Origin of the sequence: Thermomonas sp. (assembly GCF_035369645.1) — a bacterium.
Classification (GTDB): domain Bacteria; phylum Pseudomonadota; class Gammaproteobacteria; order Xanthomonadales; family Xanthomonadaceae; genus Thermomonas.
This window is the reverse complement of sequence record NZ_DAOOUM010000010.1, coordinates 5,378-56,167: the sequence shown is the minus strand read 5'-3', so window position 1 is coordinate 56,167 and position 50,790 is coordinate 5,378. Positions and strand designations below refer to the sequence as shown.

General features: G+C 59.2%; 41 protein-coding genes and 2 tRNA genes. 21 read left to right on the top strand and 22 right to left on the bottom strand.

Annotation, left to right across the window (positions count from 1 at the left end; genetic code table 11):
• Positions 1-81: 81 nt before the first annotated feature.
• Together PK789_RS03435 and PK789_RS03430 are read right to left on the bottom strand one after the other, a co-directional pair.
• The gene (locus PK789_RS03435) at positions 82-1,365 is read right to left on the bottom strand and encodes a hypothetical protein (RefSeq protein ID WP_223629495.1); all 1,284 of its coding nucleotides are present in this window, start codon (positions 1,363-1,365) and stop codon (positions 82-84) included.
• A gap of 42 nt (positions 1,366-1,407) precedes the next feature.
• A complete protein-coding gene (locus PK789_RS03430) occupies positions 1,408-2,811 on the bottom strand; it encodes a GntP family permease (RefSeq protein ID WP_324307033.1) in 1,404 nt (467 codons plus the stop codon).
• A 164-nt stretch (positions 2,812-2,975) separates the two neighbouring features.
• Here PK789_RS03430 and PK789_RS03425 point away from each other — a divergent pair, with 164 nt between their 5' ends.
• The 4 genes from PK789_RS03425 (at position 2,976) to PK789_RS03410 (ending at position 11,207) form a co-directional block, all read left to right on the top strand.
• Positions 2,976-5,231, top strand: a complete 2,256-nt coding sequence (locus PK789_RS03425; protein WP_324307031.1) for a TonB-dependent receptor — start codon at positions 2,976-2,978, stop codon at positions 5,229-5,231.
• Positions 5,232-5,879: 648 nt separating this feature from the next.
• Positions 5,880-7,064 carry an N-acetylmuramoyl-L-alanine amidase gene (locus PK789_RS03420; RefSeq protein WP_324307030.1) on the top strand — a complete coding sequence of 395 codons (1,185 nt, stop codon included), beginning with the start codon at positions 5,880-5,882 and terminating at the stop codon, positions 7,062-7,064.
• A gap of 159 nt (positions 7,065-7,223) precedes the next feature.
• Positions 7,224-7,724, top strand: coding sequence for an LGFP repeat-containing protein (locus PK789_RS03415; protein WP_324307029.1), 501 nt, complete (start codon positions 7,224-7,226; stop codon positions 7,722-7,724).
• A gap of 153 nt (positions 7,725-7,877) precedes the next feature.
• Complete coding sequence (locus PK789_RS03410) at positions 7,878-11,207, top strand: hybrid sensor histidine kinase/response regulator (protein WP_324307028.1); 3,330 nt, start codon at positions 7,878-7,880, stop codon at positions 11,205-11,207.
• 325 nt (positions 11,208-11,532) lie between these two features.
• Here PK789_RS03410 and PK789_RS03405 read toward each other — a convergent pair whose 3' ends face one another.
• The gene (locus PK789_RS03405; protein WP_324307027.1) at positions 11,533-12,198 is read right to left on the bottom strand and encodes a response regulator transcription factor; all 666 of its coding nucleotides are present in this window, start codon (positions 12,196-12,198) and stop codon (positions 11,533-11,535) included.
• A 3-nt stretch (positions 12,199-12,201) separates the two neighbouring features.
• A complete protein-coding gene (locus PK789_RS03400) occupies positions 12,202-13,011 on the bottom strand; it encodes a 3-hydroxybutyrate dehydrogenase (protein WP_324307026.1) in 810 nt (269 codons plus the stop codon).
• A gap of 109 nt (positions 13,012-13,120) precedes the next feature.
• Here PK789_RS03400 and PK789_RS03395 point away from each other — a divergent pair, with 109 nt between their 5' ends.
• The 5 genes from PK789_RS03395 to PK789_RS03375 all read left to right on the top strand — a co-directional run bounded on the left by PK789_RS03395 (position 13,121) and on the right by PK789_RS03375 (position 18,279).
• Positions 13,121-14,929 (top strand): 3-hydroxybutyrate oligomer hydrolase family protein, encoded by a 1,809-nt coding sequence (locus PK789_RS03395; RefSeq protein ID WP_324307025.1) that lies wholly within the window; start codon positions 13,121-13,123, stop codon positions 14,927-14,929.
• Between the two features lie 61 nt (positions 14,930-14,990).
• Positions 14,991-15,611, top strand: a complete 621-nt coding sequence (locus tag PK789_RS03390) for a CDP-alcohol phosphatidyltransferase family protein (RefSeq protein WP_324307023.1) — start codon at positions 14,991-14,993, stop codon at positions 15,609-15,611.
• A gap of 63 nt (positions 15,612-15,674) precedes the next feature.
• Positions 15,675-16,742 carry a poly(R)-hydroxyalkanoic acid synthase subunit PhaE gene (locus tag PK789_RS03385; RefSeq protein ID WP_324307021.1) on the top strand — a complete coding sequence of 356 codons (1,068 nt, stop codon included), beginning with the start codon at positions 15,675-15,677 and terminating at the stop codon, positions 16,740-16,742.
• Position 16,743: 1 nt separating this feature from the next.
• Entirely contained in the window at positions 16,744-17,823 is a 1,080-nt protein-coding gene (locus tag PK789_RS03380; RefSeq protein WP_324307019.1) for a class III poly(R)-hydroxyalkanoic acid synthase subunit PhaC, read from the top strand.
• A 3-nt stretch (positions 17,824-17,826) separates the two neighbouring features.
• A complete protein-coding gene (locus PK789_RS03375) occupies positions 17,827-18,279 on the top strand; it encodes a hypothetical protein (protein WP_324307017.1) in 453 nt (150 codons plus the stop codon).
• Here the strand turns inward: PK789_RS03375 and PK789_RS03370 are convergent.
• Positions 18,276-18,749, bottom strand: coding sequence for a DUF2721 domain-containing protein (locus PK789_RS03370; protein ID WP_324307016.1), 474 nt, complete (start codon positions 18,747-18,749; stop codon positions 18,276-18,278). The genes PK789_RS03375 and PK789_RS03370 overlap by 4 nt on opposite strands.
• Before the next feature lie 55 nt (positions 18,750-18,804).
• On the opposite strand from PK789_RS03370, the gene orn reads away from it, so the two are divergent.
• Both orn and PK789_RS03360 read left to right on the top strand, forming a co-directional pair.
• Positions 18,805-19,374: an oligoribonuclease gene (gene orn, locus PK789_RS03365; RefSeq protein ID WP_324307037.1), complete on the top strand. Its 570-nt coding sequence runs from the start codon at positions 18,805-18,807 to the stop codon at positions 19,372-19,374.
• A 55-nt stretch (positions 19,375-19,429) separates the two neighbouring features.
• Positions 19,430-22,381, top strand: coding sequence for a two-component regulator propeller domain-containing protein (locus tag PK789_RS03360; RefSeq protein WP_324307015.1), 2,952 nt, complete (start codon positions 19,430-19,432; stop codon positions 22,379-22,381).
• 57 nt (positions 22,382-22,438) lie between these two features.
• Here the strand turns inward: PK789_RS03360 and ppsA are convergent, their stop codons facing one another.
• Positions 22,439-24,808: a phosphoenolpyruvate synthase gene (gene ppsA / locus PK789_RS03355; protein WP_324307013.1), complete on the bottom strand. Its 2,370-nt coding sequence runs from the start codon at positions 24,806-24,808 to the stop codon at positions 22,439-22,441.
• Positions 24,809-24,888: 80 nt separating this feature from the next.
• Here ppsA and ppsR point away from each other — a divergent pair, with 80 nt between their 5' ends.
• The 4 genes from ppsR (at position 24,889) to PK789_RS03335 (ending at position 26,441) form a co-directional block, all read left to right on the top strand.
• Positions 24,889-25,710 carry a posphoenolpyruvate synthetase regulatory kinase/phosphorylase PpsR gene (gene ppsR, locus PK789_RS03350; RefSeq protein WP_324307012.1) on the top strand — a complete coding sequence of 274 codons (822 nt, stop codon included), beginning with the start codon at positions 24,889-24,891 and terminating at the stop codon, positions 25,708-25,710.
• 24 nt (positions 25,711-25,734) lie between these two features.
• Positions 25,735-26,220, top strand: a complete 486-nt coding sequence (locus PK789_RS03345; RefSeq protein ID WP_324307011.1) for a DUF1249 domain-containing protein — start codon at positions 25,735-25,737, stop codon at positions 26,218-26,220.
• A gap of 45 nt (positions 26,221-26,265) precedes the next feature.
• A tRNA-Ala gene (locus tag PK789_RS03340) sits at positions 26,266-26,341 on the top strand.
• Between the two features lie 24 nt (positions 26,342-26,365).
• Positions 26,366-26,441: transfer RNA gene (locus PK789_RS03335), tRNA-Glu, on the top strand.
• A 197-nt stretch (positions 26,442-26,638) separates the two neighbouring features.
• On the opposite strand, the gene smpB is transcribed toward PK789_RS03335, so the two are convergent.
• Positions 26,639-27,133, bottom strand: coding sequence for an SsrA-binding protein SmpB (gene smpB, locus PK789_RS03330; protein ID WP_324307010.1), 495 nt, complete (start codon positions 27,131-27,133; stop codon positions 26,639-26,641).
• A 59-nt stretch (positions 27,134-27,192) separates the two neighbouring features.
• Here smpB and PK789_RS03325 point away from each other — a divergent pair, with 59 nt between their 5' ends.
• Positions 27,193-27,624 carry a type II toxin-antitoxin system RatA family toxin gene (locus PK789_RS03325; protein ID WP_324307009.1) on the top strand — a complete coding sequence of 144 codons (432 nt, stop codon included), beginning with the start codon at positions 27,193-27,195 and terminating at the stop codon, positions 27,622-27,624.
• Positions 27,624-27,887, top strand: coding sequence for an RnfH family protein (locus PK789_RS03320; RefSeq protein ID WP_324307007.1), 264 nt, complete (start codon positions 27,624-27,626; stop codon positions 27,885-27,887). The genes PK789_RS03325 and PK789_RS03320 overlap by 1 nt, the downstream gene beginning before the upstream one ends.
• Here PK789_RS03320 and PK789_RS03315 read toward each other — a convergent pair.
• Entirely contained in the window at positions 27,884-28,279 is a 396-nt protein-coding gene (locus PK789_RS03315; protein ID WP_324307006.1) for an outer membrane protein assembly factor BamE, read from the bottom strand. The genes PK789_RS03320 and PK789_RS03315 overlap by 4 nt on opposite strands.
• Positions 28,280-28,424: 145 nt before the next feature.
• Between PK789_RS03315 and fur the strand changes: the two genes are divergently transcribed.
• Positions 28,425-28,823 carry a ferric iron uptake transcriptional regulator gene (fur, locus tag PK789_RS03310; protein WP_324307004.1) on the top strand — a complete coding sequence of 133 codons (399 nt, stop codon included), beginning with the start codon at positions 28,425-28,427 and terminating at the stop codon, positions 28,821-28,823.
• A gap of 12 nt (positions 28,824-28,835) precedes the next feature.
• Here fur and PK789_RS03305 read toward each other — a convergent pair whose 3' ends face one another.
• The 11 genes from PK789_RS03305 to PK789_RS03255 form a co-directional block, all read right to left on the bottom strand.
• A complete protein-coding gene (locus tag PK789_RS03305) occupies positions 28,836-30,560 on the bottom strand; it encodes an amino acid adenylation domain-containing protein (RefSeq protein WP_324307003.1) in 1,725 nt (574 codons plus the stop codon).
• Positions 30,561-30,571: 11 nt separating this feature from the next.
• Positions 30,572-32,713, bottom strand: a complete 2,142-nt coding sequence (locus PK789_RS03300) for a hypothetical protein (protein WP_324307002.1) — start codon at positions 32,711-32,713, stop codon at positions 30,572-30,574.
• A complete protein-coding gene (locus tag PK789_RS03295; protein ID WP_324307000.1) occupies positions 32,713-33,858 on the bottom strand; it encodes a BatA domain-containing protein in 1,146 nt (381 codons plus the stop codon). Before PK789_RS03295 ends, PK789_RS03300 begins: the two co-directional genes overlap by 1 nt.
• Positions 33,855-34,739, bottom strand: a complete 885-nt coding sequence (locus PK789_RS03290; RefSeq protein ID WP_324306999.1) for a DUF58 domain-containing protein — start codon at positions 34,737-34,739, stop codon at positions 33,855-33,857. The genes PK789_RS03295 and PK789_RS03290 overlap by 4 nt, the downstream gene beginning before the upstream one ends.
• A 6-nt stretch (positions 34,740-34,745) precedes the next feature.
• Positions 34,746-35,750 carry an AAA family ATPase gene (locus PK789_RS03285; RefSeq protein ID WP_324306997.1) on the bottom strand — a complete coding sequence of 335 codons (1,005 nt, stop codon included), beginning with the start codon at positions 35,748-35,750 and terminating at the stop codon, positions 34,746-34,748.
• 13 nt (positions 35,751-35,763) lie between these two features.
• Positions 35,764-36,459 (bottom strand): DUF4159 domain-containing protein, encoded by a 696-nt coding sequence (locus PK789_RS03280; RefSeq protein ID WP_324306996.1) that lies wholly within the window; start codon positions 36,457-36,459, stop codon positions 35,764-35,766.
• Positions 36,460-36,471: 12 nt separating this feature from the next.
• Positions 36,472-37,806 (bottom strand): TldD/PmbA family protein, encoded by a 1,335-nt coding sequence (locus PK789_RS03275; RefSeq protein ID WP_324306995.1) that lies wholly within the window; start codon positions 37,804-37,806, stop codon positions 36,472-36,474.
• 23 nt (positions 37,807-37,829) lie between these two features.
• Positions 37,830-39,464, bottom strand: coding sequence for a TldD/PmbA family protein (locus tag PK789_RS03270; protein WP_324306994.1), 1,635 nt, complete (start codon positions 39,462-39,464; stop codon positions 37,830-37,832).
• A gap of 139 nt (positions 39,465-39,603) precedes the next feature.
• On the bottom strand, positions 39,604-40,461 hold the full coding sequence (locus tag PK789_RS03265; RefSeq protein WP_324306992.1) for a copper resistance protein B: 858 nt from the start codon (positions 40,459-40,461) through the stop codon (positions 39,604-39,606).
• 2 nt (positions 40,462-40,463) lie between these two features.
• On the bottom strand, positions 40,464-42,203 hold the full coding sequence (locus PK789_RS03260) for a copper resistance system multicopper oxidase (protein WP_324306991.1): 1,740 nt from the start codon (positions 42,201-42,203) through the stop codon (positions 40,464-40,466).
• On the bottom strand, positions 42,200-42,406 hold the full coding sequence (locus PK789_RS03255; RefSeq protein ID WP_324306989.1) for a heavy-metal-associated domain-containing protein: 207 nt from the start codon (positions 42,404-42,406) through the stop codon (positions 42,200-42,202). Before PK789_RS03255 ends, PK789_RS03260 begins: the two co-directional genes overlap by 4 nt.
• Before the next feature lie 138 nt (positions 42,407-42,544).
• Here PK789_RS03255 and PK789_RS03250 point away from each other — a divergent pair, with 138 nt between their 5' ends.
• From PK789_RS03250 to PK789_RS03240, 3 genes are all read left to right on the top strand, one after another.
• Positions 42,545-44,746: a heavy metal translocating P-type ATPase gene (locus PK789_RS03250; protein WP_324306988.1), complete on the top strand. Its 2,202-nt coding sequence runs from the start codon at positions 42,545-42,547 to the stop codon at positions 44,744-44,746.
• Between the two features lie 16 nt (positions 44,747-44,762).
• On the top strand, positions 44,763-45,251 hold the full coding sequence (cueR, locus tag PK789_RS03245) for a Cu(I)-responsive transcriptional regulator (RefSeq protein ID WP_324306986.1): 489 nt from the start codon (positions 44,763-44,765) through the stop codon (positions 45,249-45,251).
• A gap of 101 nt (positions 45,252-45,352) precedes the next feature.
• Positions 45,353-45,796: a DUF4124 domain-containing protein gene (locus PK789_RS03240; protein ID WP_324306984.1), complete on the top strand. Its 444-nt coding sequence runs from the start codon at positions 45,353-45,355 to the stop codon at positions 45,794-45,796.
• Positions 45,797-45,945: 149 nt separating this feature from the next.
• Here the strand turns inward: PK789_RS03240 and tpx are convergent, their stop codons facing one another.
• The 3 genes from tpx to PK789_RS03225 form a co-directional block, all read right to left on the bottom strand.
• On the bottom strand, positions 45,946-46,446 hold the full coding sequence (gene tpx / locus PK789_RS03235; protein ID WP_324306982.1) for a thiol peroxidase: 501 nt from the start codon (positions 46,444-46,446) through the stop codon (positions 45,946-45,948).
• Between the two features lie 167 nt (positions 46,447-46,613).
• Positions 46,614-49,397, bottom strand: a complete 2,784-nt coding sequence (locus PK789_RS03230) for a TonB-dependent receptor (protein WP_324306980.1) — start codon at positions 49,395-49,397, stop codon at positions 46,614-46,616.
• 238 nt (positions 49,398-49,635) lie between these two features.
• Positions 49,636-50,790 (bottom strand): glycoside hydrolase family 97 catalytic domain-containing protein (locus PK789_RS03225; RefSeq protein WP_324306979.1); only part of this gene is annotated, 1,155 nt, incomplete at its 5' end.

Genomic DNA, 50,790 nt, shown 5'->3' with positions numbered 1-50,790 from the left:
TAAAACGCGTCCATGTCGACGTGGATGATCTTGCGCTGCGGGGTGTTCACCGCGTTAGTTTAGAAGTTGCTGGCGGTCAGGTCAGCGCCAGAATGCAATCACATCGAAACCGGGATCTTGTGAGATGTCCTTCGCGGAGCTTCCGCTGCGCGGAGGGCGCGTTACATGTAATTCATGCCGCCCGTTAGCGAGTGTGCGCACATCGATCATCGCCAGCAGGGCGGGGCGGTCGGTGCGTGGATCGCTGGAAATTTCATAGCGCAGTTCAGGCAGTGGCTTGCCGTCCAGCGTAACCGTGTGCAGTGCGGACAAGCAGGTCAGCCGTGTTTGTGCAGACTGTGCCCGGGTCTGCGGGCAACGCCGCTGCATCGCGGAAGTATCGCGATTGGGTTGGAACGGCACCACCAACTGTGCGTAGGCATCCTTGATGATCGCGGACTGCACATAGGGCACGGCATCATCCCGCGCAGGGTTGCGCTGGTCATCGTAGTGGGCACTATCGAGGGCCCGCACATCGCGTCCGGCAGGAAACAGTGCGTAATTGCCAAGCAAGGATGGCTCACGCTGCAGTGTCCCACTGAATATTGTCACCCCAAGTGCAAGGAACATCAGCAGCATAGTGGCAGTGAGTACTTTGCGGTCGCTGCTGTGGCTGCTCAGCAACGCCATCACCGGGTTGTTGCTGCGGCGAAAACCAAGCCTCGCATAGACTCCGAACATGCGCTGCAATAGCCGGTACCAACGGCTATTTGGCGTTAATGCACTACCGTACTTATGGTCAATCATTGCCGCTACTGCCGACGGCACCACCCAGAGCCCCATGAGCACGACCAGAATACTGCTTGGATCTAGTCGGCCGCCGCTCAGTGCGGCAATTATCATGGACAACCCAAGTATGCTGATCGCGGCGATTGAGATCACCACCACAAACATCGCTTGAGTGACTCCGACTGCAAACAAGATGGTGGCGCGGTTATCGGCGTTTTCGATGATGTCAGGGAATGATATTTCACGCGCTTGCTCCATCGCGCGTGCAATCGGGCCAATGCGTAGTTTGTCCCAGCGAATGCCATCGGGATACACCGAATGCATGCCCACCAAGGCAATCCAGCGCGCACGCAGCAGCAGATGCAGGACGAAGGTCAAGGCCAGGATCAGCGCCGCACTTCTGGCGTAGATGTACACCAGCTGCAGCACCGTTCGCCAGTCGGAATCAAACCGCGGGCGCAGCGCGAAAAACCGGTCATCCAGCCAGCCTGGCAATTGCAGCATGGCAAACACCGCAATACCGGAAATCAGTAATTCAACTTCCCACGTCGGCGTGGTGCGGCGTGACAGTGTGTGCGGGTTTTCGATGTCATTCATGCCACGCATGGTGCGTGGCAATCCACCTGTCTGACAAGCCCGTCACACCAGCCCGAACATGTAATAGGCCGCAATGACCACAAACACCGCCAGCGTCTTGATGCAGGTGACGGCAAAAATATCTTTGTAGGATTGGCGATGGTTCAGCCCGGTGACCGCGAGCAGGGTGATGACTGCACCGTTGTGCGGCAGGGTATCCATGCCGCCGGAGGCCATTGCGGCCACCCGATGCAGTACCTCCATCGGGATGCCTGCGGCATGCGCATTGGCGATGAAGGTGTCCGCCATCGCCGCCAGCGCAATACTCATGCCGCCCGATGCGCTGCCGGTGATACCAGCCAAGGCGGTGACGGTGACCGCCTCGTTGATCAAGGGGTTGGGGATCGAACCCAAGGCTTGCGCCACCACCAAAAAGCCGGGCAGGGCGGCGATAACTGCACCAAAGCCGTATTCGGATGCGGTATTCATGCCCGCCAGTAGTGCACCGGAAATCGCGGATTTGCTGCCTTCGGCAAAACTTGCTTTGACCGGCTTCCATGCAAACAGCAGCACACAGGCAATGCCGGCCAGCAACGCGCCTTCTACCGCCCAGATCGCGGTGAGTTTGGAGACTTCCTGCACCACCGGCGCAGCCTTGCCGATCACCGCCGGGTCAAAACGCACGCTATCGCCGTAATGCTGCGGGATCCACACCGTCAGCAGTTTGTTGACCACGCCCACCAGTAGCAAAGGCAAGATCGCCAACACGGGATTGGGCAGTTGGCAATTGGCAAACGCTGCGGGTTCGTTGCGTAATGTGGCGGCATCGCCATAGCCTTCGCCAGCCTTGAGCGCGGCGCGCCGGCGCCACTCCAAGTAGCTCATGCCCACGATCAAGATAAACACCCCGCCCAAGCTGCCCAGCGTGGGCGCGGCCCAGGTGTTGGTTCCAAAAAACGTGGTGGGGATGATGTTCTGGATTTGCGGCGTGCCCGGCAGCGCATCCATGGTGAAGGTGAACGCACCCAGCGCGATGGTGCCTGGGATCAGGCGTTTGGGGATGTCACTTTGGCGGAACAACTCTGCCGCGAACGGATACACCGCAAACACCACCACAAACAGCGAGACGCCGCCGTAGGTCAGCAAGGCGCATACCGCGACGATCGCCAGCATCGCCCGCTGCGCACCCACCACGCGGATGGTGGCCTGCACGATGGCTTTGGAAAACCCTGACAGTTCAATGACTTTTCCAAACAGCGCACCCAGCAAAAACACCGGGAAGTACAGCTTCAAAAAGCCGACCATTTTTTCCATGAACAGGCCGGTGAACATCGGTGCGACTAATTGCGGGTCGATCAGCAGCACCGCCCCCATCGCCGCCACCGGCGCAAACAAAATCACGCTGTGGCCGCGATAGGCCACCAGCATCAAAAAACATAGCGCAGCCAATACGATCAAAAACGACATGCGCCACTCCGGGCAGCGGGATTCCGGGCATGCAGTGTCGGTGCATGTGCGCGGTTGGCCCATTGTCCGAACGTCCAATGCCGCCGTGTCAGCCGGGCGGCTATCGTGCAACGCAATGGCGGCATCCGTCCGCTTGTTCTGCATATTTCCGGGAGGAAGGGGCGATGAAACGTAAGCAATTGAGTCTGGCAGTCCACGGTGCACTGGCGATGTCGTTTTTGCTGGCCGCGCCAGCGATGGCACAAGACACGGCAGCAACCAAGCCTGAAAGCAAAAAAACCACCACGCTGGAAAGCGTGAAAGTCACCGCGCGCAAACGCGAAGAAACCTTGCAAGAAGTGCCGGTTGCGGTGACCGCATTCACTGCGGACACACTGGACAAGCTCAATGTGCAGGATTTGTCCGACCTGAGCGGCAAAGTGCCCAACCTGACGATCTATGCAGCACGCGGCTCCAACACCACCATCACCGCTTATATTCGTGGCGTTGGTCAATCGGACCCATTATGGGGTGTGGATCCGGGCGTCGGTTTGTATGTGGATGATGTGTATCTGGCGCGTCCGCAGGGTGCGTTGCTGGATGTGTTGGATGTCGAGCGCGTGGAAGTATTGCGTGGCCCGCAGGGCACGCTGTACGGTAAAAACACGATTGGCGGCGCGATCAAATATGTCACCAAAGGCTTGTCGAAAGACTTTGGTGGATTTGGTTCGGTGACTGCGGGCAATTACGGTCAGCGTGATTTCAAGGTGGGTGTGGGCGGCAGTATCGGTAGTGAATATCTGCGTGGGCGCATTTCTGCAGCACGTCTAAGCCGCGATGGCTTTGGTGAAAATATTCGCACTGGCGACCAAGTCAGTAATAAGGACATCAAGGTGGTGCGTGGGCAGTTGGGTGCCTATGTCACCGATAATTTTGACATCCAGTTTGCTATGGACTGGATGAAAGACGATTCCGGCGTGCGTGGTGCCAGATTGCTGGCACCCAACAGCAATGCCACCGCGAACTTCCTGTTCCCCGGGCTGTCGGCCTACAAGCCGATGGATAGCCGTTATGACGTTCGCAATGGCATGCCGAACGTGAACTACACGCGGGTTGATGGTGCATCGATGACCATGAACTACCGCGCCAATGACAACTGGACCCTCAAGTATGTGTTGGCCAAGCGCGAGTCCGACACCGAAACCAATATCGACTTCGATACCACGCCGTATCCCATTGCCGACGTGAAGGCGTTCTACAACGATCAACAAGTTAGTCATGAGTTGCAAATCAACTATGACGGCGGTGGACGTTCGCGTGGCGTTGTCGGCTTGTATGCGTTCAATGGCGAAGCCGGTGGTCGCGTGCTGAACAATTTCTTTGGCCTGCTCTTTGGCGACACCCAAGGCAAGGTCATGACCGATAGCTTTGCCGTGTATGCCGACTGGACCTTCGATGTTACCGACAAATTTTCGGTGGACGTGGGTGGCCGTTACACCGATGAGGACAAGCATGCGGTTGTGCTGAACCGTAGCTACAGTGATGGCACCTTCACCAAGCAGACTGCGGTATCCGCAAATTTCGACAAGACCATCAACTTCAAGAATTTCTCACCCAAAGTGTCATTGGACTACCAGGTGAGCAATGACGTGCTGTTGTATGGCCTGTTCTCACGTGGCTTCAAGTCGGGCGGCTACAACATTCGCGCGCAAGCCACAGCGGTGCCGCGTTCGGCCGATCCGTTCAAGGACGAACAAGTGGATAGCTTCGAGATTGGCAGCAAGATGGGCTTGCTGGATCAAACATTGTTCTTGAACGTGGCGGCCTTCCATAACAAGTACAAGGATATTCAGTTGTCCATCTTCACCGCCTATGACAGCAACGGCGATGGCAAAGATGACGCCTTCTTTGGGGACTTCACCAATGCCGGTTCGGCCACCATCAACGGGGCCGAAGTTGAATACCAGTGGCTGCCAACCGAGCATTGGGCGATCACCGGCAACTTGGCATGGATGGACGCCAAGTTTGATCGATACATGTTCAAAGGCGTCAATATCGCCAGTCAGCAGAAGATGACCAATGCTCCAGATTTTTCGGGCGCGATCAATCTTGAGTGGCGCACACCGCTCGCCAATGGCGGCAACTTGTCCGCGCGTGCTGGGTATAGCTATCAATCCAAGGTCGTGGCGACTACGGAAATCGTGAAAGACCCCATCACCGGCGCCGTTGCCTCGCCAATTACCCAAGACGGCTATGGCCTAATCAATGCCAATGTGACGTGGCGGGTGAATGATGCATGGTCGCTATCGCTGGCTGGCACCAATCTTGGCAACAAGGAATACCGCACCACCGGTTACAACTTGGTGTCTTCCTTGGGCGTGTTGACGGGTTTCTATGGTGCGCCACGGCAAATTAGTTTGACGGCGCGCTACAACTTCTGACGCGTTCGATTCATTGCAATGGCAAGGCCGCACAGCGGCGGGCTTCGGCTCGCCGTTGTGCGTTTGCATGCCAACAAAAGATGATGTTCGATGGCGAAAGCTTATGTTGCTCTGCAACTTGACGAGCATCACAAAATAAAATATTCATGCCAACCCGCATGGAATGCATATCAATTATTTTGGCGCAGGGAATGGCTGCACAACGCTGAAATTCTGCGGCGTTGTGCCACGCGACAAGGGGAGTGCAAGGTGCGTGCGGTTGCGGCCGATGTCTCTCGGCAGGAGGCAGTCAACGGCTTGTGGATGTAGACATGGGCAGGCTGTGGCAGGGACGGGGCCACATGCGTTGCTCACCACTTTTTTGATGATTCATCACGCTTGGGGAGATTGGGAATGCGTTCGAATTCGGGGATTGCGGTAACGAAGTTGAGTTTGGCGGTGTTGGTTGCAACGTTGGGGATACAACCGGCACTGGCCAGGCAGGCGTCACCCACGCCACAACAGGCCGAGCAAGCCGCTGCGATGAAATCTTTGATTCAACAACGGCAAGCACTACCGCCGCTGTTCCGTATGGCATATCAGCGTTTCCCCACATTACCTGGCGGCACGTTGGAGGCCATTGCGTTTGTACAAACCGGTTGGCGAAATGTGCAGCCGGATGAAAAAATGGCCGCAGACCGCCACATGCCGTCGGCCTATGGCGTGATGGGCCTGTATCACGGCGAGGGGTTTGCCGATCAGGTGACTGAAGGTGCTCGTCTGATTGGCAAGTCGCCCGCGTTGGTAATGAGCGATCCGCAAACCAACATCCTCGCCGCGGCCGCCTTGCTGGATCAGGCCATGCGACAGCAGGGCAGCCCTGCCGCACAGCGCGAAGGGGCTGAAACCTGGTACGCCCAGCTGCTTCAACGCTATGCCGGCTTCGGCCCGCTGGGCGGCAATATCGGCGCCTATGCGCGCGAGAGTTTTGCCTATTCGGTGCTCGACAGTATGAATCGTGCGGTGCGTGATAACGGGGTTGTCGTCCCATCACGTAAGATCGACCTTAGCAAGTCATTTGCTGCGAAACGCCTTGAGTTGTTAGGTGCGCCAGCATTGACGATCGATCTCGATAACGACCGCATCACCACGGACACATCAAATCGAAATGGCATCATCCGTGGTGCCACTGCGCAAACCGATTTCAGCAATGCGATCTGGAACCCTGCCAACGGCAACAACTACAGTTCCGGGGGCAATAGCACCAGTGCCGTCATCTTGCATACGATGGAAGGTAGCTATGCATCGGCAATTTCATGGTTTCAAAACCCAAGTGCACAAGTATCTGCCCATTACCTTGTGCGCAAGTCCGATGGCCAAGTTACCCAGATGGTGCGCGAACAGAACCAGGCGTGGCATGCGCGTAATCACAACTACTACACCATCGGCATCGAGCAGGAAGGCTATGCCAGCGATCCCGGCAACTGGACCGGCGCGCTGTTGAACTCGACTGCGGCAATTACCCGTAGCGCCTGCCAGCGTCGCGGTATCAACTGTGCTTCGGCATGGAAAGGGCCCGGCTATGACACCTACCACCTCGTCCCCGACAGCGTCCGCGTCAAGGGTCACGGGATGCTCAGCACCAACACCGACCGCTACGATCCGGGCAAGTATTTCCCGTGGAGCAGTTTTTACAGCATGATCAATGGCGGTGCGCCACCGCCGTCCGGGCCGGCACCTTCCACCTACTGGGTCGATACCTATGCCAATGCGCCTGGCTATGGTTCGCCGACCAGCACCACCCAGACCGGCACGCTCTATCAGGGCACCAGCTATGTCTATTGCAAGACCTAGGGTCGCCAGATCGGCAGTGGTTCCAGCTTCAATCACTGGTGGCTGAAGACCGACCTCGACGTCGGCCCGTCCGGACAATGGGTATCGGCCTACTACCTCAGCCGCTGGGGCAATGACGAAGCCCGTGACAACGATGGCTACGACCTGCCGCGCTGCGAAGTGCTGCCTTACGGCAAGATCGGCGAGAAATGGTATGCCATGGGTGGCGTGCGCAGTACGGTTGGCAATCCGTCATTGGTGGAAGCGGATTCGCATGTCGGTGGCCGCTTCCAGCAGTTCGCCAGCGGCATCATCTTGTGGCATTCGCGCACCGGTGCGTTTGCGGTACGCGGCAAGATTCTTGACCAGTTCTGGGCCAGCGGCTACGAGGCGCGTTGGGGCTTCCCGATGATGGATGAGGCGGCGGCCAAGAAGTCGCCCACGAGTGGTCAGGTTGGCCAGTACCAATACTTCGAGAAGGGCCTGTTCCTGTGGACGCCGGCGACCAATGCACATGCAGTCTATGGCGCAATCTTGACCTACTTCGAAAACAATGGTCGTGAGTTGGTGTTCGGCTATCCGAAGGGCGAGGAACAGGCCTACGGAACGAACGGACGCATGCAGGTCTTCGAAAAGAAGACGTTCTACTGGACGCCGGAACGCGGCGTTTGGGTGCAGTAATTTATAAGTATGTGTCGATTACCACCACATCGGCGAAGTGACACGGCGTGATCGGTTACCACGCGACGGCGGGCTTCGGCTCGCCGTCGCGTTATGCTCGGTATCCATGGGGAAGCTTGATTCAACAACGCGTGTGCGATTGAGGGCGACACAATGCTGAGTGTCGGCGCGGTCGTGGCAGCAGCGCTGCTGTGGTTGGCGGTACTATTTGGCACGGGCCTGTATGCCGAACGCCACCCAACGGCTTTTGCCAAGCATTGGCGGCATATCTATGCTTTGTCACTGGCGGTGCATTGCACCAGCTGGACGTTCTACGGCACCGTCACCCAGGCCGCACGCTACGGCTGGCCACTGCCGCCCACCTTCATTGGTGCCATCTTGTGTTACACGCTGGCGGTGTTTTTTTTGGTGCGGCTGGTGCGGCTGGCGCGGCAAACCAATGCCACCTCGCTGGCTGACCTCATCGCCACCCGCTTAGGCAAAGACGCCTGGCTTGCCGCCACGGTGACCCTGGTGACCGTGCTGGGTTTGATTCCTTACATCGCATTGCAATTGCAGGCGATCACCATGAGCTTCACCACGCTGACAGTGGGCATGGCCGCAGCGGATGACGGCGCGCCGCCGGTTTGGCGCGATGGTGCGCTGTATGTGGCACTAGCGATGGCGGTGTTTGCGATGGTGTTTGGTACCCGCCGGGTGAGTGCGGCCGAGCATAACCGCGGCTTGGTGTTGGCGCTGGCGTTTGAGTCGTTATTCAAGTTGCTGGTGATGTTGGCGCTGGGGGTGTTCGTGTGGTTGGGTTTGCGCACGCTGCCGGCGGTACCGGTGTTGCCGACGGCATCATCAGCCGGTGGTTTTATGCCCTTGGTCATCTTGGGTGCATTGGCGATGTTTTTGATGCCGCATCAATTTCATGTGGGGGTCGTGGAATGCCGCAACGAGCATGATGTGCACACGGCGCGTTGGCAGTTTCCGCTGTACCTGCTGTTGATCGCGCTGCCCACCTTGCCACTGGCGCGTGCCGGTGCGGCATGGTTGGGCGCACGGGTGCCGTCGGATATGTATGCACTGGCTCTGCCATTGGCGCAGGGCCATTCCGGCATGGCCTTGCTGGTGTTTCTGGGTGGTTTGAGTGCGGCCACCGGCATGGTGATCGTGAGTACGCTGACCTTGAGTTTGATGATCGGCAACCATTGGTTTGCACCGGGGCTGCTGCGCGGGGTATGGGCGCGCGGCAACGCCAATGATCGCAGCGGCGACCTGCTCAAGCTGCGGCGGGTGGGGATCGTGGCCATCATGTTGCTGGGTTGGGCGTATAGCCGCTTGGTCAGCGGCAATGCAGTCTTGGCCGATGTGGGTGCGGTGTCGTTCTCGGCATTGGCGACCTTGATGCCGGCGCTCGCGTTTGCACTGTGGCGTCCGCAGACGCCCGCCCATGCCGCAAGTGCAGGCGTACTGGCGGGGTTTGCGGCATGGTGCTGGGTGATGCTGGTGCCGCTGTTGGCGGCCAGTGCGGGTGCCAAACCGGCATGGTTGCATGCCGGCCCACTGGGGCAGACCTGGCTGGCACCCGAAGCCATGTTTGGTTTGACCGGTTGGAGCCGGTTGGCGCGTGCGGTTGGGGTCAGTTTGTTTGTGGGTACGGCCATCACCGTGTTGGTGGCTAATCTGCGCAGTGGCCCCCGCCACGTGGGTGCGCGCGGTAGCGATGCGCGCACCTTACGCAATGCCGGGCAACGCTTTTTACCGGCAGCACGGGTGGACGAGTTGCTACGCGGCGCACCTGCCAGCGGCCCGGTGCCTGCGGTACAGGAGATGCGCCTGGAACACGAGCTGGCCGCCGTCTTGGGCAGTGCCTCGGCGCGCTTGCTGCTGGATGCCGCACGCCGCGATGCATCGGGTGCTGACCTGGACACCGTGGCCACGATTGTGGGTGAGGCCAGCGAGGATCTGCGCTTCAATCAGCGTGTGTTGGAGGCCGCACTGGAAAACATGAGCCAAGGCATCAGCGTGGTCGATGCCGACTTACATTTGGTGGCATGGAATAAGCGCTATGCGGAAATTTTTGGGTTTCCACCACAGATGCTGCGGGTGGGGATGCCGATTGCCGAAGCCTCGGCGTGGGCGCTGCGCGAAGTAACCGGCATCGAGCGTAAACACGATGCCTTGCAGCGACGCTTGGAGCATATGCGTGCGGGCACCTCGCATTTGTCCGAGCGGGTGTTTCCTGATGGCAGCATCATCGAAATTCGTGGCAACCCCATGCCCGGTGGCGGGTTTGTCGCCACCTTCACCGATGTCACCGCGTTTCGACAAACCGAGCATGAGCTCAAACGCAGCAACGAAACCTTGGAGCTGCGGGTGGCAGATCGCACCGCGCTGCTGGAATCGGCCAAGCGCGAGGCCGAGCACGCCAACGACGCCAAGAGTCGCTTTCTTGCGGCGATTGGGCATGATCTGTTGCAACCACTGCACGCCGCGCATTTGTTCACCGACACTCTGCAACAGCGCAGCCAAGGCGAGCCACGCGAACTGGCCGCACACATTGGCAGCGCGCTGGATACCACCACCGACCTCATCAGTACCTTGCTGGATATGTCGCGCCTTGAAGCCGGTGGCTTGGTGCCACAGCCACGGGTATTCCCGTTGAGTGAAGTGCTAGAGCCACTGATGGCGCAATTTCGCGTGTTGGCCGCCGAGCGCGGCCTGCGTTTGCGCTTTGTCGCCACGCGTGCATGGGTACACAGCGATCCGCAGTTACTGCGCCGCGTGTTGCAGAATTTCTTGGCCAATGCGCTGCGTTACACCAACGCCGGCAGCGTGTTATTGGGAGTGCGCCGCAGTGTGCATGGGTTGCGTATCGAAGTGCATGACACAGGTTCTGGCATTGCACCAGAGCAACGCGAAATAATTTTTGAAGAGTTCCGGCGAGGCGAGGGTGCCCCCGGGTTGGGGCTGGGCTTGGGTTTGTCGATTGCCCAGCGCATTGCCAGCTTGTTGAATGCGCCCTTGCGTTTGCACAGCCACTTGCAACGTGGCAGTTGTTTTTCAATCGAGCTGACACGTGCCGTTGCCACCCAAACGCCGCCCATGGCGGCGCGGGGTTTAGCGGGCTTGCGGGTCTTGATCGTGGACAACGAAGCCGCCGCCCTTCAAGCCTTGGCAGGCGTGCTGCGTGGTTGGGGGTGTGAGGTCGTCGCGGTGCGTGATGGCGAACAGGCAATGCAGGCATTGGCGCTGCAAGCATGCGCGCTGTGGGTGTTTGATTACCACCTCGATACAGGTGACGATGGCGTCTCCCTGCGCGCACGCCTGCGCGAACGCTTTGGCAGCGTGCCTTGCTTAATTCTCAGTGCCGACCAAACCGGTGCCGTGCGCAGTGCCGCACAAGAAGCTGGCCTGCCTTTACTAATGAAGCCGCTACGCCCCCTGGCCTTGAAGTCGATGCTGGATCGTGTGCTGAAGGCGCAAGGTGTGGGATAAGCCCTGCCGCGCACGTGCTTGGTATGGGTTGTCCACATCCCCTGTGGATGATTGTTCGTATAACGATGTGGATAACCCACTGCGCGCCTTGTGGGGTGCGCCTGTCAATGGGTGTGGTGAAAATTTCACCACGCCGTTGGTTTCATGAAAAATGCCGCAGCGCAAGCCCTGATGCGGTTTTCCACAATGCCTGTGGATGACGCTTGGGTAAAGATGTGGATAACTTACGGAGCGTGTTGCACAGCAAGCGTGTCAATAGGGTTGGCGAAAAATTGACCACATCGAAAATTACCCTGCCCGCAAAAAAAGCAAGCCCGAAGTGCAATCAGGACTCGAGTTGGTGCGCAGGGTCACGCAATTCCAACTCGCGCAGCACCACGCCGGCCTGGGTACGGTTGCGTACGCCTAAACGGTCGAAGATCGCGGTCAAATGTGCCTTCACCGTGCGCTCTTGCACGTCCAAGCGGTCGGCAATCTGTTTGTTCAGCAGGCCATCGGCTACCAGTGCCAATACCCGAAATTGCTGTGGCGACAGGCTGGCCAAGCGTGCAGCCAGATTGGCATCGTGGGGTGATGATGCCGCCCGCGCCACGCTGGCGCGCAGGGCTTGCGGTAACCACGTTTCGCAGGCTAATACTCTACGGATGGCATCACGCAATTCGTCCAAACCTGCACTTTTCGGCAAGTAGCCGGCGGCACCGTGATCCAGTGCCCGCCGCACCACACGCGGGTCGTCATTGGCCGACACCACAATCACTGCGACCCCCGGATATTGCGCGCGCACCGCAGCCAATCCAGCCAGCCCGTGATTGCCCGGCATATGCAGGTCCAGCAGCACCAAATCAATTTGCGCGTGCGCATCCAGCAGGTGCAGCACGGCATTCAGATCGCCTGCTTCAAATAATTCCACCTCACCCAAGGCATCGCCTGCGGCTTGTTTCAGCGCGGCGCGAAACAGCGGGTGGTCATCGGCAATGAGTAGGGAAGGCATGGTTTATTGCGCCGTCCAGCCCCCATCCACCGGCATTGCCGTGCCGGTGATGTTGTGCGCTTCACGGCGACACAAAAACACCGCCAGCGCGGCGATTTCGGCGGGCAAGCTCATCCGCAAGCTCGGCTGTTTTTCAGACAGTAATGCGCGCACGCCAGCGTCGCGGCTACCGCCCTGCCTGCGTGCTTCAATCTGCGGCTCGATCAGCGGTGTTTCCACCCAACCCGGGCAAATGCAATTGACCGTGACCCCACCCGAATCACGATGCCCCTGCGCGGCGTATTCCAATGCAGCTACTTTGCTTAGCCCAACGATACCGAACTTGCTGGCCACGTAAGGCGCTTTGTCTTTGGATGCCACCAAGCCATGCACCGAGGCGATATTGATGACGCGGCCAAACCCGCGCTGAGCCATTGCCGGCATGGCTAGGCGCATGCTGTGGAAGGCCGAAGACAGATTGATGGCGATGATGTCGTTCCACTTCGCCACCGGCATGTCATGCAAAGGCACCGCGTGTTGAATGCCCGCATTGTTGACCAGAATATCGACGCCGCCATTCGACCATGCGGCCAAATCGGCCATCATGGTTTCGATGGCAGTGACATCACGCAAATCGGCATTGAAGTGCCGGCTGCCACCCGTGCCGGCCGCATCCACTTCGGCAACCGCGCTGGCAATTTGTTCGGCGCTGCCCAGTCCGTTGATCGCCACGCGGGCACCGGCGGCGGCAAACGCCTTGGCAATGGCCAGCCCAATCCCGGAGGTGCTGCCGGTCACCAGCGCGGTGCGGCCAGCCAGAAAAGTCTCACTCATCTTGCAGTTCCTTCAAAAATCCCTACGACATACGCTAGCAGGAAGCCGGTGCAGCGGGCTGGTACCAAAGTACGATGCGATCACGGCGCAGAAAAGCTAAGGTCATGCCATGACTATTCATCGACGCCTTTATCGCCTTTATCGCCATTGCGCGATTGTCACCGCGCTTGCCTGGTTGGCAGGCTGCGCCAGTCTGCCTGCTGCCAACAAGGATGCCGCCATGTTCAGCCAAACTCGCAGCACAAACCATCGTGATCACGATGATCTGCTGACCGGCGGCTTGGGCTTGGCCGGCTTGCAGTCGATGCTGCCACCGACATTCGCGGACCCCACCCATCCCAGCGCGGAGGAACTCCGCAAGCGCGCGTTATGGAGCAATTGGCGCGGCATTGCCGATCTTGCCCCCGGCGGCGGCTACGGCAGCGTGTATGGCAGCGTGGCTGCGGTGCCGGGGCGGGAGTTCAGCGCGCTGGCTACGCTTCCGGGCGCCAAGCAACCGCATCGGGTGTTGCTGCAATTGCCAGATCAGTTTGATACCCATAAACGCTGCGTGGTGGTGGCACCCTCGTCCGGTTCACGCGGCATCTATGGCGCAATTGCCGTTGCGGGGGCATGGGCATTACCGCGCGGCTGCGCGGTGGTCTATACCGATAAAGGCACCGGCACCGACTATTTTGATGTGGATGCTGGGCAGGGCATCGCCGAGGATGGCCGTGTGGCTGGCAGTGATTCCGCGTTGGCATTCAAGCCCACGCCAGGCACGGGCACCGGCGTTGCGTTCAAGCATGCGCATTCGCAAGACAATCCCGAGGCCGATTGGGGCCGTCATGTGAAGCAGGCGGCGCAGTACGCATTGGCAACCTTGAACGCGCAATTGCCGCAACAAGCGCCGTTTACATTTGCCAATACGCGAGTGATTGCGGTGGGTATTTCCAATGGCGGTGGTGCTGTTTTGCGTGCCGCCGAAGATGGCGAACCATGGTTGGCAGCCGTGGTGTCAGGTGAGCCCAATATTTGGACTGATGCCCACGGCGGCCGCAATCTGTATGACTACAGCACCGAAGGCGCGTTGTTGATGCCATGTGCTTTGCCGCAGTTGGGCATTCCGGCAATGCCGGGCTTGGAGGCCAAATGCGCGGCATTGGCGGCACGTGGGGTATTGGCGGGCGCAAATTTTGAAGCGCAGCAACGCGACGCCCTAACCAAGTTGCACGCCGCAGGTTGGACGGATGCGGCGCTGCGGGCCGGGAGCATCTCGGTAGGGTTTGATTTGTGGCGTGCGGTGGCGGTGGGCTATGCCTCGGCCTATGGCCACTACGCTTACGACGCACATCCCTGTGGCTATCGCTATTCGGCACAAAACGCTGACCTCAGTCTGCGCGCCAGCACCGCAATCGAACGTGCCGCATGGTGGGCCGATGCCAGTGGCATTCCGCCGGGTGCAGGTGTGGGGATCGTGGACCCCAAACCGCTGACCGATATGGGTCTGACCGGTTTGCAATGCCTGCGTGCGTTGTCGACGGGCGATAGCGTCGCTGCGCAACGGGTGCGTCAAGGCATCGCGCAAACCCGCGCCAGTGCGCCGCGCGCCGGTTTACCGGTGGTGGTGATCCATGGCCGTAGCGATGGTTTGGTGCCGCAGGCATTTTCCAGTCAGCCGTATGTGGCGATGGCCAAAGACGCGGGCCGTGATGTGCGCTATTGGCAAGTGGACAACGCGCAGCATTTCGATGCCTTCCTCGCCCTGCCGCAGATGGCCGCCGCCTACCTGCCGTTGCTGCCATATATGTACACCGCACTCGATCGCGTGGATGCTTACCTAGATGGCAAGGCCGCGTTGCCGGCCGATGCGGTGATCCACACCGTGCCGCGTATGGGCAAGCCACTGACGGCCGAGCACCTAGCCATGCCACAGTAATATCAAGCGGGATGGCCAGCAGCTCCCGCTTGCCGGGGCGCGTGTGGTTTGGCAGGCTGTCATGATGAAATCACGTCATTTCTCGATGTTGCGCGAGTTCCATCTTGCCGATTGGTTCACCTTGGGCAATGCCTTCTGCGGCACGGGGGCGATCTTCGCGGCCATGCGTTACCTGCAAGACGGCGTAGCGCAAGATTTGCTGTTGGGTATGGCGCTGATTCCGCTGGCTTTTGTGTTTGATGCATTGGACGGGCGCATCGCACGCTGGCGCAAGGTAGCCAGCACCTTGGGGCGCGAATTGGATTCCTTGGCCGATGTGATCAGCTTTGGAGTGGCACCTGCCGCACTGGGCTACGCCTGCGGTCTGCAGGGCGGCTGGGATTGGTTGATCCTGAGCTATTTCGTAGGCTGCGGGGTCAGTCGTTTGGCCCGCTACAACGTCACCGCCGAGCAACTCTCGGGCGCCGAAGGCAAAGTGAAATATTTCGAAGGCACGCCCATTCCCACCAGTGTGCTGATTGTGGGGGTGCTTGCGTGGTTGGCCTGCACCGATCGCATCGGGGCCCATCTGTGGCTGGGTGTGCTGCACATGGGGCCGTGGCAATTACACCCATTGGCGCTGGTGTATGCGTTATCGGGATCACTGATGATCAGCAAAACACTGCATATTCCAAAGCCCTGACGCATGTGTGTGATAGCGATGCAACCTTGGCATTGCTAGCATGCACGCAAGCATGGAGGACATATGAGCAATACGCCCAACGATTTTGCAGCACTGGCACGTCAATATTGGGGCTTGTGGGGCGATGCACTGCAAGGTGCAGTGCCACCGGCAGAACCCGTACCCGGCGCACAAGCGTTCCGTGAGGCGTTGCAAACGTGGACGCAAGCGGCCACCGGCGGAAAGGGGAATTTCGATTCGGTACTGGGGCATTTCCGTCAGCAAAGTGGTGACTGGTTAGGGCAGATGCAGCAATTGGCCGCGCAATTTTCCGGCCGCGAACACAGTGCCCGCGATGTCGCCGATGCATGGAAAAAAATGTTGGGCGACAACCCCTTTCAAGACCTGTTGCATGGCATGCGCGGACCGGGTTTGGAAGGGATTGCGCAGTGGAATGCAATGGCACAGCCGTGGTTGCAGGGCTTGCGCGGTGAAGCCGCTAATCTGTTGGGGCTCCCCACGTTTGGGTTTACTCGCGAGCATCAAGAACACGCGCAAGCCTTGGGCAAAGCGCATTTGCGCTGGCAAGCCGCACTCGAGGCTTACAACGCGCTGCTGACCAAGGTTTCGCAAGAGGCCTATCAAATTTTTGAAGCCAAGCTTGCCGAACGCGAAGAACCGGGTCGGCAAATTGGTAACGTGCGTGCATTGTTCGACCTGTGGGTGGATGCGGCCGAAGACGCCTGGGCCAAAGCCGCGCTGTCTCCGCAGTATCGGACGCTGTTTGGTGAACTCACCAATGCCCAGATGCAATTGCGCAGCGCCGTGCAAGGGCAGATCGAGCAAGCGGCCAACACACTGGGGTTGCCGGGCCGCACCGAGCTGGACAGCGCTCATCGCAAAATTGCCGAACTAGAACGCCAACTGCGACGCATCCAGCGCGCCGCGCCAGCGTCAACAGTGGCACCGGTTGCAACACCAGCGCCGCCGCCCACCATCAAAAAAGCCGCCCCACAAAAAGCTGCACCCAGAAAGGCCACCGCGCCTAAGCCTGTGGCTAAAAAATCACCGGTCAACCCTGCGGCCCAAAAAGCTGCCGCTGCTAAAACAAGCAAAGCCGTAAACCCCATCAAGACTGCAAGGAAGCGCTGAGATGACCCAATTTTTTGGCCCACTCAACATCACCGCCACATCCTTGGCGGAAGAAGCCGGCAAGCTGCAAAGCAAGTTGGTGGCCGGTATCAGCACCCTGCGCGAAATGGATGCGGTGGACTTTGGGGTGACCCCGCGCGAAGCCGTGTGGCGCGATGGCAAGGTAGTGCTGTATCGCTTCAAGGGCGAACATGCACCCACCGCCAAGGTGCCGATCTTGATCAGCTATGCCTTGGTCAACCGTCCGTACATGGTCGATTTGCAGGCGGACCGATCTTTGATCAAAGGACTGCTGGCGCGTGGTGAAGATGTTTACATCATCGACTGGGGCTACCCGGATCGCTCCGATCGCTTCCTCACCTTGGAAGATTACATCGAGCGTTTCATCGGCGGCGCGATGGATTATTTGCGCGCAGCGCACGGGCTGGATGCGGTCAATTTATTGGGCATCTGCCAAGGCGGCGCATTCTCGCTGTGCTATGCCTCGCTAAACCCGGACAAGGTGAAAAACCTGATCACGATGGTGACGCCGGTGGACTTCCACACCCCCGACAACATGCTGTCCAACTGGAACCGCGCTATCGACGTGGATCTGCTGGTGGACACGCTGGGTAATGTGTCGGCCGACATGATGAACGTCACCTATTTGATGCTCAAACCGTGGCGGCTATTCGCGCAGAAATACGTGGGCATGGTGGATATTCTGGACGACAAGCAGGCGATGGAAGATTTCCTGCGTATGGAAAAATGGATCTTCGATTCACCCGACCAAGCCGGTGAAGCCTTTCGCGAATTCAGCAAGCAGTTCTTCCAGGAAAATCGCTTTGTCACCGGCGGTGCCAAGGTGGGGGACCGCGAAGTGCACTTGGGTATGGTGGAAATGCCAGTGCTCAATATATTTGCTGAACAAGACCATTTGGTGCCGCCGGATGCCTCACGGGCATTGAAGGACTTGATTGGCAGCGAGGACTACACCGAGCTGTCGTTCAAGGGGGGGCACATTGGCATTTATGTCTCCAGCCGCGCGCAAAAAGAAGTGCCGCAAACCATTCACGACTGGTTGGCCAAACGCGCAGTTTGAGCAATGTGGCAGCGCGGGGGGCAATGGCTGGCCGTGGCATTGGGGGTGCTGTGGGCAGCTCCCATTAGCGCCTTGGGCTTGCTGGCTGGGTGCGCCAGCTTGGCAGTGGGAGCCAAGCCGCAATGGCAGCCGCAGCGGCATTGCGTGGTGTTTCGGCAGTTTCCGTGGGGCCCCGGTGGCGCGCTCACGCTGGGCAATGTGATTTTGGATACCGGCCATTCGCTAGAGCGGCAATGCCATACCTATGCACACGATGCCGGCTGGTGCCGTGAGCCACCCATCGTGATGGGCGACCACGAACACGCGCATGTCCTGCAGTACATGGCATTGGGCGTATTGTTTTTGCCGCTGTATTTTTACTGCGGCGGAATTTCAGCGCGCAACCGTTTTGAACGTGCCGCCGACCGCTACGCGCAGACTGGGCAGGGCTGGTGGCCGTGGCAGCCAGTGACCTAGTTGCGTTGCTGCGCCAGGCTGTGGTCTAGCTCTAGGTCAAAGCTGCGCACTGCCAAGCTGACTTCACGCCACATGGAAACACTGGCCGCCAGCAAAAACAGAACGCCGATGACCGCAGTCGCGGTGGGCACCACGCCCAGTCGAAATCCGATCAAGGCATCCATTGCCAACGCCAAACTGGTACCCACAAAACTGGCCATGGCACCGTACAGCAAACGGCAGGCACGCAGCACCAAATGCGCACGTTCCCGATGCCGGCGGATCTGTTGCTCGCGCTCGGTACTATCGGGCGCATCCTGCTTCCACGCCACGATCAAAGCACGCAAACGATCCACCACGCGGGCCAAGCGGGTATTGGCCGAGGCCAACAGGGCCGCAGTTGCGGTCAAAAAAAACGCCGGTGCCAGCATCGCGGTCAAAATTGCATGTGGTCCTAGTGCAGGGGCAAGGTTGGTGGCGATCTGTAACATGCGGCGTCCTGTCTTTGAATCAGTATGATGCCAATATTCGTACAAGAGCATGACTATGTCCGCTGATTCGCCGCAAGACCGCCTGATTTGGATTGATTTGGAAATGACCGGGCTAGACCCGCAAGCCGATGGCATATTGGAAATCGCCACGGTGGTGACCGATGGCCAGTTGAATGTGCTGGCAGAAGGCCCGGAATTGGCCATTGCACATCCATTGGCCACACTGGAGGCCATGGATGAGTGGAACCGCAAACACCATGGCGGCTCGGGTTTGTGGCGGCGGGTGTTGGAAGAAGGGGTACCGCTGGCCGAAGCCGAAGCCCGCACGCTTGAATTTTTGCAGGCATGGTTGCCAGCCAGGACCTCACCGATGTGCGGCAACTCGATCTGTCAGGATCGCCGCTTCATGGCGCGGCTGATGCCACAACTGGAGGCTTACTTCCATTACCGCAATCTGGATGTAAGCACGGTCAAAGAACTGGCTAGGCGTTGGTCACCTGCCGTGTTGGCGGGGTTTAGCAAGGTGTCGGCACACACCGCATTGAGCGATGTGCGCGACTCTATCGATGAATTACGGCATTATCGCCACTACATGGGGGCGCTGGCCGGGCTGGCAGTGGCGTAACAGCCTTAACAGGGGGGCTATGAAGCGGATGCCGATGGCGTCTGTGTGTGCTTGGATGCGGGGAGCCTTGCTCAGCCTGCTGGCGTTGCTGTGTCTGTTTCCCGCCCTAGTACGGGCGCAGGAAAAGCCTATTTCCGCGTTCTATCGCGAAGTCTGGACCACCCGCGAGGGCCTGCCCCACAACCAAGTCAATAGCATCGTACAAACCCCCGATGGCTATTTATGGCTGGGGACTTGGGAAGGGCTGGTGCGCTATAACGGGCTGGAGTTCCAGCTTTTTGACCGCAGCAATACTCCGGCGCTGCAAGACAATGCAATCCGTTCACTATCGGTCGCCGCTGATGGCGCGGTAATTGTGGGCACTTCACGCGGCGGGGTCACAGTAAAGCGTGGCGACCAATGGACAAATTTTCGCCAGAAGGACGGCCTGGCCCAGGATGAGATCCTGGATGCCATACAGGACCGTGCTGGCCGCCTGTGGGTGGCCACCGAAAGCGAAGGCGTGACCGTGCTCGATCATGGCAAGGTACGTCAATTCAACACCGGCAATGGGCTACCCAACAATGTCGTGTTTGATTTGCGCGAAGCGAGTGACGGCACGATTTGGATTGCCACGGCAGGCGGCTTGGCTGCGTTTAACGGGGGCAGGTTGCGCACGCTACCCAAAACATCTGGTTTGCCGGATGCGCCAGTATTCGTGGTGTATGAAACCAGTACCGGGCAACTATTGATCGGCACCGAACGTGGTGCCTATCGACAGATCGCCAACAGTGATCACTTCGCGTCACTTTCGCCGCAGCTACCGCAAGATGGCGTTCCCAGTCTGGCGGATGATCGCAACGGCAATCTCTGGGTGGGCACGGTCAACAACGGTTTGCTGCGTTTGTCGGCCAAAGGGGTGGATCGTTTCACCAGTTTGCGGGGGCTGCCCAACAACCGCGTGCCTTCGCTATTGGTGGACCGCGAGGGCAGCATTTGGGCCGGCACCAATGCCGGTTTGCTGCGCTTGAGCGATGCACCATTCAGTACTTGGAATGTCGATCAAGGCCTGAGCGATGATTATGTGCGCACCGTGTACGAAGGTCATGAGGGCATCTGGATCGGTACCGGACGCGGTTTGAACCTATGGCGCGACAATCGCATCGTGGCCAGCTATACCGCAGAAAACGGGCTTCCCAGCGATTCCATCCTCAGTTTTCTGGAAACCCGTGGTGGCGATGTCCTCGTCGGCACCTATACCAATGGCCTGCTGCGCATGCGGGATGGCAAAGTTCTTGCGCGCTACGACGCCGCACATGGACTGCCGGCCAGTAATCAAATACGCGCACTGGCGGAGACACAAGACGGTAGTTTATGGATCGGTACCAACCGTGGTTTGGTGCGGCTCAAAGATGGCCAGTACAAGCGCTTTGGGCTGCAACAAGGTCTGGCTCGCGAATTCATCATTTCGATGCTGGTGGCCGATGATGGCAGCCTGTGGGTGGGGACTTCGAACGGTGCTGCGCACATCGTCGGTGAGCATGTGCAAACGCTGGACATGCGCGCCACCAACGGTGCGCAGGACGTGTTTGGCTTTCACGAAGACGCCGACGGCACGCTGTGGATGGCCACTGACCGTGGTTTGCTGCGATATCGTAAAGGCCAGTTGCAGGGCCTAGGTATGCGCCAAGGGCTGCCGGTCGATACCGTGTTTGCCATTGTGGATGATGGCTTGGGTAGCTATTGGCTGACATCCAATCGCGGTGTGCTGCGGATTGCCAAGGCCGAGGCCAATGCTGTCCTCGATGGTCAACACCCACGCTTGGAATACGACCATTTTGGTGAAGCCGATGGTTTGGTCAGCGCCCAATGCAATGGTGGCTCGGGGCCATCGGCGATCCGCGATCATCGGGGCAATATTTGGGTAGCGACTGCGCGCGGGGCGGCGGTGGCAACACCGGCATCGCTGCATGCTTTTCGCCGGCCATTGCCCAATGTGGTGCTGGAACAAATCCTTGCCGATGGCAAATCATTGCCAATTGACCAAGCCATTCATCTGCCGGCCGGCACCAGCAAGTTGGAATTCCGCTATGCGGCAATCAGTTTCTTGATGCCGCGATTTTTGCGGTATCGGCAACGCTTGCAGGGCTTGGATAACAAGTGGGTGGATCGTGGCAATCAGCGTAGCGTGCAATACACCAACCTCGATGCCGGGAATTATCGCTTTGAAGTCAATGCTGCAGCTCCCGGACTGGGGCAGGGCTGGAGCACGCATATCACTGCGATCACTATCGAGATCCAACCACACCCATGGGAGCGCCCGTGGGTAGTGGCATTGGCCGCTATCGTGGGGTTGTTGCTGCTATGGGCCCTGGTGCGCTGGCGGCTGATCAGTTTGCATCGACGTGCCGCACAACTGGAGCAGCTGATCGATCAACGCACCCGTGACCTGCGTGAACATGCCGATCGCCTACGCGCCTCTGACCAAGAGAAATCTGACCTCTTGGCGCGTTTGCAGCAACAGTCCGAAGCATTTGAGCGCATGGCACTAGAAGATTCACTGACCAGTATTGGCAACCGGCGCAGTTTGGATTCCGTGTTGGATGCAGCATTCGAGCGTGCCGTGCGTGGCGATCGCGCACTGTGCTTCGCCCTGTTTGACATTGATGAATTCAAACTCATCAATGATCGTTATTCGCACGCTGCGGGCGATCAAGCCTTGGTTGCAGTTGCACATGCCTTGCGCGATGCGCTGGGCGGTGCGGGGGTACTGGCGCGCTGGGGCGGCGAAGAATTCGCGGTATTGTTTGAGCGGGTTCCGTTCGCACGCGCCCATCAAATTTGCGAGGCCATGCGCCTGCGGGTGGCGGCATTGGATTGCAGCAGCTATGCGCCAGGCTGGCACATCACCATCAGTGGTGGCGTGACCGCACGCGACACTGCGGCGCGCCCGGAAGACTTGGTGGCTCGCGCCGATGCCTTGCTCTATCAAGCCAAGCAAACGGGACGTAATCGTATTTGCAGCTGAAGCCTGCGGCGATGACCGCAGGCTTCGTTGGCAGGTATGGCGTGCTTCGGTGCTGCCTTAGACTTTGGATTTGGCCAATGCCAGCCAAGTATCCACCACAGTGTCAGGGTTCAGTGACACCGACTCGATACCTTGATCCATCAACCACTGCGCCAAGTCTGGGTGGTCGCTGGGGCCTTGGCCACAAATTCCCACATATTTGCCCTTGGCGCGTGCGGCTTGAATTGCCATCGACAGCATCTTTTTCACCGCCGGATCGCGCTCATCGAACAAACTGGCAACGATGGCAGAGTCGCGATCCAGTCCCAGCGTGAGCTGGGTCATATCGTTGGAGCCAATACTGAAACCATCGAAAATATCGAGGAACTCATCCGCTAACAGCGCATTGGATGGCACTTCGCACATCATGATGACCTTGAGGCCATGCTCGCCCTGCACCAAGCCATTCTCGCGCAGCACCTCGATCACCGCCTTGCCTTCACCCAAGGTGCGCACGAACGGAATCATGACCCACACATTGGCAAGCCCCATGTCTTCACGCACACGCTTCACCGCCACACACTCCAGCGCAAAGGCGGGTTTGAAGCTGGCGTCGATATAACGCGATGCACCACGGAAACCGATCATCGGGTTTTCTTCGTGCGGCTCGTACTTGGAACCACCCAGCAAGTTGGCGTACTCGTTGGACTTGAAGTCTGACAAGCGCACGATGACGGGCTTCGGGTACACCGAGGCAGCAATCGTTGCAATACCTTCCTTCAAACGTTCGATGTAGAACGCCACGGGCGATGCGTAACCGGCGATACGGGCGTCGATCCTGGCCTTGGTGGCGGCGTCTTGGCGGTCGTATTCCAGCAGCGCTTTCGGGTGGATGCCGATATGGCTGGCGATGATCATTTCCAATCGTGCCAACCCAATACCAGCATTGGGCAATTGCCCGAAGTCGAATGCGCGTTCCGGGTTGGCCACGTTCATCATGATCTTCAGCGGTGCCGGCGGCATATTGCCAAGATCGGTGGTGGTGCGTTCGAAGGGTAGGGCACCTTGGTAGATAAATCCGGTGTCGCCTTCGGCGCAGCTCACGGTGATGCTATCGCCATCATTGATCGAGGTCAGTGCATCGCCGGTGCCCACCACCGCCGGCACCCCCAATTCACGCGCAATGATCGCGGCATGGCAAGTGCGGCCGCCGCGATTGGTGACGATGGCGGCGCTACGCTTCATCACCGGTTCCCAATCGGGGTCGGTCATGTCGGCAATCAGCACGTCGCCTGGCTGCACGCGGCTCATATCGTCCAAGCTGCGCACTACCCGCGCAGTACCGCTGCCAATCTTGTTGCCGATGGCGCGGCCCTCGGACAGCACCGCGCTACGCTGCAACAGCGTATAGCGTTCAATCTGGGTGGCGTGCGCGCGCGATTTCACCGTTTCTGGGCGCGCCTGCAGGATGTAGAGCTTGCCGGTGTGGCCGTCTTTGCCCCACTCGATATCCATCGGGCGGCCGTAATGGCGTTCGATGATCAACGCCTGTCTGGCCAGCGCTTCAACGTCGGCATCGGTAATCGAGAACGTACCGCGCAACGCTTCCGGCGTAGCTTCGGTGCGCACGCGCTCGCCGGGCACATCGGAATACACCATGCGCAGCTGTTTGCTGCCCAACGCGCGGCGCAAGATGGCCGGCTTGCCGTCGTTCAACGTGGGCTTGAACACGTAGAACTCATCCGGGTTCACCGCACCTTGCACGACCATTTCGCCCAAGCCAAAGCTGGCGGTGACAAACACCACGTCGCGGAAGCCGGATTCGGTATCCAGGGTGAACAACACGCCCGAGCTGCCCACATCCGAGCGCACCATCAACTGGATGCCGGCGGAGAGAAACACATCCTCGTGCTTGAAGCCGTGGTGCACGCGGTAAGCAATTGCACGGTCGTTGTACAACGAGGCAAACACTTCCTTGACCTTGTGCACCACGTCGTCGGCGCCGGTCACATTGAGGAAGGTTTCCTGTTGGCCGGCAAAGCTGGCATCGGGCAGATCTTCTGCGGTGGCAGAAGAACGCACGGCCACGGCGATGTCAGTGGCACCGGCATCCGCACACAAGGTGGCATAGGCACTGCGAATGTCGGCATCCAGCTGCGGTTGCAGCGGTGCATCGATCACCCAGCCGCGAATGATGGCGCCGGCCGCAGTCAGTGCCGGCACGTCTTCCACATCAATCGTGGCCAGTTTGTCAAAGATGCGCTGATGCAAATCGTTATGGGCGATAAACGCCTTGAACGCATCGGCGGTGGTGGCAAATCCGCCCGGCACCGAAACACCAAGGCTAGATAGCTGCCCGATCATTTCGCCAAGGGAAGAATTCTTGCCACCCACTTGGGCAAGGTCGGTCAGACGCAGGTCGTGCAACCAAAGAATATTGGTGGTCAAGGCGGGCTCCGTGGGGGCAGGGCAGCGCAGTGGCGCGGGAAGTCCGTTATTTTAACCTGCCCACTCCCCAAGGATTGCCTATGGATGCCGTGCGCCCCGTTTTTTATGTCTCCGATGGCACCGGGATTACCGCCGAAACCATTGGCCACAGCCTGTTGACGCAGTTTGCCGGGGTGCGGTTTGCCACCGACCGGCTGCCCTTCGTCGATTCGCCTGACAAGGCGCGCGAGGCCGCCGTGCGCGTGCGTGCTGCGGGTGAGGCGGCGGGGTTGCGCCCAATCGTGGTCAATTCCTGTGTGGATGCTGAGTTGAACCACATCCTTGCCGACAGTGGTGCCTTGATGCTGGATGTGTTCGCGCCGTTCATCGCGCCATTGGAGCGAGAGCTGGGGCAGGGCCGGGTGGCACAGGTGGGGCGCGCGCACGGGATCGTGGATTTCGACACCTACCATCGCCGGATCAACGCGATGAATTATGCGTTGACCCATGACGATGGCATGAAGCTCGATTACAGCGATGCCGATGTGATCCTGGTAGCAGTGTCGCGCGCCGGCAAAACGCCCACCTGCGTGTATTTGGCATTGCAACACGGCATCAAAGCCGCCAACTACCCCTTGACCCCTGAGGATTTGGAAAGCGAGCACTTGCCCGCCAAGTTGCGTGCATTTCGCCACAAATTGTTTGGCCTAACCATCGACCCGCAACGCTTGCAGCAAATCCGCCAAGAACGCCGCCCAAACTCGCGCTATGCGCAACTAGACACTTGCAAGCGTGAAGTGGCGCAGGCCGAAATGATGTTGCAACGTGAGGGTGTGGAAATGCTCAGCACCACACATGCCTCGATCGAGGAAATTTCCAGCCGGGTGATGAAGTACCTCGGCATCAATCGCGAGATGTTTTGAGCTGTGCGCGTGTACGATCCTCGCATGCACCCTGTACCTGCCCACCACGCCCGATTTCCGTCGATCAGCCGCTTGGGTTGGTTGATGGGCCTGTACGCCGAAAACCACACCCGCATGCAGCGTATGTTTGCGGTAGACGAGCTGGCATGCGGGACGTACCGTTCATCGACAGGGGATGGGTTGGACCTGCGCATCGACATCCTCGAGCAGCACGCCTACACCACCGCGTTGCGGCTGAGTTACGGCCTGATCGATCCGGTCACCGGCATGACCGATCCTTCGGCCAATGTGCGGCTGTATCGCGATGCACGCCAAGTTGAGGCCACCCATTGCTACGCAGGGCGACGCTGGCAAGACGTGATTGGCTTGTATCCACCGCCAGAACGCATCCTCGATCACCGCCTGCGCATGAATACGTTTCTTGGCAAGTGGTTGAATTACTTGGCCGAACGCGGACACAGTGCAGCCACCTTGCAACGCTGTGATGAAGAAATTGAAATTGATGCTTGACGAAACCCGATTTCCCCTCCAGAATGCGCGTCTTTCCAGCCCCGTGGGGCCATAGCTCAGCTGGGAGAGCGCCTGCATGGCATGCAGGAGGTCAGCGGTTCGATCCCGCTTGGCTCCACCATTTTTAAAACGCGTTTCCGGTTCTGTCCCCATCGTCTAGAGGCCTAGGACATTACCCTTTCACGGTAGCGACCGGGGTTCGAATCCCCGTGGGGACGCCACCTTCAGAACCGGCTAGCGTCATGTACCAAGCAAACGGTCACCGCAAGGTGGCCGTTTTGCGTTGGGGCATTGCAAGCGCAAATACCGACATGAAAGATGAGCGCACTTGCCCATTGCCCATCGCGGTTGCGCGTAGTCTTAGCGCGCTAGCAGCCTGCGCTGCCGGCAGGCAGCACCACGCCGCCGCTAGCGCGGCTTACGCATCCTTGTTGTGCTGGCGCAGAAGGCGCTGTTTTTCGCGGTTCCAGTCGCGCTCTTTGCTGGCATCGCGCTTGTCATGCGCCTGCTTGCCCTTTGCCAGTGCCAGCTCGGCCTTGACCTTGTTGCCTTTCCAGTACAGCGCGGTTGGGATCAAGGTAAAACCATCGCGCTGCACGCGACCAATCAGCACATCGATTTCGTGCCGATGCAGCAGCAATTTGCGGGTGCGCCGGTCATTGGCGACCACATGGCTGGAGGCTTGGATCAAGGGTGTGAATTGCGCACCTACCAAGAACAACTCGCCTTGCAGCACGACCGCATAAGCATCACCGATGTTGGCGCGGCCAGCGCGGATGGATTTCAATTCCCACCCCTGCAAGGCCAAGCCCGCTTCGTATTTTTCCTCAAAGCTGTATTCGTGACGTGCACGCTTGTTCAGCGCGATGGTGCCGCCGCCGTTTGGCTTATCCTTATGCTTCTTCGTATTCATCCTGTCATTCTCGCCGATTCGCCCGCGTTGCGGTGCAGATCGCCTGTTTGGATCTTTCAATGCCCGTCATCCAACGCAGTGCTCTTGTCGAACATTCCGCAGCGCGTATGTTTGCGCTGGTCAACGATGTCGCGGCCTACCCACGGCGTTTTGACTGGTGCCATCAGGCGCAGGTGTTGGACGTTGGTGAAGAACGCCTGTTGGCGCGGTTGGATCTGGGGATTGGGGGCTTTCACACCTGGTTCACCACCGAAAACCATTTGAGCCCGCCGCACCATATCGACATGGTGTTGCGGGATGGGCCATTTCGGCAATTGTTGGGGCGCTGGGAGTTTCATGCCTTGGCCGAGTGTGCCTGCAAGGTACTGCTACGGTTGGAATTTGAGCCGCAAAGCCGGTTGTTGGGGCCGGCACTGTCCATTGGGATGCAAGGCCTGGCCGACCGCATGGTGGATGACTTTGTGCGTGAAGCCGACAGCGGGCTAGGCTGATGCACGTACAGGTCTTGCGAGCGTGGTCGCACCACGTGGAAACACGCGCAGTGGTCGTGCCCAGCGACGCTTGTGTGGGGGATGCGCTGGCAATGGCCGGCTGGCAACTGGATGCGGCGTTTGTTGGGCTGTCGGTCTTTGGCATGGCGGCCGATGCCACGACGCGCTTGCACCCTGGCGACCGCATTGAATTGCTGCGGCCACTGCAGATTGATCCGAAGCAGGCGCGCCGTTTGCGCGCGCAGCGTGGCAACCGCCGTTAACGGCGCTTTTTCTTGTCTTTGTCCTTGGCCAAATTGGGGCCAAAGTAGCGCACTGAATTTTTTGCTAGCTCGGAATCTTGCTCGGGGAAGTAATCACCTTCCCAGCGCGCCAGCTTGCCGTCTTCAAAATACAGGGTCATGGTTTTGACCTGCGGCGCGCCATGCCGGCCAAGGCGCTGACTGGCCACGTAATCCCAACGGTTGTGATGGAACGGGTCTTGCACCGACGGGCTACCCAGCAAGGTCATTACCTGATGTTGATCCATCCCGGCTTGCAGTTGATCCACCGCCGTCTTTTCCAGCAGGTTGCCCTGGAAGATGGGCTGCCGATACAGCATGCCGCAGCCGCTGACCAGCAAGGTTGCAAGGAGGAGGGGGATCAGCTTGCGCATCGGCAGGATTGGGGCAGTGATGGAAGTGCCGATGATACACTCCCCAATCGCTGCATCGATGCCCGCGCATGGGCAGACGGCGGGGGACGCGGGTCATGCCATTCACCCGGCGTTGCATGATTGGTGGCATTTCAGGAAGGTATTCATGTCACAGGACCTACGCAAAGCGGGGCTCAAAGTCACCCACCCACGGCTGCGCATCCTCGAATTGCTAGAGCATGCCAAGCCCCGCCACATGACCGCCGAGGATATCTACAAGCAATTGCTGGCCGAAGGCGAAGATATTGGGCTGGCCACGATTTACCGTGTGCTGACCCAGTTTGAGTCCGCCGGGTTGGTGCTCAAACACAATTTTGAAGGCGGTACCGCCGTGTACGAGCTGGACCGTGGCGAGCACCATGACCATATGGTAGATATGGAGTCCGGCAAGGTCATCGAATTTCACAGTGATGAAATCGAAGCTTTGCAGCAAAAAATTGCGTCTGAACACGGCTACGACATCGTTGATCATGCGCTAGTGCTGTACGTGCGCAAGAAGCGCTGATCGCGGGTTGGCTCAAGGCTTGCGCCAGCGCCGCTCACACAGCCAGCCCAGCACTGCGAGCACCAACCAGGCTGCCAACCACGGCCACGCTGCACCGCGCTGCGTGTGTGTGGGTAGCTTGCCTGTGCTTGCGCGGGTTGCTGCTATTGCGAGTTGCTGCGTGGCCTGTCGGCGTTGCGCCGCCCGCCATGCCACTGCGGTCGTCGCCGGCATCACAAAAAATGCGGTTTGCGTGTGGGCTTGAGTCAGCCAATGCCAGCCCGGCTGCTGTGGCCAAAACGCGCCGCAATGCCGGTCGCCGGTCTGTGGGTCAATCAACACTGGGGATGCTTTCATGTCTGCGGCGCGGCTGCTAGCAGGATCAATAAGTCCACAAATAGTGATGCGATCACCGAGCCAATAGGGTGGCGAGATAAGTGCGGGCAATGTCGCTTCGGTTGCATCTTGCGCGCGTGCGAGGGTTGCAAAGATGCTGCTCCAAAGCTGTGCATGTTGGGTTGCATGGCCGTCCAGCGCCAACGGGTAAGTTTCCAACAGCGTCAGTACGCCCACCCGCCCGCGCTGTAAGGCATGCCAGTGGCCGAAGACGTGGCCGCGAATATCGCGCAGGAAAGGCACACTGTCGGCGGTGGCGTTTGGCAGGCGATAGGCCAACAATTGTGTGGACGCCGCAGCAAGCTGCGCGTCGGGAACCGCTTCGCTGTGATCAAGACTCAAGCCCCATGCACGCAAACGCGCACGCAGTGCCGGCGAGGGCGCGGCATCCAATTGCACCAATACACCCAGCCCTTGTGTGATGGCACTGGTCAATGCGCGCAGCTCGGCTTCATGCAAGGCCAATACGCTGCGGGTATCCAAATACACGGCATCGAAGGCTTGCAGATGTGCGGCATCCAGTGCCACCGGGGCATCCCCCAAAAAAATACCGCTCCCAGCATCGATTTGGGTATGCAGGGCGATGCCGGCATCTTTCGCCCAACGCCGCAGGTATTTCAGCTCCGGGTTGGCAGCACCTGCGCGCACCAGCAGGCGCAGGGGAGGGGCGGTGATGACATCGATGGGGATGGGTAGCGCCTCATGCAAGCCGCCGTTTGCATTCAGGACTTGCAAGGTCAACAAGGTCTGTCCGGCAGCGCGCATATCGGCCTGCAATGAAAAACGCCCATCCACCGCAAGTGACGTGCGTTGCATGCGCTGATTGGCGGGATCTAGCAATGCAACGGCTGCACCCGGTAGGCCGTGAATCCGGCCCTGCACGCGGACGCTGTTTCCTGCACTGGTGCGCGGCGGAAATGATAGCTCCACCAGCCCCGCAGGCAGGGGCGCAGGTTGAAAGGTGAGGGCATACGCTTGCGCCGCCTGCACGTCACGCGGCACCAGCCCGCGCCCCAACAGCGCAAGCTGCGTGACCTGTGGGTGCCGACGCAGGGCGGTGGCCAGATCCGGGGTGCGTTCCACGCCTTGGCTGGGTTGGGCCTCCGGCAAGGCGATACGTAGCCCATCCGGAAGATGCGTCGTTGCGCTGCGCCAGTCTGCGGTGAGCACCACCAAGCGGGCATTGCCTTGTGTCGTGCGCACCGGAGGAAACAAACCGAAGTACAGCAGCGCCGCCAATGCCGGTTGCAACAGCAATACGCAGGCCAAGCGCCATGTTGGCCCTGCGGGTGGCTGCCGCCACCATCGCAGCATTGCCAGCAGGCAGGCGAGCACCAAGACAATGGCAACGAACATAGGCATCTGCGTTGCAGTCATGGCTTGGCCTTGTTCGATAAGGCATCCAAATAGCGCTGCCCTTGTGCGTTTGGTGCAGTGCGCCGCATCGGCTGCGCTGGTGGCACTGCCAGCAGTGGCCACAGCTGTTTGCGCAGATCCTCCCGGCACGGCGCGCAGGTGGGTGTCTGGCGCAACAGGCTGATGGCCGCTTGCAGGGCCAGTGGGTCTGCAGACGCTTGCGGATGTGTCCGCAGCCAGTCTTCAAACGTTTGCAATCGCTGCAAGGTCAGTGTTGCGGATGCGGGGGCAGCCAGTGTTTGCCATAGGGTGATGCTCTCGTTATTGGCCTTTGCAAGTGCGGGCAGTGCGTCAGCGCGTGAAGCGATGCCATCGCGCTTGCCGTGCATGCGACGGCTTTCATCGACAGGCGGCAGCTGGGGGCCCACTTTCGCCAAAAAAATACGATCGGCCTGTTGCACTCGTTTGATCAGGCCCAAGGCTTTGTAGGCAAACGGCAAGGCGCGGTCGGGTTGTCCTTGACGCAATTGCAATTCCGATTGCCACATCTGATCCAGCGCTTGTTTGAGAATGGCGCGGGTGTCGGGATCGAGCAGGGTGGCGGCCTCGGCAATGTCATGGGTATGCCCAAAATTTTCCAGCAAATGGTCGATTTGCCCAAAGGTGGGGGTATCTGTTGGGGCTGCATGTGCTGCGTCTTGATGATCGTCCGCATCCGCGCCGGTGTGTGCAGAAGTGTCTTGCGCGGCATCCGCTGTAGGTGCCGTCTTTGGCCCGCCCTCGGCTTCTTCACCCAAAAACTGCCCATAGCGCAACCGCAGAATACGTTGATCGACACCAATCGCATCGGCGCGTTGCACAAATACGGTTGAAGCCAGCAAACGCCGCTGCTTCTGCAAGGCTTCGGCATCCAAAATGATTTGCCGCTGACTCCGGAAATACGCCGGCAGCACGCGCCGCACCACGCCTTCCATGCCGGTGCTCTCGGTGTCTTGCTTGCGGCTTATGCGCAAAATGACGCTAGGGCTGCGGGCAATTTGCGGCTGCGGCAGGCGGTTGTCGGTAACCTCGAGTTGTGCGATCAGATCATCGCCTTCTTGCACCCCCAATGCCGCCAGATCCACACGCTGTTGGAAGCGGCGCAAACGTGGCGGGCCTTGCCCAATCAGCGACAGGCTGTGTTCGCGAATAGCGATATTTTCACCACTGCCTTGGGCCAAGGTCAGGTGCAGTTTGGCTTGCGCTTGCACGCCGTAATCGTCGCTGGCGGTGAATGCCAAGGCCCATGGCCCTTGCCCAAGCGGCACCACGCTCAGGCTGTGCGCGGGTTGCACGACAGTGACCTGCGGCGGCAAATCCGCAATCGCATCAAGGCGGTACAGTGTGCGTGTATCCAGCAGGGTTTGATCGGCTTGCACGCGATACAGCGCGGATGTTGTCAGCACCAGGTCTGCCGTCCATGTGTCACCAGCATGGCGCAAGGGAATTTTTCGGCCATCCAAAAAAACCAAGATCACTTGGCTGGGCATGCGGGAAAACCGCAACCGCCACTGCAAGCGCGTGCCAACCGGGGCTTTGATCGAAAGCGTTGTGGCATGCCGCTGTGGCAGGCCGGTGTAGGCCGGTGGGGTGATGTGCAGGGCGGCATCACGCAGGTGCAGCGGAACTGCCGGTAAAGAAGACGGCCTGCCAACCGCAAAAGATGGCTGCACAGCAGGCGCGCTTGGCCACGCAATGGCCACCGCCGCCAGCAGTAGCGCCGGTAGCAGTGAAATCAGTAATTGTGGATACGGCCACGGCGCACGCACATCAGCCGGCTGGGTGTGTAGGCGCTGCACCAATCGCTGTTGTTGCAGGGCTTGCAAGGGCGTGCTTGGCGTCGTTTGCAGGAGCAAATCGGCGCTGTCTTCCATGTCACGGCGTTGTGCATTCAAGCGGCGTACTAGCCACTGCGCATCGTGTTGATGCCAACGCAAAATCAGCAAGACGATGCATCCCAATAGCCACAGCCCACCGGCCAACAGTGCGGCCCGGAGGCCATACCAGCGGCCCATGCATATGCAGATGGCGATGCCGCACGGTAATGCATAGGCCAGCACGATGCCGGCATCGCGTCGGCGCGCCGCCCGCCAAGCATGCAATGGCAGTGAGCCGCGCATTACTGCAGTGCCTTTGCACGCTGGCGTGTGGCAAGCCAGCGTTCACTTAAAAACAGCAATGCCAACAACAATGCCAACCAAGGTTGCAGCGCTTGCGGTGGCTGTGGCGTGCTGCGACCACCCCATTGGGGTTGGTGCGTGCGGGCGTCTGCGCGTACTGGTGCGGGTGTTGGCGCTTGCAGTGCTGCGCGCAAATGTTGTGGGAAGTCGGCCTCCAACAGTTGTGGCATGACGGCAGGTTGAAGTGGCCGTGTCCAACGCAGCAAACGACCTTGGCCTTGCGCGGATGCTTCCAGTAATACCACCCCGTCGTCTGCCACCCAAAGCGGTAGCGGTGTGCCGGGCAGAGGGTGCGACTGCGTCAGCAACAGTGTGCCGCCATCGCGCACCCATGCCATTGCTTGGCTGGGCAAAGCCGCACTGGACAACCAGACCACCACGGCCTGCGTGTTCGCGGGGAGGGTGGCGGTGGTCGCAGTTTGTGTGGCGGGGACTTGCCATGCCTGCGCGGCGGCTGCCAGATAACGCGACTGCGCTTGATGGGCCGCATCGACCATGATGTACAACCGTGGCGCCGGCATGCGTTGCGCAGGCGGCGGCACCGGGGCGGTATCGGTAACGATGCGCCAATCCACACGGTGTGATAACACCGGCAACTGCGCATCGGCACCGTCAAATTGGGGTGTGGCCAGCACGATCAAGGGCGCTTCTGCAGGCAGTTCGGCATCCAGTTGTCGCAATAGGCTGTCGATAGGTTGCACGCCGCTGGGCAGCGCGGCATCCCATGCCGGCAGGCCCACTGCCAGCCAGTGCATGCGCACATCCTTTAGGAAGTGCTGCTGCGTCACGGTGGCTGCGGACACGCCCGGCATCACCGCCACATACGGCCGGCGGTCCGTTGCGCCGTACATCACCGGTTGCGCCAGCCATAGCACCAGCAAGGTCAATAACAACAGACGCAGTAGCAATAACGGAAGGTCTTCTAGGCGCAGTCGGTTGCGTGGCTGCACCTTGCCGGGCAACCAACGCAGCGCGGCAAAATCCAAGGGTTGCTGTTGGTCGCGGCGCGCCAGATGGAGCAACACCGGCAGCACCAATACGGCCAGTGCAGCTAACGCGCCGGGTAGCAGCAGGCTCACACTCATGCCTTGTTATGCCGGCCAAACACGTGTTGCAGGGGGCGCTCCAGCGGCTCGTCCAATACATAGCGGGCATGCGCGATACCGGCAGCATCTAGACGTGCATCCAATGCCTGCAATGCCTGTGTGAACCGTTGCAAAAATTCGATGCGCATGGCCTTGCCATCGCCGGGGCGTTCTTCGCCGGTTTCCGGATCACGGAAGCGATGACCATGGTGGTAGGGGAAGTCACGTTCTTCTGCAGTCAATAACTGCACCACGATCACCTCGCGTCGCGCAGCGGCCAGACGTTCGGCCAATGCCACCATCGCATCATCAAAACAATCGCTGAAGATGACCACCAGCTCACCTGCGGCGGTGCGCTCCCACGCGGGTGTCAGTGCAGGGCTTTGCGGGAAACGGCCGTGTGCGGTAAGCGCATGGAGTGCCAACCACAACCGGTTGCGATGACGTGCGCCACTGCCTGCTGGTAGCAATTGCAGGCCGTCGTCGCGCAGGGCAATCATGCCAAAACGATCCCCTTGGCGCAGTGCCAATTCAGCAATACAGGCGGCAAGGGTTTTGCCTGCATCCAAGCGTGACCACTGCGGCCGGGCCTGATCGACTTGCGCCATCGATGCGCTGGCATCGACCAATAACCACACCGTCAACGGGCTTTCACGCTCGGCTTCGCGCACAAAAAAACGATCCGAGCGCGCATACAACTTCCAATCGACTTGGCGCAGATCATCACCCGGCTCATACGCGCGGTATTGCGAAAATTCCAACCCCGCGCCACGACTATGACTGGGATGTAAGCCAAGACCCATCGCGCGGGTGCGCTTGGCCAGCAGCTGCAACGGTTGCAGGCGGCTGCGCAAGGCGGGAGGGATCAACTCGGCCGCCATGATGTTTCAATTGGCCGAGAACGGCACAGCACGCAGCAATGCAGCAATCACGTCATCGGCCTGTTTTTGCTCGGCTTCGGCCGCAAACGACAGCAAGAGTCGGTGGCGCATGACCGGTGCCGCCAAGACCATCACATCCTCGCACGTGGCGGCAAATCTGCCGTGCAGCAAGGCGCGTGCTTTTGCTGCCAGCACCAACGATTGCCCCGCGCGTGGGCCTGCACCCCAGCGTACAAATTTGCGTACATCGTCGGTGGCCAAGACATCACCAGGGCGACTGGCACGCACCAGACGGGTGATCCAATGCAGTACGTCCGCCCCGACATGCACATCACGCACCCATGCTTGTAGCGCAAGTACCGCTGCCGCATCCATCACCTTGGGGACAGCGGCGCTGTGATTGCCGGTGGTTTGGGTGAGGATGTCGCGCTCTTCCGTTTCGCTGGGATAGCCCACGCGTACATGCAATAAAAAACGATCCAGTTGCGCCTCGGGCAGCGGATAGGTACCGGCCTGTTCCAGCGGGTTTTGTGTGGCCAAGACAAAGAACGGGGCGGGCAGGGCATAGGTGGTGCCGGCATAGCTGACCGTGCGTTCGGACATTGCCTCCAGCAGCGCAGCCTGGGTTTTGGGCGGGGTGCGGTTGAGCTCGTCGGCCAAAAGTAAATTGGTGAAGATCGGGCCTTGCTGAAAGCGGAACGCGCGCTTGCCGGTGCCGTGGTCTTCTTCCAGTAATTCGGTGCCCAAGATGTCGCTGGGCATCAGGTCAGGCGTGAACTGCACGCGCCGAAATGCCAACGCCAAGGCCTGCCCAAGTGAGCGCACCAGCAGGGTTTTGCCCAGACCTGGCGCACCCTCCAGCAGGCAGTGCCCGCCCGCCAACAAACCAATCAAGAGCTGCTCAACCACATCGTGTTGGCCCACGATGGCTTGCCCAATGGCCTCGCGTAATTGGCCAAGGCGAGCAAGCTGGTGTTGTATGGTTGCTTCGTCGAGGGTAGCTGTGTTCATGCCGGTTCCACGTTCAAGAGGTCAATGCATACATCACGATATTGACCGCAAATTTGGTGTTGTCTTCGGCCAGAAAACGCTTGTTGCGCCAGTCGTAATCCCATTCGCAGCCATAGTCCTTGTTGCTATACAGCAGGCCAAGCCGGCCATGGATGTCGATCCCACGCAGGTAGTCATGCACCAGATCGTCGCCCCAGCCATTCAATTCGAAACCGGTGGCCGGCGGGCCATCGGGAAATTTGAAAAAACTGGAATACAGCGGATGCCCCTTGGGGAGTTTTTTTAGCGCGGTCTTGCCAAAAATCGAGGCCATTTGTGCTTCGAAGGATTTGGCAAACAAGCCGTCGATGTCGTGGTTACAGTCGTCCACCAAGACAAAGCCGCCATTGCGCACATAACGTTCAAAGTGATGGCGCTCTTGCGGGTTGAATTCCACCAATTTGTGCCCGGCCAGATAGCAAAACGGTGCGGTTAGCATCTTGGGGTCGGCCAGCGCGATGACGTGCTCTTTGGGATCCACGCGCAAATTGGTGTAGTCGATCAATGACGTGATGACATTGGATGGCATACGCACATCCACATCCCAATCACCCGAGTCGTATTTCAAGCGCGTGAAGCGAAAATCATAGCCCCCCGCGGCACGCACCGACGGCAACAGCAATGCCGCCGATGCGCCCAGCGCCAAGCGTAAAAACTCGGCGCGGGTCATCACGCCACGTCCTTACACCGCATCCGACAATGAGGTGAAGGTGAAATCGCGCAGTCGCATCGGCGGGATCATCATCACCATGCTGGATTCGTCACCGGCCACGCGCACCGGCTTGCCCAACTCGTCGATGTTATTGAGCATGATCACCGGGGATTCGTTGAAGCGGAAATTCTTCACCGGATACTTGATCTCGCCATTTTCGATGTAGAACGTGCCATCGCGGGTCAGGCCGGTGAGCAAGACGGTTTGTGGATCCACCATGCGGATGTACCACGTGCGAGTCAGCAAGATGCCCTTGCTGGTGCCTTTGACCAACTCGGCAATCGACTTGTTACCACCGCTCATCAGCAAATTGCCGGGCCGTGCATTGGCTTGCTTGCCCTGCTTTTGTGCCCAGTAACGCGAATACGCCAAATTGACAACTTTGCCGTTTTGGATGATCGGCATTTTGCTGCGGGCCATGCCCTCGCCATCCCAAGGCATCACCGGTGCATCGGGGTGCCATGGGTCAGCCACGATATTGACCTGCGGATCAAATACCAGTTCGCCCAATTTGTTGCCGCCGCCTTTTTTCGACAGGAAGCTGCGCCCTTCATCGGCACCACGCGCATCAAAGAAGTTCATCATGAAGCTGATCAAACCTGCGGCGGCGGCGGGCTCCAAAATCACGGTGTATTTTCCGGGTTCCAGCGCTTTGGCATCTTGCGAAGCCAGTGCTTTGCGCTTGGCGATTTCGATGTCATGGCTTGCCTTGAAATCGGACGCATCTTCCAACGCATGGCCCACCCAACCCGAGCCACGGCCATTTTCGGTACGCACGGTGCAGGTGTAATTGAAGTCGGTGGCCTGCTGGTAGCCAAAATTGCCTTTGCTATTGGCAAACGCCACAAAACTTTGCCCATCTTCCAAGAAGCCCGCGGCGATGAGCTTTTCAGCCTTGCACGCATGGATGGAATCGGCCGCCACCTGCGCGCGAAATTCCGGTGTAATGGCTGCGGTATTGGCGTTAAACGTATTGCTGGGTTTGTAGGTTTGTTTGTCGATGATGGGCATGAACTCGGGGTTTTCCGGCGCCAGCCGTGCCAAATCTTCGGCGCGGCGCACCACCCGTTCCAGTGCAGCATCATCAAACTCGTTGATGCTGGCCATGCCGGTACGCTTACCAAACGCCACCATGACCGACAGGCTGGTATCGGTGACGACACCACTAGTGGAAATATTATTGAGCGCAAAACGTATATTGCCGTTGATAGCACCTTGCAAAGTGGCGGTGCACTCGTCGGCTTTGGACAGCGCGATGACTTTCTCGAGGATGGCCTTGGCCTGCGCTTCGGTGAGGATACTCATGGGTCTTGCTCTCCTTGCGCCAATCAGCCGAGGCTGCGAGCGGTGTTGATGACGTTGATGCCGTTGAAACGCGCTGTGGCCGAGCCATGCGAGACAGCCGACACTTGCCCGGGCTGCCCCTTGCCATCGAAGAACGACCCACCCAAGCGGTAATCGCGCTCATCGCAGACGGCAGCACAGGCGTTCCAGAATTCTGGCGTGCGGATCTGGTAAGCCACATCCTCGATCTGCCCGGTGATCTTGCCGTTCTTGATTTCGTAGAACAGCTGCCCACCAAACTGTGCGTTGTAGCGTTGTTGGTCGATCGAAAACGAGCCATCACCGATGATGTAAATGCCGTTTTCCACCCCTTTGACCATCTCCGCCGGGCTGAGTTTTTCCTTGCCGGCAAGCAAGGACACGTTGGCCATGCGCTGGAACTGCACACTGCTCCACGAATCGGCATAACAGCAGCCATCGGATTCGGTTTTGCCCAAAATATGCGCTTGATCGCGGATGGTTTGGTAATCCACCAATTTGCCGGCCTTGATCAAATCCCAGCGCTTGCATTTCACGCCTTCATCGTCATACCCCACCGCGCCCAGTGAGCCGGGCTGGGTCTTGTCGGCAACGATGTTGACCTTGTCGCTGCCGTATTGGAAATGCGCCTCGCGCTTGTCCAAGGTGGCAAAGCTGGTGCCCGCGTAATTGGCCTCGTACCCCAGCACGCGGTCAAGCTCTAATGGGTGGCCCACAGATTCGTGGATGGTCAACCAAGTGTGGGAAGGATCCAGCACCAAGTCATATTTACCGGGTTTGACCGACTTGGCGGCCAGTTTTTCTTTGACCTGCTTGGCCGCCGCGATGGCGTCTGCCTGCATGTCGTAGGCATTGCGATACACCACCGCGCCGCCGGGTAATTCAAAGCGCTCGGCCGGATCCGGTTCTAGGTATTCATAGCCCATGCCGCGTGGCGAGGACAGGCCGGCCCGTGAGCGGAACTTGCCGGTGGTTTTGTCGATGACGGTGACCCCCATCGGTGCCCAGATGCGATGCACATCTTGGTCGATATAAGAGCCATCGGTACTGGCAAAATATTTTTGCTCGTTGATGGCAAACAGGGTGGAGTTGACGAAGCTGGCACCGGCCGCCATTGCGGCGGCATTCACCCCCAACAACAGCTCGGCCTTTTCTTTGATCGGCACCGCCATCGCATTTTTGCGGATGGGGGTTTTCCATGCCACGTCGCCGTAGCCGGGGGCCTTGGCCAACTGCACCGGCGCGGTCTGGAATTTGGCGTTGGCTTTGGCAATGGCGGCCGCCTGCTGCGCCGCTTTGACCACGCCGGCTTGGGTCAAGTCATTGGTGGCGGCAAACCCCCATGCGCCATTGACGATGACGCGGATGCCCACCCCGGTGGACTCGCCATTCATCACGCCTTGTACTTTGTTCTCACGGGTCATCACCGCTTGGCGCAGATAGCGGCCGATGCGTACATCGCAATAGCTGGCACCGGCGGCTTTGGCCGCTGTTAGGGCATCATCAGCCAGACGCTTTTTTAGCGCCGGGTCGAGGGTTTCCAGTAATTGTTCGGCGGCAATTGCCTTGCCAAAAAACGACGGCAATAACAGGCCGCCTGCGGTCAGCCCGGATAGGGCGAGAAAGTCACGTCGTTGCAAGGCAGTTCTCCAACGTTCTGGCCCGGGTAGGGCAGGAAGACAGTCAATGCGGAGTCTGCGCCGCATTGACTTGATTCTGGTGGTGTACGCCGCACTGCCGCATATGCCTTTTGTCATGCGCTGGCGATGAATGCTGCGATCAAAACAAAAATCGCAAGCCGGCCACCCAGCCGCTTTCGTTTGCTTGGCTATCCATCGCATTGCGTCGAATTGCTGTGCGTTCAAAACGGTGTACCCATTGGTAGCCGATGTAGGGCGCAAATTCGCGTCGGACTTCATAGCGCAAACGCAAACCCACACTGGCATCCGACAACCCAGACCCGATGCCGCGCGCCGGATCGTCGCGACCATATACGTTCGCTCCGATACGTGGCTGCAAGATGAGTTTGTTGGTCAGCAGCACTTCGTATTCGGCTTCTACTTGCAGCATGCTGCGCCCGCCGCTGCCCACGTACGCCGTGGCCTGCACTTCAAATTTGTACGGTGCCAGCCCTTGCACACCCAGCGCCAACCAGTCGCGTGCGGGGCCGTGGCCAGTGTCGTGACGCACGCCAACTAACACATCCCACCATGCATCCAGCGGCCTGCCCCACAGGGCTTCCAGACTTGCACTGGTGTTGCCATGCGCGCGCTCGCCTTCGCTACGCAGCCATAGCCGGCCGCGATCATGGCCGACCCATGCTTTGCCTGACCATGCCAGCGCAGCGTCTTGTGTCCATTCCAATTGATCGGCTTGCAGCATCCACACCAGCGGGTCACCGTGGTCATGGCCCGTATGCAAGGGTGGGAAGGCGGCAGCGCGGTCAGCATCGGTCAGGGCAGGGGGCTGATAGTGCGATGCCGGTAATGTTGCGGTGTTCGTTGCGTTGTCCTTGTTGGGTGACGGTGCCACTAGCGGGGGCGGTGTCACCGCAGGCGCGGCGTGATGATGCGCGTGGTCTTGCGCCGCTAATGGCCCTATTGCCGCAAGCAGGGCGAGTGCAAGCAAACTGCGCATGCTCATTCCTCCACCCGTACTTCACGCATCATGCCGCCTTCCATGTGCAACAGCATGTGGCAGTGGAACGCCCAACGGCCCAACGCATCGGCGGTTACACGGATGCTGCGTTTGCTGCCTGGCGGGATGCTCACTGTATGTTTGCGCACCAGAAATTGCCCATCCGCGTCTTCCACATCGCTCCACATCCCGTGCAAGTGGATGGGGTGTTCCATCATTGTGTCGTTGATCAGTACAAGGCGCACGCGCTCGCCGTATTTGAGCCGGATGGGCGCGGCATCACTGAAGCGGATGCCATCAAACCCCCAAGTGAAGCGTTCCATATTGCCGGTCAGGTGCAGCTCGATTGTGCGAGACGGTTCGCGGTCATCGGCAGGCGCATGCAGGCTGTGCAGATCGGCATAGCGCAGCACGCTGCGGCCGTTGTTGCGCAGGCCAATGCCGGGGTCATCCAACTTCGGCACGGGGGCCATTGTTTGCATATCCACATCGGGGTTGCGAGTTTCGCTGGCCGGGTGGGTTTGCATTGCACTGCCATGTGTCATGCCCGCCATGCCTTCCATCGCGGGCATTCCCATTGCGGCGCCGCAGGTCATTTCGCCCGCCTTGTCCATCGCGTGCCCGCCGTGACCCATATCGTCCATCGTCAGCAACGGACGTGTATCCAGCATCGGAATTGCCGCTTGCATCCCGATGTGCGGAGCCAAGGTGATGCGGGTGTAACCACTGCGATCCATCGCCTGCGCGAACACGGTATAGGCCATCGCATCGGTGGGTTGCACGATCACGTCATAGGTTTCCGCCGGCGCGATGCGAAATTCGTCGACATCCACCGGCTGGATGGGCTGGCCATCGGCGGCAATCACGGTCAGTTTTAGGCCGGGGATGCGCACATCGAAGAAGGTCATTGCCGCGCCATTGATAAAGCGCAAGCGCACACGCTCACCGGGGGCAAATAATCCCGCCCAGTTCTGCGCGGCGGTGTGGCCGTTGGCAAGGTAGGTGTACGTGTGGCCGTTGACATCGGCAAGGTCGCTGGGGCTCATTCGCATCGCGCCCCATGCCTTGCGGTCGGCCAATGTGGCGCGCAAGCCTTGTGCCTGCACGTCGTGCACAAAGTCGCCCAGCGTGCGTTTGTAAGTGTTGTCGTAGTCGCTGCGTTTTTTCATCCGCGCGAACAACCGTGCCGGGTCCAGATCGGTCCAATCCGAGAGCAGCACCACGTAATCGTGCGCGCAGGCCCATGGATCCGGTGCAATCGGGTCGATGATGATGGGCCCCAGCAGCCCCGCCTGTTCTTGCAGGCTGGAATGGCTGTGGTACCAGTAGGTGCCGCTTTGCTTCACTTTGAATTGATACAGGTAATCCCCACCCGGTGCGATGCCATCAAAGCTCATGCCCGGCACGCCATCCATATTCGCCGGAAGCAAGAGGCCGTGCCAATGGATCGAGCTGGTTTCAGCCAGTGCATTGCGCACGCGAATCCGCACCGCCTCGCCTTCGCGCCAGCGCAGGATCGGGCCGGGCAGGCTGCCATTCACGGTGAACGCGTCGACCGTTTTGCCGGTGATATTGACCGGCGTGCGCGCGATGCGTAGATCAAATTCGGTGCCAGCCAACACCGTGGGTTGGCCGGGCGAGGCCAGCGCCCACAACGGCTTCAGCGCCAGTGCTGCACCACTCAGCGCCATGCCTTGCAGCATGCGCCGACGGTAGTGGTCGTGGTGGCTTGGCAGGTTCATGCGTTGGCTGCAAGTAACTGCGCCGGATAGTCCTCTTCGGCCAGCGCGGCAATCGCGGCATCGGCAGTGAAATTGCCTAGCGCATGCACAGTGCCTTGCGTCAGATCCACGTGCACCTGCGCACTGGCATCCAGTGCTTGCAGGGTGCGGGTGACACTATTGACGCAATGCTGGCAACGCATGTTTTCCACTTTCAACAACATGGAAAGACTCCTTGGGATAGGTGATTTTGGCTAGTGTCCACCTTGCCGTGATGGGAAGGTCAAGCCCAAGATGCGTATTGACCTTCCCATACTCGGAAGGATCACACTCTCCTGATTGCAGAAATAACGGGCATTGCCATGCTGGCCAAGGACACGACGCGCTTACAAATTACGGGCATGACCTGCGCCTCTTGCGTTGGACGGGTAGAGAAAGCCTTGCGCAAGGTGGATGGCGTGCAGGACGTCAGCGTCAATCTGGCCACCGAAACCGCTAGTGTGCAGGGCAGGGTAGATGCGACAGCCTTGATTGCAGCGGTGGAACGCGCCGGCTACCACGCCACCGAGGAAGACGCGATACCCGTCGACGCGCCGCCAACAGGCATGCCTCGGGAAACTCGCTACCTGCTGTTGGCTGTCTTACTGTCGTTGCCCCTATTTGCACCCATGTTACTGATGCCGTTTGGCGTGCATTGGGCACTGCCGGGCTGGGCGCAGTGGCTGCTAGCAACGCCTGTGCAATTTTGGTTGGGTGCGCGTTTTTATCGCGCAGGGTTTGCCGCGTTGCGTGCGCGCACCGGCAATATGGACCAACTGGTGGCCTTGGGCACCAGTGCCGCATATGGCCTCAGTCTGTATCACCTGTGGCTACCCGCGCATGCGCAGCATGATGCGCCGTTGTATTTCGAATCTTCGGCGGTCGTCATCACCCTGATTTTACTGGGCAAGTGGCTGGAAGCCCGCGCCAAGCATCAAGCCAGCGATGCCATCCGTGCTTTGCAAGCGTTGCGACCGCAAACCGCGCGGGTGCTGCGGAATGGGCGAGAACACACGGTTTCAATCGACGCCATCGCTGTGCATGATGAGGTCATCGTGCTGCCCGGCGAGCGGATTGCGGTGGATGGTGTGGTGGTAGAGGGGTGCAGCCATAGTGATGAATCCCTGCTCAGTGGCGAATCGCTGCCGGTGGCCAAAGCGCCCGGCGATACCGTGACGGGTGGTGCCGTCAATGGCGAGGGTCGCTTGCGCATTCGTACGACGGCCATCGGCGCGGAATCTGTGTTGGCGCGCATTGTGCGCTTGGTGGAAGATGCGCAGGCTAAAAAAGTGCCCATCCAGCGCATCGTGGACAAGGTCAGTGCCATCTTCGTGCCCACAGTCATCGGCATTGCACTGGTGACGCTTCTGGGCTGGGGCCTACTGCGTGGCGACTGGACTCAAGCCCTGCTCAATGCAGTCGCGGTCTTGGTGATTGCCTGCCCATGTGCATTGGGTCTTGCCACACCGGCGGCGGTGATGGCCGGCACCGGCGTGGCGGCGCGGGCCGGCATCCTGATCAAGGATGTAGAAGCACTGGAAACCACCCGCAACCTGCGCAGTATTGCCTTCGATAAAACCGGCACGCTGACGCAAGGCAAACCCACTTTGATGCAGGTGCATATTGGTACAGGTGATGATGCCAGCGTGTTGGCGCTGGCGGCCGGGCTGCAACAAGGCAGCGAACATCCCTTGGCCAAAGCGGTGCTGGATGCCGCGGCAACGCGCGGCCTCACGGCGGTTGCGGTAAGTGACATTCGCGCCGTGGCCGGGTGTGGCATCCAGGGCAGGTTAGGGCAGGCACGTTTGGCCTTGGGGCATGCACGTTGGATGCAAGAACTCGGTGTGGATGTGGGCGCGATGCAAGCCGCCACCGATGCCGCATCGGCTGCCGGCATGACCCAATCCTGGCTGATTCAGGATGACGGCGCAGGCTGGCACTTGCTGGGGCTATTGGCATTTGGCGATGCCCCGCGCCCGCAGTCGGCACAGGCGATTGCTGCGCTGCGTGCCCTGCATATTCGCCCGCTGATGCTGTCGGGCGACAACCGCGCTGCGGCCACTACCGTCGCAGCGCAGGTGGGGTTGGCAGGCGATGACGTGCGCGCAGAACTGCTACCCGATGACAAGGTGCAAGCAATTCGGATGTTGGCTGCACAAGGCCCGGTGGGGATGGTGGGCGATGGCCTCAATGATGCCCCCGCCTTGGCCGCTGCCAGTGTGGGCTTTGCGATGGGCAGCGGCACCGACGTAGCGATGCACGCCGCCAGCATCACCTTGATGCGCCCGGATCCACGTCTGGTAGCCGATGCCATCGACATCTCCCGCCGCACCGTGCGCAAGATTCATCAAAATCTGTTTTGGGCCTTCATCTACAACGTTATCGGCATTCCACTGGCGGCGCTGGGCCTGCTGGACCCCATGCTGGCCGGCGCGGCGATGGCGCTGTCCAGCGTGAGTGTCGTCACCAATGCCTTGCTGCTGCGGCGCTGGTCGCCGCAAGCACGCGATTCATCACTTGATTAAACGAGGAGCCACATCCATGGCCGCCAAATCCATCCGCCCAGAGCTGGCCGACGCCTTGGGGCAGGGCTTGCACAACATCGGCCAAGCTGCTGCATTGACGGGCGTTTCGGCCAAGATGATGCGCCATTACGAGGCGATTGGTTTGGCCAGTCCAAGCGGCCGCACCTTTGCCAACTATCGCCTGTATAACGACGCCGACTTGCACCGTTTGCGCTTCATCAAACGCGGGCGCTCGCTGGGGTTTTCGATCAAACAAATCGAAACCTTGTTGGCACTATGGGACAACCCGCAACGCGCCAGCGCCGAAGTCAAACAACTGGCACGCGCTCACGCCAAGGAATTGGCTGAAAAAATCCGCGAGCTGCAAGCCATGCAACACACCTTGGAAACTCTGGCCAAGCGTTGCCATGGCGATGGTCGGCCGGCGTGTCCGATTTTGGAAGACTTGGCATCTGCGCCAGCGACCACACCAAAACGCGGCTCAAAACGCGACGTATCGCGGTGATTTCTGACCCAAATTCGGGCAGTGCGCTGATGCGCCATCCCGTGCCATCACGGTAATCTGCGGGCATCCACACACAGGCATGGCATCCACGGAGAGGCAGTATGTTGCAACGATTTCTGAAGCTTGGGGTCATCGCGCTAATGGCATGGGTACCGCTGTGTGCTGCGGCGCAGACGATCTATAAATGTAAGAGCGTAAACGGCGGCATGGTGTATCAATCCTTTCCATGTGCCGGCGCGATTGCAGCAGAAAAGCAATGGTCCGGTAGCTACCGACAGCCCACCAACGAGGAGCTTTGGCAGCGCTACCACACCGATCAGCGCTGGGCGCAACGACAACAAGCCGAGCATGCACGCCGCAATGCCTACCGTTATTCCTACCGCCAACCAACAGCACGCGCCAACCCAAACAATTACGCACTGGCCTGTGCTGCATCACGCAGCGAGTACAACCGGGTGCAGGCCGACTTCAAGCTGAATCGCAACATCAATTTGCTACGCAGACTGGAAGCCGACATCCGCCAGTATTGCGAGGTACGCCCGTAGTCTGCTTGTCTTCCAGCAATGGCATATTTTACATAATATGCATTATGCGAAATTAATTGTGACGTCGATATTGCTCCTTAAACACCCACCATCCCGAAGTTGCGACTGTGGGAATGGCGGGTGCTGACGCAGCTCAACTGCGGGATCACTTACCCCAGTGCTGCCAACGCTGCTGCGTAATCGGGTTCGTCGGTGACTTCGGGAACCAACTGGCAGTACAACACCTTGTCGCTGTCATCCAACACCACCACGGCGCGGGCCGCTAGCCCAGCCAGTGGGCCGCTTTCCATCGCCACGCCAAAGCTGTGCAGAAAGTCGCGTGCACGAAAACACGACAACATGGTGACATTGGCGATCCCTTCGGCACCGCAAAAGCGTGTTTGCGCGAACGGCAAATCCGCCGAAATACACAGCACTACGGTGTTTGCTAGCTTTGCCGCGTCTTGGTTGAAGTGGCGCACAGACGCGGCACACACACCGGTATCCACGCTTGGGAAGATGTTGAGTAGCTTGCGCTTGCCGGGGAAATCGGCCAGTGATTTATCGCTTAAATCCGTCGCGACAAGATTGAATGCGGGTGCTTGCCCCCCAACGCTGGGAAGTTGACCGCCAATGCTGACCGGGGTGCCATGAAATGCAACGGTACTCATGTGTGCTCCTGCTGAAAGCTGTAGGGGAGCTTCTATTTAACCATCCTCGGATGAGGGGCGCGTGAGTGCTTACTTGACGCAAAAGAAAACCCCCGCGCGTTGACCGTGCGGGGGTAAAGGGAGTTACGCCTTGGAAATCAATGTATTGACAAATACAGCCCCGACAATCAGAACCGATAGCTGGCACCCAGCAGCAAGGTACGTCCCCACTTGATGTATTCCAGTGGGCGATCCTTGGTGCCGGCATAGGTTCGATAGGCGGCATTCCCCAAGTTGCTGGCTTGCAGTAGCAAACTCAAACCCTTGAGACTGCTACCTTCACCGAAGCTGTAGCTGATTTGTGCATCGGTGATGTTCTCGCCCACCACATAACGCAGGGTGCGTGCACCGTCGAAGTTGCCGATCTCGCCGATGAAGTCTGAACGGCGACGGTTGTTGACGCGGAACTCGAAGCCATCACGTTCGTAATATGCGGTGAAGTTGTATACCCGCTTGGACAAGCCCGGCAACGTGATAGGTGCACTACCCACGCTGTTGCTGCTTTCGGGGTCGAGGATTTTGACACTGCTGTCAGTGAAGCTAGCGCTGGCAACGACACCAAATCCTTTCAGGGCTGGGGTAAACATATCCAGTGGCAACGACGCAGTTAGCTCAACACCCTGCAGCTTGCCGCCCTTGCCATTGAACGGGGCCGACATGGTGCCTTGGGTTTTCACCGGCACGGTCATGCCAGCCGGCGGCACCCAGCCTTGCAGCAGGCTGGTGAAGTCATAGCCATCGCGGGTCTGGGTATAAATGTAGCTGGTCAGGTCCTTGTAGAAATACGCCGCGGCGATATAGGCCTTGTTGCCGAAGTATTTTTCCCAGGAAATATCAAACGCATTGGCACGCCACGGATCCAACAGCGGGTTGCCACCACTGGCCCCCGGCTTGCCGGTTGCGGTGTCCACGCCAAATTCCACTGATGCGCGCAATTGATCCACGCGAGCACGCGCCACCTGACGAGCCAAGGCCACGCGCAGGGTCTGATCATCGGCCAGCGAGAACGCCAGATTCATGCTGGGCAGCACATCGGTATAGGTCTTGCCATTGCTGTACGGGCGGATTTCATGGCCCGCCGGCTGCGAGCTGTCCCACACGCGCGAGTCGGACGACTGGTCGGTATGCTGGATCTGCACGCCGATATTGCCGCGTACCGGCACCGAGCCCCACACGGTATCGATGTTGGCCTGCACGAAGCCCGTGCTGATCTTCTCGTTCACCGTCCACGCCTTCGGGATCAGGTAGGCAGCGGTGTCATCGGTCGGGTTGAAGGTCATGTACTTGGCGACTGCGCCGGGTACATTCCATGAAGGGATATAGCCAACGCCAGCGAAGCCAAGATCCACCAAGCCATACTGGAACTCACTGCCCACGGGAGTGTTGCCCTGCGCGCCTAGATTGATATTGCCTTCTGGCTGCCATTTCTGCTTGCTACGGTCGGCATAATTGGCACCCACATGGATGCTGGTGAATGCGTTTTGCATTGCACCTGACATTGGGAATTCAGCATCCAGCCGGAAGCTCTTTAGCTCATCCGCCACCTTGGGCACCTTGCCGTAGCCGGAACCATAAATGGTGTTGGCAAGAAAGAGCTTGCTGGCATCTGAATAATCCCGGCCAGGATGCAGCTGCGAGAAGCCGTTGGAGGCGAATGCCAACGTCACCGAGTCCAGCTGCGGGGACGGCATCAATTGAGTGTTGTTTTCAAGGTTCAGTTCATCGCGTTTGGCGCGCGACCAACTGGCATCGGCCGTCAACTTCACACCATTGGCAAAGAAGAACTCGTTACGCCAGCCGGCGGCATCAAGATTATCCTTGCGGTGGTTGTACATGCCGCGTACCAATGGGTACACGTTCTGCGCCACACCACCGGTGAAACTACCATTGCTGTTTACCTGCGCGCCAGTGACATTTAAATGGCCAAATCCGCCGTTGTAATCGCCGATATGTACTTCAAACTGATTGGCGGTGTTTTCTTGTGTGGCTTGCGAATGGAACACGTCAAAGGTGCTGATCCACGCATCGCTGGGGCGCACTTCCAACGTCGCCATCACCCCATCACGCTTGGTGTAGCCGGTGCGGCGTAGCGCTTTGATACCGTCGGAATAGTATGTCCCTGCGGCAACACCCGGGCGCCAGCCGGTGCCAATGGCTTGCCAAGGTTCGTACAGGCCCACCTGCTGCTCTTGCACGGGCGTGTCCGAATGCGAATAGCCAATCGAGAAACCGATCTTGCGATCTTCCGATTGACCGATGTAACTGATATTGAAGCGGTTGCCATCGGCCCCGGCATTGGCAGCTGAGCCCATGGAGTTGCGCTGCCAGCGGCCGCTGACTGCGATCACCGGCTTGTCGTAATCCAGTGGGCGTACGGTACGCATATCCAAGGTGCCAGATAGCCCCTGCCCCACCAAAGCGGCATCGGGGGTCTTGTACACGGTGACACCAGCCATCAACTCGGATGGGTATTGGTCGAACTCAACGCTGCGGTTATCACCAGTGCTGACCAGCTCGCGGCCGTTCAAGGTGGAGGTGGAGAAGTCCGGCGACAACCCACGCACGCTGATCACCTGCGCGCGTCCAGCCACACGCTGCGCAGTCAAACCCGGCAGACGTGAAATGGATTCGGCAATCGATACATCCGGCAGCTTGCCGATGTCTTCGGCGGAGATCGCCTCGACGATGGATGTGGCGTCCTTCTTGATGTCGATGGCGCGTTCGATACCGCCGCGAATACCCGTGACGACAATGGCATCCAAGTTCTTGGCATCGGCCTTCTTTTTGGCTTTGGCATTTGCAACCGACGTGGGCTGCGTTGGTTGCGCATCCTGTGCGTGGACTTGCATGGCCATCATCATGGTGGCTGTGGCCAAGGCCACACTCAAAACATTGCGATTCAACTGCGCCATCTTCCCCTCCGGAAATGGTAGTTCGGTGATCGGGTGGTCTGCTGCCACCCACTTTTCATGCCTCAGCATTCAAAAATGCATGAACGTTGCGATGGTGTGACAGCGCCACTTCAAACGAAAGCCCCTGCATACGTATTCATTGCAAGTTTGCTAAAAAACCCATGTAGCCCGCGTCACGACACACTTTCAGAGCATCAAAAGATGCGCATAAATTGCATTTGTCAGGCGGCAAATGGGGTTATTCAAAGAGCGGTACAAAGCGCACCGCTGCTCCTCCCCCGCCCGCCAGCCACAGCGAAAGCACATCACTCTGGGTTACGGTTCTGGTTTCCCGCACAAACCTGAAGCGCGCATCGCCTTTCCAGTCGGCGCCATCACCATCGCGATAGATCTCAGCGCGGTAGCGTTTGCCGGCATCCAGGAAGTCCAGCTTCAATGCCAGCGTGCGCGGGGTGCGGTCATTCATCGCACCCAGGAACCACACCGGTGCGCCGCGTTGTTTGCGCGCAACCGCGACAAACTGCCCCACTTCACCCGCCAGCACATGGCTTTCATCCCAATCCACCGCCACGTCCTTGATGAACTGGAAGGCATCGGGATGCTGGAGGTAATGCTCGGGTAAATCGGCAGCCATCTGGATGGGGCTGTAGATGCCCACGTACAGCGCCAACTGGCGTGCCAAGGTGCTCTGGATTTCCTGCCCATGCCGGCCAGTGAGACTGAGCACACCGGGGGTGTAATCCATCGGGCCAGCCAGCATCCGCGTGAACACCAGGGTCACTTCGTGTTCGGGCGGATTGGGCGGGTTGCCCCAGGCGTTGTATTCCATCCCGCGTGCACCTTCACGCGACACCCAATTGGGATACGTGCGGCGCAAGCCGGTGTCCTTGATCGGCTCGTGTGCATCGATCGCCACGTGATACCTAGCGGCTTCCTGCACCACGCGCAGATGGTGATTGCTCATCCATTGCCCTTCGTGCCATTCGCGCAGCACCGGTCCATCCACACCATCCTGCCGTTCGATCTGGCCGGCATCGCAGACATAGCCAGTCTTCACCACGTCGATGCCGTTGCGCTGATCCAGTGCGAACGCCGCATCAAGCTGGCGCTCATAGTGGCTCACGGCGCAGCCGGTTTCATGATGGCCAATCAGGTGCACGCCTTTTGCCGCACCGTATTTTGCCAAGCCTTGCAAATCGAAATCTGCGGTGGGCCGGGTGTAATCAAAGCCCCAACCATTGGCAAACCAGTCGCCATCCCAGCCCGGGTTCCAGCCTTCCACCAGCACGCCGCGAAACCCATTGCTGGCTGCAAACGCCATCACCCGCTTGGTGTTGGCGGTGGTGGCTGCGTGTTTGGGGCCGGTAGCCCAACTCTGCTGATCCAGATGCAT

Coding starts and splice junctions, on each gene's coding strand:
- PK789_RS03435 (WP_223629495.1), bottom strand. CDS start 1,365: ATGAATGACATCGAAAACCCGCACACACTGTCACGCCGCACCACGCCG.
- PK789_RS03430 (WP_324307033.1), bottom strand. CDS start 2,811: ATGTCGTTTTTGATCGTATTGGCTGCGCTATGTTTTTTGATGCTGGTG.
- PK789_RS03425 (WP_324307031.1), top strand. CDS start 2,976: ATGAAACGTAAGCAATTGAGTCTGGCAGTCCACGGTGCACTGGCGATG.
- PK789_RS03410 (WP_324307028.1), top strand. CDS start 7,878: ATGCTGAGTGTCGGCGCGGTCGTGGCAGCAGCGCTGCTGTGGTTGGCG.
- PK789_RS03405 (WP_324307027.1), bottom strand. CDS start 12,198: ATGCCTTCCCTACTCATTGCCGATGACCACCCGCTGTTTCGCGCCGCG.
- PK789_RS03400 (WP_324307026.1), bottom strand. CDS start 13,011: ATGAGTGAGACTTTTCTGGCTGGCCGCACCGCGCTGGTGACCGGCAGC.
- PK789_RS03395 (WP_324307025.1), top strand. CDS start 13,121: ATGACTATTCATCGACGCCTTTATCGCCTTTATCGCCATTGCGCGATT.
- PK789_RS03390 (WP_324307023.1), top strand. CDS start 14,991: ATGATGAAATCACGTCATTTCTCGATGTTGCGCGAGTTCCATCTTGCC.
- PK789_RS03385 (WP_324307021.1), top strand. CDS start 15,675: ATGAGCAATACGCCCAACGATTTTGCAGCACTGGCACGTCAATATTGG.
- PK789_RS03380 (WP_324307019.1), top strand. CDS start 16,744: ATGACCCAATTTTTTGGCCCACTCAACATCACCGCCACATCCTTGGCG.
- PK789_RS03375 (WP_324307017.1), top strand. CDS start 17,827: ATGTGGCAGCGCGGGGGGCAATGGCTGGCCGTGGCATTGGGGGTGCTG.
- PK789_RS03370 (WP_324307016.1), bottom strand. CDS start 18,749: ATGTTACAGATCGCCACCAACCTTGCCCCTGCACTAGGACCACATGCA.
- orn (WP_324307037.1), top strand. CDS start 18,805: ATGTCCGCTGATTCGCCGCAAGACCGCCTGATTTGGATTGATTTGGAA.
- PK789_RS03360 (WP_324307015.1), top strand. CDS start 19,430: ATGCGGGGAGCCTTGCTCAGCCTGCTGGCGTTGCTGTGTCTGTTTCCC.
- ppsR (WP_324307012.1), top strand. CDS start 24,889: ATGGATGCCGTGCGCCCCGTTTTTTATGTCTCCGATGGCACCGGGATT.
- PK789_RS03345 (WP_324307011.1), top strand. CDS start 25,735: ATGCACCCTGTACCTGCCCACCACGCCCGATTTCCGTCGATCAGCCGC.
- smpB (WP_324307010.1), bottom strand. CDS start 27,133: ATGAATACGAAGAAGCATAAGGATAAGCCAAACGGCGGCGGCACCATC.
- PK789_RS03325 (WP_324307009.1), top strand. CDS start 27,193: ATGCCCGTCATCCAACGCAGTGCTCTTGTCGAACATTCCGCAGCGCGT.
- PK789_RS03320 (WP_324307007.1), top strand. CDS start 27,624: ATGCACGTACAGGTCTTGCGAGCGTGGTCGCACCACGTGGAAACACGC.
- PK789_RS03315 (WP_324307006.1), bottom strand. CDS start 28,279: ATGCGCAAGCTGATCCCCCTCCTCCTTGCAACCTTGCTGGTCAGCGGC.
- fur (WP_324307004.1), top strand. CDS start 28,425: ATGTCACAGGACCTACGCAAAGCGGGGCTCAAAGTCACCCACCCACGG.
- PK789_RS03305 (WP_324307003.1), bottom strand. CDS start 30,560: ATGCCTATGTTCGTTGCCATTGTCTTGGTGCTCGCCTGCCTGCTGGCA.
- PK789_RS03300 (WP_324307002.1), bottom strand. CDS start 32,713: ATGCGCGGCTCACTGCCATTGCATGCTTGGCGGGCGGCGCGCCGACGC.
- PK789_RS03295 (WP_324307000.1), bottom strand. CDS start 33,858: ATGAGTGTGAGCCTGCTGCTACCCGGCGCGTTAGCTGCACTGGCCGTA.
- PK789_RS03290 (WP_324306999.1), bottom strand. CDS start 34,739: ATGGCGGCCGAGTTGATCCCTCCCGCCTTGCGCAGCCGCCTGCAACCG.
- PK789_RS03285 (WP_324306997.1), bottom strand. CDS start 35,750: ATGAACACAGCTACCCTCGACGAAGCAACCATACAACACCAGCTTGCT.
- PK789_RS03280 (WP_324306996.1), bottom strand. CDS start 36,459: ATGACCCGCGCCGAGTTTTTACGCTTGGCGCTGGGCGCATCGGCGGCA.
- PK789_RS03275 (WP_324306995.1), bottom strand. CDS start 37,806: ATGAGTATCCTCACCGAAGCGCAGGCCAAGGCCATCCTCGAGAAAGTC.
- PK789_RS03265 (WP_324306992.1), bottom strand. CDS start 40,461: ATGCGCAGTTTGCTTGCACTCGCCCTGCTTGCGGCAATAGGGCCATTA.
- PK789_RS03260 (WP_324306991.1), bottom strand. CDS start 42,203: ATGAACCTGCCAAGCCACCACGACCACTACCGTCGGCGCATGCTGCAA.
- PK789_RS03255 (WP_324306989.1), bottom strand. CDS start 42,406: ATGTTGTTGAAAGTGGAAAACATGCGTTGCCAGCATTGCGTCAATAGT.
- PK789_RS03250 (WP_324306988.1), top strand. CDS start 42,545: ATGCTGGCCAAGGACACGACGCGCTTACAAATTACGGGCATGACCTGC.
- cueR (WP_324306986.1), top strand. CDS start 44,763: ATGGCCGCCAAATCCATCCGCCCAGAGCTGGCCGACGCCTTGGGGCAG.
- PK789_RS03240 (WP_324306984.1), top strand. CDS start 45,353: ATGTTGCAACGATTTCTGAAGCTTGGGGTCATCGCGCTAATGGCATGG.
- tpx (WP_324306982.1), bottom strand. CDS start 46,446: ATGAGTACCGTTGCATTTCATGGCACCCCGGTCAGCATTGGCGGTCAA.
- PK789_RS03230 (WP_324306980.1), bottom strand. CDS start 49,397: ATGGCGCAGTTGAATCGCAATGTTTTGAGTGTGGCCTTGGCCACAGCC.